Genomic DNA, 57671 nt, shown 5'->3' on the forward strand with positions numbered 1-57671 from the left:
CTCTCCTCATATTTGACATAAAAATTCACATTGATTACCCATTGCCAGCCATAGCCAGAGCCATGGGGCCTACAGCACATCAAGGCCCGCTTGCTCGTCCCATGAACCAGGCAACGACGGACGGAAGTAGAGAATCACTTGAAACGGATAACAACATGCTTCCTACTTACCCGGCCAGTGTACCGAAAAGATACCGATAGGAGAAAAGGAACAATGATGGGCGCGTGCTTAAAACCAAACGGACGGATCAGCACGCCAGCCAGCCAGAGGCCTCATCATCGCGCACGCCATGTTATGCGCCCTCGTGTCAGGTCATAGGGGGATAGCACAATCCTAACCTTATCACCTGGTACGATACGTATGAAGTTCATACGCATACGACCCGATAGGACAGCCAGAACCTGGTGGTTTTCATCAATCTCTACTTTAAACATGGCATTGGGGAGGGATTCCAACACTTTACCCTCAACCTCAATTTCATCCTTTTTTGGCATAACATCCTTTCCCTAGCGGCGGGACCACATTCTCTATTCCTGCATATATGCGTAGCAGTGATGCCTCGTACAGCAGCCATTGCACGAGCATTTGCGGATTATACTGCAGTTTTCCATGCACTTGAAAGTACAAAAGGGCAGCAGTATTTACTGCTGCAGCCAACTACGAATTATAGCATACTTTCTCTGAGGTGTCGAGTGGGAATTCCCTTTTTGGTCATTCCCGGCCCCGTCCATACCAGAAATTCTTTTTACTTATGACAGCCTTGAACGGCATCAATAAGGCTTTGTGACACCTGCTCGATGCTTTGATTACCATTCACAGTCTGCAGCTTGTGCTGCTGCTTATAATAATCTAACAATCGAATGGTTTCATTAAAGAACGTGTCTAACCGTTTTTGTATCGCCTCACCCTTATCATCGGCTCGTTGATACAGCTCACTTCCATCCAGATCACAGACACCCGGATTTTTGGGAGGATTCGTTTCAATATTATACACATGTTGATGGGCCCGGCAAATGTAGCGGCCCGAAAGGCGGTGAAGCAACTCTTCACGCGGTACTTCCAGGTAAAGGCTACAATCTATAGACCGACCAACAGGTGACAATCCTTGGTCAAGTGCTTTCGCCTGTGCAATAGTTCGAGGAAAACCATCCAGGAGGACTCCGTCGCGTGCATACTTCTCAGCTGAAATATGCTTCAACACCATAGCCACTGTTAAATCATCAGGAACTAATTCACCACGATCGAAGTAGGCCTGAGCCTGTTTACCAAACTCTGTGCCAGCTTCGGACTCTTTACGAAACAGGTCACCACTTGAAACATGGTGCATGCCCAGAGAGTGGGCCAGGCGCTCAGCCTGTGTCCCTTTTCCGGACCCTTGTGCACCGATCAGGATAATATTCACGATTTTCCTCCGCAGGAAATTCGAAGAAGTGCAGCGTTGCACTTCCCCCTAGGAGAAAATGCTTCATCGCATTTCCCCGCAAACAATAGACATGCAAGGGAAACCAGTGAAACAGCCACCTTTAAACCCCTTGTCTAGGAAAGAAAACCTGAATAGTTACGCATCACCATCTGGGATTCCAGCTGTCGGACCGTGTCGAGCACGACGCCTACAGCGATCAGAAGCGCGGCCGCGCCCAGCATCTGATTACCACCCACACGAGCGACGAACGGCAAAACCGTAATCACTCCGAGGAATAAGGCTCCCGCCAGGGTGATACGATTCAGGATATTCATAAGATAACGACTGGTCGGTTCGCCCGGACGATAGCCCGGAATAAACGCACCCTGCTTCTGCAAGTTCTCTGGAATATTCTGCTGCTGCCACATCACATACGCATAGAAGTAGGTGAAAGCCACAACCAGCAGGAAGTTAAAGAGCCAATACCACCACTCAGTGGGGTTGATCAGGTTGATCGAGACCCAGAGAGCCGCGTTCTTGATCCAGGGTGTACTACTTGTGCTCAGATAGCGAGCAATGACCGTTGGGAAAAGCAGCATCGACGACGCGAAGATGAGCGGAATCATACCCGCGCTATTGACCTGCATCGGAATATATGTGGTCTGCGCAGATCCAACCATCATGTTACGGCCAACGTTACGCTTGGTTGGATACTGAACAGGAACACGTCGCTGTCCCAGGTAAATATAGATGATACCCAGAATAGTGATGACACCGATGATCGCGAATACACCCAGGCTAACCACAGCGCCACTGCCACCGGACTGAGCAGCGGTAATACCCTGCTGCACGTACTTGGGCAGGTTACTGAGGATATTGGCCAGAATGATAATCGAGATACCATTGCCGATACCTTTTTCGGTAATCAGCTCACCCAGCCAGACCAGAATCATCGTACCGGTGATCAAAGATGCCACGATCGCGAACGACTGCAACGCATACTGAGGATCGATCAGGTTGAAGTGCTGCAACACCTGCTCTTGTTGGAAGAGAGCGCATTGGCCCAGAGCCTGCAGAAACGCCAGCGGCACCGTAATAATACGAGTGATCTGACTGAAGCGCAGACGGCCCGCCTCACCCTGAGCAGACAAATTCTGCAACGCTGGAATGATGGGCTGCAAAAGTTGCATCACAATGGTGGCAGTAATATAGGGGTAAACAGAAAAAGCAACGATAGAGAAGTTCTGCAAAGATCCGCCAGAAAATACATCGAGCAAGCCGAGCAGCTGCCCAACCGGATTATCACCTTTGTTAAAAAGACTATTCAGATTCTTCTGCTCATCAGGTGACAACGGGACGTTGATGTGGGCCAGGATGCGGAATACGAGCAGCATACCTAGCGTGAAGAGGATCTTTTTGCGCAGATCAGGGACTGTCCAGATGCTACGCAGCTTTTCCCACATGGGAGCCTCCTTTTGCGAAGAACGCAAACACAGGTCATTGCACAGCGTGTAGAAGGAGAAACAGGATGCCAGGGAGAGAGCGTAACCTTTCTCCCTGGCGCTGATTGGCTACTGTGCAGCTTCAGCTGTCTCCTTGTTTTCGTCCTTACGGCGTTTTGTCTTTTCGTAGACACGCGTTGGGATGATCTCCACGCTACCACCGGCAGCCTCGATCTTGGCCTTCGCGCTCGCAGAAAACTTATGCGCATGCACGGTCAGCGCGCGATCGATCTCGCCATCGCCAAGAACCTTGATCAGGCCCTTGCCCTGGGCGGGAGTCGCCAATCCCTGGGCGGCCAGATCCTCAGGACGAACCTGAGAGCCACCCTCAAACAACTCAAGGTCTACAATATTAATAATAGTATATTCGTCGCGGAAAGCGGAAGTACCATTGCCAAGACCGCGAACGAATGGTAAACGCTTGTTCAGGCGTGTCTGACCGCCATTGAATGAGCGGTTAACATGCCCACCAGTACGGGCCTTCTGACCCTTTGTACCACGGCCAGCGGTCTTACCACGACCGGAGCCGTGACCACGTCCGACGCGGCGCTCTGCCTTGTGAGAACCGGGAGCGGGTCGCAAATCAGAGAGTTTCACTGATAATCTCCTCTACTTGAACCAGGTGGCTCACCTTGCGGATCATACCACGCACAGCGGGCTGATCATCATGCTCAACAGTATGCTGCAGCTTGCGCAAGCCCAGAGCCTGAATCGTTGCTTTCTGATCTTTTGGGTAGCCGATAGAGCTTTTGACCCATTTTACACGCAGTTTTGCCATTTTCTCCAACTCCTATCGGCGATCACCGCCGCCACGGCGGTCACCACCACCACGGCGATCACCACCACCACGGCGGTCACCACCGCGATCGCGACGGCCGGATATCGCGCGGCTCTCACGGATCTCTTCTTCGCGGGCGGCACGGGCGGCTGCGGCTTGCTCAGCGGCTGCGGCAGTAGCTGCGGCCAGCTGCTCGGCACGTTTGCGGCCCAAAAGCTCGACAACGGTTTTACCACGACGGGCAGCCTCGGCATCGGCCGAGCGCAGTTCGCGCAGACCGACGATACAGGCCTGCACGGTGTTCGCCTTATTGGTGCTGCCCAGTGTCTTGGTCAGGATGTCACGGATACCAGCCGCCTCCATGACCGCACGCACAGCGCCACCGGCGATAACACCAGTACCAGGGGCGGCCGGCTTCAGCAGAACCTCGGATGCACCGAAGTTTGATTTGACGGCAAAGGGGATGGTCGTTCCGGTCAGAGGAACCTCGACCAGGTGTTTCTTGGCATCCTCAACACCCTTACGGATCGCCTCGGTATATTCGCCGGCCTTACCAAAGCCATAGCCTACGTGCCCACTGCGATCACCAACAACCACCAGAGCACGAATGCTAAAGCGTCGGCCGCCTTTCACAACCTTGGAGACGCGGCTCACTTCCACCACGGTCTCTTCAAGGTTCAGTTTTGAAGCATCTATTCTTGCCATATTTTCTGTCTTACTCCTCTAAATTCATGCGCGCTTTCCTACGTGTGCACGCATGAAAGGTTGCCTCGTGGGCCTAGAAATCCAGGCCACCCTCACGAGCGCCTTCAGCAAGTGCAGCGACTCGTCCATGATAGGCATAGCCACCACGGTCAAAGACAACCTGGGCAATACCCTTCTCTTTGGCACGCTGGGCGACGATCTTACCTACTTCGCGTGCCACCGCAACCTTACGGTTACCGGCAATGCCAGCGAGTTGATCAACAGGAGACTTCTTTACTTTCTTCTCCACGACCGGCGCCGCTGCGCGAGGCTGCCGCGCGCCCTTCCCTTTTTTAGCGGGCGCTTCGGCGGCTGCCTCAACGGCCTCGGGCTCAGGAGCTGGCTCGCTAACCTGGCTCGCCTGGGGAGCTGAGGAAGACGGCTCTGGCTTAAAGTTCTTCAAGCTCTCATCCATAGATGAGGCGGCAACTATGGTCAGGCCGAGGGAATCGTCTATTATTTGCGCATAGATATGATGTCCACTGCGGAACACATTCAAACGTGGACGTGACGGGGTTCCCGCGAAGTGGCGTCGTATACGCTGGTGCCGCCGCAGCCGCGCCTTATTGGCTTCAAATCTCTTAATCATAGTTTCATCACAAAAGATATAAGCTCATCTTTGCTTTTGATACAAAGAGGCAATCTCTTGCAATTCCCCTTTCTTTGGATACGCGCTGACGGAAGGAGCATGGAGCGACGTGGTCGGCACTACGTCCCTCATAGTACAATCCTTCGTTATCGCGTTTTGACACAATGCTGAATCACATGAGCTGGCAAACTGGTCCCTGGCACCCGCGATCGGCACATTGCGATATGTATCGCAGGCCGCCTGCGCAGTGCTCAGGCCAGTGCACAGTCAAAATGGGTGGGTAAAATATTGCCCACATTATAGTATCACACTCTGGCTATTGTCGCGAGTTTTCTCAGCTACTAATAGACAGAAAGTCGCATCCGCGAACAATCTAGCCAGGTTCCCCTGGATAGATTGTAACACGGATACGAAGGGGGTGCAGCCTTACTTCTTCTTACCGCCGACTTTACCAGCTTTACCAGCTTTACGCCGAATCTTCTCATTCGCGTAGCGGATACCTTTGCCTTTATAGGGCTCTGGCTTACGCAAGCGGCGGATTTCAGCGGCGACCGCGCCAACCAGTTGCTTGTCGATACCGCTGACACTGATCTTTGTGGCTTTGGTCGCTGCGTCGATACCATCTACCGAGAAGGTAACGCCTGCAGGTGGTTGCACCTCAATGGGGTGGGAGTAGCCAACGAGGATAACCAGGTTGTTGCCAATTTTGTTGGCACGGTAACCAACACCGTGGATCTCCAGTGACTTTGTATACCCTGTAGTCACACCGACGATCATATTGTTCACCAGGGTGCGGTACAGGCCATGCTTCGAGCGATGCTCGCGGGAATCCGAAGGGCGCGAAACCGTCAACTGCCCATCCTCAAGCTTTAAAGCCAGTTCAGGATCGATCTGCTGCGATAGCTCACCTTTGGGACCCTTGACCGTCACAAAGTTCTTATCTGTCCACTTCACATCTACTTTTGACGGGACAGCAATTGGAGAACGTCCAATACGAGACATTTGATACCTCCCTCTACCAGACGTAGCAGATGACTTCGCCGCCAAGACCCTGCTTGTAAGCGTTCGAACCGGTCATCAAGCCCTTTGGTGTCGAAAGAATCGCAATACCCAGTCCGCCGCGTACGCGGGGAATGTTGGCTTGCTTGGTGTATACGCGCAGACCCGGCTTGCTGACGCGCTTCAACTGCGTTACGACGGGTTTCTTTTCCACATAACGTAGTGTCAGGCGCAGGGTGCCCTGCGGATTATCTTTCAGGATCTCGATGTCCTTGACATAGCCTTCTTCTTTAAGCACACGCGCAAGACTCAGCTTCATTTTTGAGGCTGGAATTAAAACGCGAGTATGCCGTGCTGTTGCCGCATTACGAATGCGCGTAAGCATATCCGCAATGGGATCAGTCATATTCATGGATGTTCCTCCATATCACGTAGCAGTCAAAGCCCCCGGCTTTCTTGCTACATGTCCTTTCCTCTTCGCTCGCGATTCTACCAGCTCGATTTCGTCACGCCGGGCAGCTCACCGCGATGCGCACGCTCGCGGAAGCAGATACGGCAGAGACCGAATTTACGCATGTATGCACGAGGTCGGCCGCAGACCTGGCAGCGGTTATGCTGCTGTACCTTGAAACGAGGCTTACGCTGCGACTTTACAATCATTGAAGTTTTTGCCATTTCGCCCTCCAGCGTTACTTCTTAAAGGGCATGCCCATCAATGCGAGCAGCCGTCGGCCTTCCTGATCGGTCTTCGCGGTGGTCACAATAGTGATCTCCATGCCGCGTAGCTTGTCGATTTTATCGTAATCGATCTCAGGAAAGACCAGTTGTTCACGCAAGCCCAGGGTATAGTTGCCGCGTCCGTCGAATGCGTCAGGGGAGATCCCCTGGAAGTCGCGGATACGTGGCAGGGCCACGTTCAATAATTTATCCAGGAAGTATTCCATCCGGGCACCGCGCAGGGTTACCATGCAGCCGATCTGCATACCTTCACGCAATTTGAAGGCCGCGACGGATTTCTTGGCGCGTGTGATCACCGGACGCTGCCCGGTGATGGCGGCCAGGTCGGCGACGGCGGCATCCATCGCTTTCGCGTTCTGGATGACCTCGCCCATGCCGATATTCACAACCACTTTGTGAATACCCGGGACCTGCATTGGATTCTCGTAGTTGAACTCTTTCTGCAGGGCCGGCACAACTTCCTGGCGATAGCGCTCTTTAAATGCTGTTGCCATAATTCTTAACTCCTCGTGTTGTCTGCAATGGCTTTATGGCACTTCTTGCATATACGCACAGGACGTTCCTTCTGGTCGGACCCCAGGGGGCGACGCTCGATGCCGACACGGGTTGGCTCACCGCACTCGGTGCAGATCAACATGACGTTGGAGACATGCAAAGGCATGGCTTTCTCGATCACGCCACCCTGCCGTGTCTGGCCCTGTGGGCGGATGTGCTTCTTCACAACGTTGAGGCCCTCAACGATGACCTTGCTGTTCTGAGGAAGCGCCCGCGAAACGGTTCCTCGTTTAGTTCTATCCTTGCCAGCAAGAATTACGACTGTGTCGCCCTTCTTGATGTTCATCTTGGCAAGGTGGAGGGGCTTTTTATTCTTTGCTTGTGTTGCCATTTTCTTCCCCGTTAGAGCACTTCAGGTGCGAGCGAAACGAGTCGTGTGAAGTTCTTCTCACGCAATTCGCGGGCCACCGGGCCAAAGATACGCGTGCCACGTGGGTTATTACCGGCGGCAATAATCACGGCAGCGTTCTCATCAAAACGAATGTGCGAGCCATCGGGGCGTGAATACTCTTTTGAGACACGCACCACAACAGCGTTTACGACTTCGCCCTTCTTTACCTGTCCATTTGGTGTGGCCTGCTTGACTGAGGCCTTAATTACGTCACCGACAGTGGCATAGCGTTTGGAAGAACCACTCATAACGCGAATGCACATAATTTCTTTAGCGCCAGTGTTGTCGGCGACTTTCAGGCGTGTTTGTGGCTGAATCATCTGTCAAAACTCCCTATTCCGCCGACTCAGCGGACTCATCCTGCAGGTTAGGATCGACCTCAGCCACTACTTGCTCGACTGGAACAATGCCGGAACCGTATTTCACGATTTCCACCAGGCGCCAGCGCTTCAATTTACTCAGCGGGCGGCTCTCTTCGATACGTACCAGGTCGCCTACACTACAGCTGTTGTTCTCATCATGCGCATAAAAGCGAGTCGTCTGTTTGAACGTACGCTTATAAATGCGGTGCTTCTTCAAGGACTCAACGACGACAACAATCGTCTTGTCCGCTTTATTGCTGACCACGCGGCCGACCTTCTGCTGGCGGCGGCTAGTTTTCTTAGCCGCTGCCAGGGCCTGCTCTGCAGTGATCGCATTGGATTGCTGTGTCATTATTGTTCATTCTCCAATACGGTTAGGCGGTGCAAGAGGCGCGCGATATCTTTGCGCGTCTGCGCGAACACGCGGCTATTCTTGACTTCGCCACGCTGCTGTTGCAAACGGAGTTGGAACAGTTTCAGGCGCAGCTCTTTTACCTGGTTCTGCGCCTCGCCAGCCGACAATTCAGAAACTTCTTTACGGCGGTCATTAAGCTTCGACACTCTCCGCCTCCCCTCGTGTAATAAAGCGTGTCTTCACGGGCAATTTGTGACCGGCCAGGCGCACAGCTTCTTTGGCAATTTCCTGGCTAACGCCGCCAATCTCAAAAATGATGCGGCCCGGTTTGACGACCGCTACCCAGTGATCTACAGCACCTTTACCGCTACCCATACGGGTTTCAGCAGGTTTGGCGGTGATCGGCTTGTCAGGGAACACGCGGATCCACACTTTACCACCGCGCTTCATGAAGCGGGTGAGCGCGATACGCGCGGACTCAATCTGACGAGCCTCCATCCAACAGGCTTCCATAGCCTGCAGCCCATATTCGCCGAAAGAGAGTGTGTTGCCGCGCTGGGCCTCGCCTTTCATACGTCCACGGTGCTGTCGACGATATTTTGTACGTGATGGTGCCAGTAACATGGCTTAGCTCTCCTCTACTCGCTCTGAGTGGTCCCGCTATCCGGCGTCGACGGTGTGGTCTCGGCAGGGGTTACTGCTGGCGCAGTATTCTCACTGACGGGTGCCTGCTGTTCAGGTCGTGGCTGCCGGGGTGGACGCTGGGGTCGGTCCCCTTGAGGACGTGGACCGCGGTCTCCACCTTGCGGACGTGGACTGCGCTCACCTTGTGGACGGTCGCCAGCTGGTCTGGGTGGACGCTGGGGTCGGTCCCCTTGAGGACGTGGACCGCGGTCTCCACCACGCGGACGATCTCCTGGTGTACGTGGACCGCGCTCGCCGCCCTGAGGGCGCTCGCCACGACCACGACGCTCACCACCGCGACGCTCACCACGATCACGTGGGGCGTATGTCTGTTGCGCGGCGGCTTCCACTTGAGCCTGAGCTAACTCACGACGCTTGCTGGGCAGGATGTCACCTTTGTAGATCCACACTTTGATGCCGATAACACCAAAGGTTGTGTGGGCCTCTGTCTGACCATAATCGATGTCGGCACGCAGGGTCTGCAGCGGAACGCTTCCCTCGAATTCCTTCTCGGTACGCGCAATCTCCGCACCACCCAGACGACCACCACAGATTATGCGAACTCCCTTAGCATTGGCGCGCATTGTCTTCTGCACTGCCTGCTTCATCGCGCGCCGGAATGAGACGCGCTTCTCTAGCTGCTCGGCAATACTACGACCAACCAGGAGAGCATCCAGTTCCGGCTGACGGATCTCGATGATATCCATGCGCACGCGGCGCTTCTTGGTCCTGCTTTCGAGAAGGTTGCGCAATCTGTCAACTTTCTCTCCGCTCTTACCGATAACAATACCAGGTTTCGCTGTATGAACTCTGACCAGGACCTGGTCTGCAGCGGTGCGCTCGATCTCGATTTTCGAAACCGAGGCATTGGCAAGTTCTTTATTGATGATCTGACGAATCTTGAAATCTTCCGCCAGAATATCTTTATAATCACGCTCGGCATACCAGCGAGACTGCCATCCTCTGACGACGCCGAGTCTGAACCCATTGGGATGCACTTTATGTCCCAAAAGTGTCCTCCTTTTTGTAGTCTCTAACGACCAGCGTCTGCCGGATCATCCGAGACGATCACAGTTACATGACAAAAGCGACGTAAAATACGAGCCGCCCGACCATGTGACCGTGGTTTCACACGTTTAATCCGGAACGAATCATCCGCCACAATATTAAGAATATACAGGTCATCTGGATTGAGATTGTAGTTATTCTCCGCATTTGCCGCGGCTGAGGCCACAACCTTGCTTACAGGTGTCGCACCGGCGTTTGGCAAGAACTGGAGAATAGCCAGAGCCTCATTTACCCGAAGCCCTTTCACCGCGTTCGTAACCAGACGCATCTTGCGCGGCGGAATGCCGATATCTTTTGCAATAGCCCTGACTTGCATCTCTACCTCACAATATACCCCGAGGAAGGGGCACCTTTTTCTGGTCGGCCCCTGGGAGCTGGTCCCTGCAGATCCTCGGAGGGCTCACCGCTTGAGCCTCTTTTTAACTTACCACTAACGAACGTTGGTGGTTTTCTCATTCTTGCCGCCAGCATGACCACGATAGTGGCGGGTGGGGGCAAATTCACCTAGTTTATGGCCAACCATGTTTTCGCTAACGAAAACCGGTACATGAGTCTTGCCGTTGTGTACACCGATGGTCATTCCTACCATTTCAGGAAAGATCATCGAGGCACGAGACCAGGTTTTGATCACACGGCGGTCGCCAGTTTTGCGCATAACCAGGATTTTCTTCCTGAGCGACTCATGAATATATGGCCCTTTTTTTCTTGAGCGCGACATAGATTACTTCCTCCTCCTGCCTGCGTTGCGGCGTCGGACAATGAAGCGGTCCGTTCTCTTGTTTCTGCGGGTCTTGAAGCCCATCGCCGGCTTGCCCCAGGGTGTCTGTGGCTTACCGCCAATAGGTGCGCGACCCTCACCACCACCATGAGGATGGTCTCGTGGGTTCATAACAGATCCGCGAACGGTTGGACGGCGACCGAGGTGACGTGAACGTCCGGCCTTACCGATGCTCCGGTTCTCGTGGTCGACGTTGCCGACCTGGCCAATGGTGGCCATACACAGAATATGGACCTGACGCTGCTCGCCCGAGGGCAAGCGCAGAAGGGCGTAATCGCCTTCTTTAGCCATCAACTGGGCACCAACACCAGCACCGCGACAGAGCTGACCACCACGGCCGCGCTCCAACTCGATGTTGTGGATGGTGGTACCGGTTGGAATGTTCTTCAGGGGCAGCGCGTTACCGACACGAATGTCGGCTTCCGGGCCAGCCTCGATGCGATCGCCAACCTGCAGGCCAAGAGGAGCGATGATGTAGCGCTTCTCTCCATCTACATAGTGCAGCAGGGCAATGCGCGACGTGCGGTTTGGATCGTATTCGATCGCGGCCACGCGGGCGGGTACACCCAGCTTGTTGCGCTTAAAGTCAATGATACGATAGGCGCGCTTGGCACCACCGCCATGATGGCGGGTCGTGATCTTACCCTGGTTATTACGTCCGGCATGCTTTTTCAGCTTAACAGTCAGAGATTTCTCTGGTTTTGTCTTGGTGATCTCCTCAAAGGTCGATACCGACATACCGCGACGTCCAGGAGATGTTGGTCGATACTGTCTAATTGGCATCTCTCAATCCCCTATGCCTTTAATGCATCGATTGACTCACCCTCAGCAAGGGTGACAATCGCTTTCTTCCATTCGCGGGCCGCAACAGGTCGAGGAGCAGCACCACGTCGACGGATCAGCCGGGGCTTACCAGGCATGCGCAACACGTTGACCGCAACAACCTTTACGTTAAACAGCTGCTCAACCGCCCGACGGACATCAATCTTGTTGGCATTAACTGCCACCTCAAAGGTATACTGGTTACGCTCTTGCAACCGAACCGATTTCTCGGTCACGATACCCCGGCGCAGTATTTCTGTGATCTCCACAGTCTCTCCTCCTCGCCTTACGCTTTGCTCTCGGCACTTGACGCGGCTTCGCTAGCGATCCTTGCGGTCGCCTCTTCCGCGCTCAGGCCTTCGCCGAAAACCATTTCGATCCAGCGCACGGTTTTCACGGGCATCACTACATAATCATGCTTCAGCAACTCCACAACGTTAATGGAGGAGACGTGCTGCACTTTAGCGGTCGGAATGTTTCGCGTCGATAATACAACGTTTTCATCGCGCTGTGGCAACATCATGAGCACTTTTTTGCCGGCGCTGTTCGGCAATTTGCTCAGAATCGTCAACATATCTTTGGTGCGAGGAGTATCCAGGACCAGATCATTCAGGACGATCAAGCTTTCGTTGGCAACTTTGTCCGATAGGACAGAGCGGATAGCCAGGCGGCGCATCTTCTTGGGCACGTCGTGATGGTATTGATGTGGCCTGGGGCCAAAGACGGTACCACCATGACGGAACTGTGGCGCCCGGGTACTACCCTGACGTGCGCGGCCCGTTCCTTTTTGCCGATACGGCTTGTTATTTCCACCAGCTACTTCTGCGCGAGTCTTGGTTGAGGCGTTACCCTGTCGGCGATTAACCAGTTGCGCTGTCACAACCTGGTGAAGAACCGCCATATTTGGGGCGACTCCGAACACCTGCTCGCTCAGTTCGAGCTGTTCTACGGCCTCTCCGGCCAGATTATACACTGTAGTCGAGGGCATTTCGGTTACCTCATCACATGCTTTTTAATCATGAGCAAGCCGCCATTGGCACCAGGCACCGAACCTTTGACCACCAGCAGGTTGCGCTCAGGATCAGCTTGTATCACTTGCAATTTCTTCGCTGTCACGCGCACATTACCCATTTGTCCAGCCATCCGGGTGCCTTTGAGAACGCGACCTGGAGTGGTGCCTGAACCAATAGAACCTGGAGCACGGTGCCGGTCCGACTGACCATGGGTCTTGGGGCCGCCGCTAAATCCATGCCGTTTGACACCACCCTGGAAACCTTTACCTTTGGTGGTTCCTATGATGTCAACGGACTCACCGTCGTTGAACAGGCTGACGTTCACTTCCGCGCCAAGCTCCACACCTTCGTTGCTACCATCCAGTCCTACTTCACGCAGCACACGGAATGGGCCAAGGCTTGGGCCCGGACGACGCTGGCGATTCGCCTGAACCTTTAACAGCTTCTGAATCTGCTTGCTATTCTTTTTGGTGTCGGTCGCTTTCTCAGCGCCTTCACCTTCGCTGCGCTGCTCTTGCTGATGGGTCTGCAACGCTTTACGCTGTGCCTTCAATAATGGCAGGCTTTGTCCAAGATGTCCCAGTTCCGGGCGGGTTACGTTTTTGGTTGTCGTCTGCTCAAAACCGAGCTGCACCGCTTCGTAACCGTCGCGGGCTGCGGTCTTTACCTGAGTTACAACACAAGGGCCAGCCTCGATGATTGTAACCGGAATGACCGTTCCGTTGGGCCCAAATACCTGGGTCATGCCGACCTTCCTGCCCAACAATGCATTCAGCATACTTTTTACCTCTCTTCAACTATAGGGATAGCGTTTGCTTCCGTGGCAATCCTTACAGTTTGACTTCGATATCCACGCCTGCGGGCAGGTTCAAACGTGTCAGGGCTTCAACAGTTTTGTTGGTCGGATCAATGATGTCGATCAGACGCTTGTGTGTGCGAATCTCGAACTGTTCACGAGCATCTTTGTCGATAAATGGTGATCGCATTACCGTGTATTTATCGATCTCGGTTGGCAGTGGCACCGGCCCTGAGACTCGTGCCCCCGTCTGCTGCGCTGTATCCACGATCTGGATCGCCGACTGATCTAAAATGCGATGATCGAATGCCTTGAGGCGAATGCGGATGCGCTGTTTCACTCCCGTAGCCATTTTTCTCTCCTGATACGGATGGGGGTCAGAGGGCGATTTCGCTCATTGGTTTGCTCTGCTTGAGCTGTGTCCATGACCCCCGCTGTTTTCTTAGTTGATCACCTTGGTGCAGATACCAGCACCAACGGTGCGACCACCTTCACGGATGGCGAATTTCACGCCCTCTTCCATGGCGACCGGCTGGATCAGCTCAACTGTCATTTCGATGTTGTCACCAGGCATCACCATCTCGACACCCTCGGGCAGCTTGATCGCTCCGGTTACGTCCGTGGTACGAACGTAGAACTGTGGGCGATAGCCGTTGAAGAATGGGGTATGGCGGCCACCCTCTTCTTTCGAGAGGACGTATACCTGTGCCAGGAAGTTCTTGTGCGGCTTGATCGAACCGGGCTTGGCCAGAACCTGGCCGCGCTCGATGTCGGTACGCTCAACACCACGCAGCAGACATCCAACGTTGTCGCCAGCCATACCGGAGTCCAGCGTCTTCTGGAACATCTCAACACCGGTCACGACGACGGAGCGGGTGTTTTCCTGCATGCCGACGATCTCAATGCTGTCGCCGGTCTTGACGATGCCGCGCTCGATACGCCCGGTGGCCACGGTACCGCGACCTTTAATACCGAAGACGTCTTCTACAGGCATCAAGAATGGCTGATCGGTTGGACGTGGTGGGGTGGGGATGTAGGTGTCGACCTGGTCCATCAGGTCCCAGATGCACTTGGCAGCAGGATCGTTGCGGGACAGGTCGCCCTTGCTCTCGAGAGCACCCAGGGCCGAACCACGCACGACGGGAATGTCGTCGCCAGGGAACTGGTTCTTGGAGAGCAGCTCGCGCACTTCCAGCTCAACCAGCTCGAGCAACTCTTCATCATCCATCATGTCGACCTTGTTCAGGAAGACCACCATGGATGGCACTTCTACCTGACGAGCAAGCAGTACGTGCTCACGGGTCTGTGGCATCGGGCCATCAGGAGCACTTACGACGAGGATAGCACCGTCCATCTGGGCGGCACCGGTGATCATGTTTTTAATGTAGTCAGCGTGACCGGGGCAGTCGACGTGCGCATAGTGGCGCTTCTCAGTCTCGTACTCCAGGTGAGCAATCGAGATGGTGATACCACGCTCGCGCTCCTCGGGAGCTTTGTCGATCTGGTCGAATGCTGTATATTTGGCAAGCTGAGCAGCGGCTAGCACCTTGGTGATAGCTGCAGTCAGGGTCGTCTTGCCATGGTCAATGTGTCCGATGGTGCCAATGTTCACATGCGGCTTTGTCCGCTCGAACTTTTTCTTAGCCATGTCAATCCCTCTTAATTATTTCTTATCCTGCAAACACGCAGGACACATCGTTAAGATACTTTTACCCGGTCGGCCTGTTCCCTGAGTTCGGCACCGAGCATTTAAAGTACATTAATGAATGTTTGTGTTCATGTTTACATACTTCTTCACAGCCAGACGGCGCATAGCGCCGACCACAAGGTGGCGGTTTCTGAATGCATTCAGAAGTTTCTTTGATGACAGGAGGTGATGGGAGGGAAAATTATCTTCCCAGTTTTACCTATCTCAGTTCTCAGTTCGAAGGGCACTTTTGCGAGTGCCCTTCCTGGATCATAGTTATCGTTTAGCGAGAAGAACGCTTGGCGATGATCTCCTCGGCCAGATTCCTTGGAACTGGCTCGTAGTGCGAGAATTCCATCGTGTATGCCGCGCGCCCGCTGGTCATAGAACGGAGGTCGTTCACGTAGCCGAACATTTCGGAAAGAGGAACATGACCCCGCACCACACTCGTCGCCCCACGTGATTCCATGCCCTGGATAATGCCTCGGCGGCGGTTGAGGTCGCCAATTACATCACCGTAGAACTCTTCGGAAGTCGTGACTTCGACTTTCATCATCGGCTCAAGGATAATTGGATCAGCCTTGGCTACCGCGTTTTTGATACCAATCGAACCAGCGGTTTTAAAGGCCATTTCACTTGAGTCTACATCGTGGTATGAACCATCGTACAGTGTAACCTTGACGTCGATCATTGGGAAACCGGCTACGATACCGTTCTCCAATGTCTCGCGGACACCGTTTTCAACTGGTTTGATGTATTCCTTGGGAACCACACCACCGACAATGCCGTTGACGAACTCAAAGCCTTTGCCGGTTTCGTTTGGCTCAACCCGCAGCCATACATCACCATATTGACCATGACCACCAGTCTGACGAACGTGCTTACCCTGTGCCTGTGCCTGCTTCGAGATGGTCTCACGATACGCTACCTGTGGACGACCAACATTCGCCTCGACTTTGAATTCGCGGAAGAGACGATCGGTGATAACGTCCAGGTGTAACTCACCCATACCGGCGATGATGGTCTGACCGCTCTCTTCGTCCGTGTGGACGCGGAAGGTCGGATCTTCTTCAGCCAGCTTACCAAGGGCGATGCCCATCTTTTCCTGGTCCGCGCGGGTCCTTGGCTCTACAGCCAGCTCGATCACCGGCTCTGGGAACTGAATCGACTCCAGGATGATCGGCTTCTGTGGATCGCTGAGCGTGTCACCGGTAAAGGTGTTACGCAGACCAACGGCCGCACAAATGTCACCAGCGCGAATCTCATCGATATCCTCGCGGTGGTTAGCATGCATACGCAGCAAACGACCAATGCGCTCGGTTTTCCCCTTGGTGGTGTTTTCCATCGAGCCGCCCTTAGTCATTGTACCAGAATAGACACGCAGATAGGAAAGTCTACCGACAAATGGGTCAGAGACGATCTTAAAGACCAGCGCGCTAAATGGTGCCTCGTCCGAAACCTCGCGGGCAATCTCCTCTTCGGTGTTAGGATCAACACCAGTGGGAGGATCGATATCCAATGGAGAAGGCAAGAAAGCAACTACCGCGTCAAGCATAGCTTGAACGCCCTTGTTTTTCAAGGAGCTACCACACAAAACGGGCACAAGTTTGTTCGCGATGGTGGCTTTGCGCAGGGCTGCAATCAGCTCTTCTTTGGTAATCTCTTCGCCCTCAAGGTATTTCAGGGTCAACTCTTCGTCGGTCTCTGCAATCGTCTCGATCAGCTTCTCGCGATGCTGCTCAAAGTCGGCCTGCAGATTCTCGGGGATATCAACGTGCTTCGACGTTGTACCCAGGTCATCGGTGTAGACAATGGCCTGCTGCTCCAGAAGGTCGATGTACCCTTTGAAGTCGGACTCGATACCAATCGGGATCTGAATCGGAAGTGCGTGTTTCGTCAAGCGATCGCCAATCATGTCCACACAGCGCCAGAAATCGGCACCGGTGCGGTCCAGCTTGTTCACGAAGCACATCCGCGGAACATTATACTTGTCGGCCTGGCGCCATACAGTCTCGGACTGAGGCTCTACGCCCGCGACGCCGTCGAAGACTACCACGCCACCGTCGAGGACGCGCAGCGAGCGCTCAACTTCAGCGGTAAAGTCTACGTGGCCCGGGGTATCAATGATATTGATGCGGTGGTCCTGCCAGAAACAGGTGGTAGCAGCCGAGGTGATCGTGATGCCACGCTCTTGCTCCTGCGCCATCCAGTCCATCGTCGCAGCCCCTTCGTGCACCTCACCAATACGGTGGATCTTCTTGGTGTAGAACAGGATACGCTCGGTGGTGGTCGTTTTACCAGCGTCAATATGAGCGATGATACCAATATTTCGTGTTTTCGCGAGTGGATATTCTCTTGCCATGATGTGTTTTTACCAGCGATAATGAGCGAAGGCTTTATTGGACTCCGCCATCTTGTGGGTCTCCTCACGTTTTTTAATGGTTGCACCCTGACCCGCAGCTGCATCCATTAACTCGTTTGCCAGCTTCTCTGACATCGAGCGTCCATTGCGTGAACGGGAAGATTTGATCAGCCAGCGCATGGCCAGGGCGTTTCCGCGATCTTTCCGTACATCAATCGGCACCTGATATGTCGAGCCACCTACACGACGAGGTTTGACCTCGATGCTTGGTGTGGCATTTCTCAAAGCTTGCTCAAACACCTCGATTGGAGGACGTTTTTGCTTGGCTTCAATGGCGTCAAACGCATCATAAATGATGCGCTCGGCAAGGCTACGCTTGCCATCAATCATCATCTTATTTACGAAGCGGGCTACATTTCGGCTCTTGTACTTGGCATCTGGTACATCCGGTCTTCGCACCACTCTCTTACGTCTTGGCATGTTCTGCCTCCTCAGTGTGTCATTCGGATCTGCTTGCTTTTCGTCAATCTTACCCCCACCGCTGGGGACCATCCGGATCTCTGGTTTTCGCGTTTTCCCTTAGGTTCTGGCGGAAGACTGCTTCCATCAAACATACTTGACCAGCACAGCAACTATACGACTGATGTGCTTCACTCCCCATCCCTGTGTGAGGTACCTAACGGACACCAGAAAAGGCGTCGATCCGATCTCGGGCGTGCGCGCCTTGATCTTCTTCGAACGCCTACACGCGGGTGCCTTTCCACATCGTCAGATAACTACTACCCTTCGAGTCCGTCGTCGTTATTCTCGCCTTCGGATCGAAGTGACTGAACCAGGAGAACACCCGACTATCATCGCAATATGACGGGTACCATCACCTTGCTCCGGCTGCGTACCCGTCTACAATGACGTGTGATTTACCGACCTTTGCAGTATCCTCTTCCCGCTGAAAATAGGTCGCGCCTTCTTTGTACACATGGTACACGCGACTGACCTTTGCACCGGGCCTTAGCGGGCGGGCGATATGCGGTATTGCTCACCAGCCCCCGCAATTAACTACTGCGTGTCTTACCTTTTGCCCTTTGTCGGGGCGGTTGCCTGTCCGGGTTTCGGACGCTTGGCTCCATACTTGGAGCGACCACGACGGCGCTTTGAAACGCCTTCGCTGTCCAGTGTGCCGCGTACGATATGATAGCGGACACTCGGCAGGTCTTTTACACGACCGCCACGAATAAGCACTACCGAGTGCTCCTGCAAGTTATGCCCTTCACCAGGAATGTATGCAGTAACTTCCATCTGGTTTGAAAGACGAACACGAGCAATCTTACGCATTGCCGAATTCGGCTTCTTAGGGGTCATCGTACGTACCTGTGTGCAGACGCCACGCTTCTGGGGCGACCCACGCAGGCGGGAGGTCCTGTTCTTCAACGCGTTGTACGAATACAGCAACGCAGGGGCCTTCACCTTTTTCTGTTTGTTCGAACGGCCCTTTCGGACCAATTGATTAATTGTCGGCAAGGAACAATCCTCCCTGTCCTCGTTCTAAGTGTACGCGGATAGAAACTCTATCCGCGTTATCTTTATCACACATATGCGATTGCATATATTATCACTCATCGTCCTCGCTGTCAAGTGTCAGGCCAAGTGGGGCACTCGCTCCAACTGGAGCACCGGCGATGGCACCTGCAACGACGGGGGTCGCCGCCACGCGCGCTGCTGCTGCGGCTTGCTGGCGAGCAATCTGATCACGACGGCGCTGGGCAATGCCAGATCCAGCCGGGATCAATTTACCAATGATGACATTTTCTTTCAAACCAATCAGGTGGTCGGTCTGCGCTTCGATCGCGGCTTCGGTCAGCACACGAGTCGTCTCCTGGAAGGAGGCGGCCGCCAGGAAGCTGTCGGTGTTCAGCGATGCCTTGGTGACACCAAGCAGGACGGTCGAGGCTTTGGCGGGCTCGCCACCTTCGGCCAGAACACGGGCGTTGGTATCGGCATACACGAAACGGTCCACCAGATCGTTCGGAAGCATGTCTGTGTCACCGGGCTCATCGACTTTGACGCGACGCAGCATCTGTCGCACGATGACCTCGATGTGTTTGTCATGGATGTATACACCGGTGTTACGGTAGACGCGCTGCACCTCTTTGGTGAGGTACAACTGGACCGCCTCACGTCCCTGGATGCGCAGGACATCCTGTGGGTCGCGCTGGCCAGAAGTGATCGGCGTGCCCGCCTGGATCTTCTGTCCATCGGTAACGGCGATGTTGCGCGAAGCTGGCACCGGATAGCTGCGCTCCTCACGCTCTTCAAAGCGGATCGAGATGCCATCTTCGTTCAAGATGACTTCGCCATCGGTTCGGGCCATGACCGGCACTGGCTCACCGCCATGTTCATCGGCGATAAGAGCAATGATCTGGTCCTTCTGCACATGATCGTGTTCGTTAACGACGATCTTTACATCGGAGTTTTTCGGCACCAGGTATTCATCAAAGAAGATGTTGGTCGAGACAACCCGTACTGTACGCACGCCTGTAGACTCGTCTTTGACGATCTCTACCACGCCGTCGATCTCGCTGATCTCAGCCTTATCCTTCGGGACACGGGCTTCGAAGAGCTCTTCAACACGCGGCAGACCCTGGGTGATGTCACCTTGCGCGCCCGCGATACCACCAGTGTGGAAGGTACGCATGGTCAGCTGTGTTCCAGGCTCACCAATCGATTGCGCGGCGATAATACCAACCGCGGCTCCGACACGTGCCAGGGCGTTGGCGGCCAGGTCACGTCCGTAACACTTGCGGCAGATGCCACGTCGTGCCAGACAGTTCAGGGCCGAACGTACGCGTACGGCTTTGATGCCGGCGTTAACAATCTCGGTTACGTCGTCGTCAGTGAGCTCTTCTCCAGGCTCCAGATGTGGCAACTCCGGTATCTCTTCGGCCAGCACACGTCCGAGCAGACGACCACGCGAGTTCTCCAGAGCCATGTCCTTTGAATCGTACTCGGTGATCAAGATACCTTCTGTTGTTCCACAATCCTCTTCGGTGACGATGACGTCCTGAGCAACGTCGATCAGACGACGGGTCAGGTAACCAGACTCCGCCGTTCTCAAGGCGGTGTCAGCCAGACCTTTGCGGGCTCCGTGGGTACTGATAAAGTACTCCAGTACGCTCAGTCCTTCACGGAAGTTACCACGCACCGGGATGTCCATGATACGTCCTGATGGACTGGCCATCAGTCCGCGCATACCGGACAACTGACGAATCTGCTGGAACTTCGCTTTGGTCGCTCCAGATTCGGCGATGGTGTAGATGGAACCAAATGGATCGAGGACCGAACGTACCATTTTCTGGACGTTGTCGGTGGCTTCGTTCCACGTCTCGATCGTTTGCTGGTATTTTTCGTTCTCGGTGATGAGACCATCATGGAACTGCTCTTCCAGCTCGGCGATCTTGACATCGGCTTTGGCCAGCTCTTCAGCTTTACCAGTTGGTACCTGGACATCGCTGATAGCGAAGGTGGCGCCGGCTTTGGTCGCATAGTAGAAACCAAGGCGCTTGATTTCGTCCGCCAGGTCGGTGGTTTTGGAGCGACCATATTCTTTGAAGCATTCGCCGATGACCTGTTTCAAGTTCTCCTTCTTCATGACGTAGTTCTTGAAACGCAGGCGCTCGGGCAGAGCTTCGTTGAAAATGATACGTCCAACCGTGGTCGTGATCGGCTTGTTCATTGAGTGCATGGTCACCGCTGCTGGAGGTGGCTGGTCATAGACGTCGATCTCGCCCATGCGGACCTTGATCGGTGCCTGCAAGTCAACCACGCCGTGCTGGAAGGCCAGTAGTGCTTCGCCAGCATCAGTAAAGACGCGGCCCTCGCCCTTTTTGTTGGGGCGCTCCTGTGTCAGGTAGAAACAACCCAGCACCATATCCTGGCTAGCGCCGATCGATGGCTCACCGTGGGCCGGTGACAGCAGGTTGCGGGTCGACATCATAAATTGACGGGCTTCGTCCTGCGCTTTCTCAGACAAAGGCACGTGCACGGCCATCTGGTCACCGTCGAAGTCGGCGTTAAAGGCCGAACAGACGAGCGGATGCAGCTGGATCGCACTACCCTCGACGAGCACAGCTTCAAAGGCCTGAATACCAAGCCTGTGCAGCGTTGGCGCGCGGTTCAACAGTACCGGATGGTTTTTGATCACCTCTTCCAATACATCCCAGACCTCTGGTTTGACGCGCTCAACAAAGCGTTTGGCACTCTTGATGTTGTGGGCAAAGTTCTGCTCCACCAGTTTGCGCATAACAAATGGCTTGAAAAGCTCCAATGCCATACGTTTTGGCAGACCACACTGGTTCAACTTCAGGTCTGGTCCAACCACGATAACCGAACGACCGGAGTAGTCGACACGTTTACCGAGCAGGTTCTGACGGAAACGTCCCTGTTTACCTTTGAGCATGTCGGAGAGGCTCTTCAACTTGTGGTTACCAGAGCCAGCCACGGCACGACCACGGCGACCATTATCGATCAGAGCGTCGCAGGCCTCTTGCAGCATGCGTTTCTCGTTGCGAATAATGATCTCAGGCGCGCCCAGCTCAAGCAGGCGTTTGAGACGGTTGTTACGGTTGATCACACGGCGGTAGAGATCATTGAGGTCCGAGGTGGCGAAACGGCCACCATCCAACTGCACCATCGGACGCAGATCCGGTGGAAGCACAGGTAGGACGGTCATGATCATCCATTCAGGCGAGGTATTCGATTTGCGGAATGCCTCAACCACTTTCAGGCGCTTGGTGGCCTTCTTGCGGCGCTGCCCAACGGTATTACCGATCTCGTGGCGCAGGTCGTTGGCGAGTTTCTCCAGGTCGATGCCCGCGATTAACTCACGTACAGCCTCCGCACCCATACCCGCACGGAAGACATCGCTGAAGTTGTCTTTGAGCTCGCGATAGCGATTCTCCTGCAGCAGGTCCATCTTTTTCAGACCCTCGAGGTCACGACGCAGTTGTTCGATGCGCTGGCGCGTCTCATTGCGCTCACGCTCAAGCTGCGACTGCGCGGAGTCGATCTGGCCCTGGTACTCCATGGTCAGACGGTCGGCCTCGCGTTTGCCCTCGGATTGGGCGCCCTCTAGCTCGCGGCGCGCCTGCTCGGCGATGGCGTTGCGGGCGGACTCGGCTACGCGCTCCAGCACATCCAGGTGTTTGGAGGTGACGGTATCACCCTGCTTGACGATGATCTGGTCGGTCGGCTCGAAGAAAATGTCATCTTCGGCCTGCTGACCCATCGTTTCGCGCAGCAGACTCAGCGTCTCGCTTTCAGCGTGGCGAGCCTCTTCAAGATCTTGCTCACGGCGCTGCTCTACTTCCTGGCGATCGGTCTTGGAGAAACGCTGCTCGTTGTCCTCCAGGGCGCTATCGCGCTGAGTACGTAGATCATTGATGCGCTCAACAATCTTCTCATCCAGGTTCTGTTCGAGACCGGCCATCTCTTCGTCCAGACGCATCAGTTCACGCTGGCGGGCCTCTTCGTCTACGTTCGTAACCACATAAAGCGCGAAGTACAGAACACGCTCCAGGTTACGTGGCGAGAGATCCAGCAGTAGACCGATACGGCTAGGGGTACCTTTGAAGTACCAGATATGGCTCACAGGTGACGCCAGCTCAATATGGCCCATGCGCTCGCGGCGCACTTTTGAACGAGCAACTTCGACACCGCACTTATCACAGACGATGCCTTTGAAGCGTACTCTTTTATATTTACCGCAGTAACATTCCCAGTCCTTAGTGGGTCCAAAAATGCGTTCGCAGAATAACCCATCTTTTTCTGGCTTCAGTGTACGGTAGTTAATTGTCTCCGGTTTCGTGACCTCGCCATAGCTCCAGCTGCGAATCTGCTCCGGGCTGGCAAGGCTGATACGGATAGCGTTAAAATCATTTACTTCGAGCATGCTACCTCTCCTGGGATAGGGGCTAGCGACAGGCCATTTGACCTGTCGCTCCGCATTCCTTTTTACACAAAACCTTTTGCTTTCAACACAGGTGTGTTGATTGCCCCTATACTATTGGTCTCCCTCGAAACCGGATAGATTAATACCCAGTTCCGGCATTACATCGTTCGAGGTGTCTTCGACGAATTGGATCTTTTGCTCGTCTTCGTTGAGGACCTCTACGTTAATGCCCAGGCTCTGCAATTCTTTTACGAGCACTTTGAAGGATTCTGGAACGCCCGGCTCCATGATATTTTCACCCTTCACAATGGCTTCGTAGGTTTTAACACGGCCAACCACGTCGTCGGATTTGACGGTCAGGATCTCCTGAAGGATGTGCGCCGCGCCATAGGCTTCCAGCGCCCACACTTCCATTTCACCGAACCGCTGTCCACCGAACTGCGCTTTACCACCCAGCGGCTGCTGTGTGATCAAGCTGTAAGGGCCGGTTGAACGGGCGTGCACTTTATCTTCTACCAGGTGGGCCAGCTTCAACATGTAGTTGTAGCCAACCGTGATCGGATGGTCAAATGGCTCGCCGGTCCGTCCATCATAGAGCTGGACTTTGCCGGTTTCGGGCAGCCCTGCCCGACGCAAGAATTCTTCGATATCATCCTCGGTAGCACCGTCGAAGACGGGCGTGGCGATCTTAAAGCCCAGTGCTTCCGCCGCCCAGCCCAGGTGGGTCTCCATGATCTGACCGATATTCATACGGTGCGGGACACCCAGCGGGTTCAGGATGATGTCCACCGGTGTGCCGTCAGGCAGGAAAGGCATGTCCTCGATCGGCAACACGCGGGAGATCACACCCTTGTTGCCGTGGCGGCCAGCCATCTTGTCGCCCGCGCCGATCTTACGCTTCTGCGCGATACTGACGCGCACCAGCTGGTTGACGCCTGGAGGTAGTTCATCACCGGCCTCGCGTGAGAAGACCTTGACTTCGACGATCTTGCCGCGCTCACCATGGGGCACACGCAGCGAGGTGTCTTTGACTTCACGGGCCTTTTCACCGAAGATGGCGCGCAGCAGCTTCTCTTCCGCCGTCAGCTCGGTCTCGCCCTTGGGCGTAATCTTGCCGACCAGGATATCCTGTGGCCCGACTTCGGCCCCGACATAGATGATGCCGCGCTCATCCAGATTGCGCAGACCCTCTTCACCCACGTTCGGAATATCACGCGTGATCTCTTCGGGTCCCAGTTTGGTGTCGCGGGCGTCGATCTCGTACTTCTCGATATGGATCGAGGTGAAGAGATCTTCGTGCACGATGCGCTCACTGATCAGAATGGCGTCCTCGAAGTTGCCACCCTCCCAGCTCATGAAGGCCACCAGGATGTTCTGTCCTAGCGCCAGCTCACCGTCCTGGGTCGAGGTGTTATCAGCAAGCACCTGCCCCGCCATGACATAGTCACCTTTTTTGACGATCGGTCGTTGGTTAATACAGGTACCCGCATTGGAACGCACAAACTTGCGCAGACGATAGCTGGAGATCTCTCCCTGCTCGTCCATGATCTCGATGCGACGCGCGGTGGAAGAGATTACCTCACCACTTGTGCGGCTGACGATGACCTGGCCAGAGTCGATGGCGATCTGGCGCTCAATGCCGGTCCCACAGATGGGGGACTGCGGACGCAGCAACGGCACCGCCTGGCGCTGCATGTTGGCGCCCATCAAGGCGCGGTTGACGTCGTCATGCTCCAGGAAGGGGATCAGGGCAGTCGCCACTGAAACCGTCTGGCGCGGCGAAACGTCCATGTAGTCGATGTTGTCCGAGTTCTCCATGAAGAACTCACCCTGATAGCGCGCCAGGACGCGATCCTCTTCGAACTCATCGTTGTCGGAGAGTTTGGCGTTGGCCTGCGCGATCCAGAAGTTCTCTTCGTCATCGGCGGTATGGTAATCCACCACCTCGGTCACGAAGGGCTTCACTCGGACCTGCGCGTCACCCAGCAGGGACGACAGTTTCTGGAATAATGCTTCGTCGATACGCACACGCTCACGCGCCGGGATCAACACAGTGCCATCCGTGTCGGTGATGGCGTCGCGCTCACGTCCAAACACCCCGCGGAACTCGCGCCCGATCAGGTTGGGATCATTGGCCTTCAGGCGTTTGTAGACCTTGCGGTACGGTGTCTCGATGAACCCATAGGGGTTGATCTGCGCATACGTCGCCAGGTTACCGATCAGACCAATGTTGGGACCCTCAGGCGTCTCAATCGGACAGATACGACCATAGTGAGATTCGTGAACGTCACGGACATCAAATCCGGCGCGCTCACGCGAGAGACCACCAGGACCCAGCGCCGAGAGACGGCGTTTGTGTCCGATCTCCGCCAGGGCGTTGGTCTGGTCCATGAACTGCGAGAGCTGGCTACCACCAAAGAACTCCTTCATCGCCGCCACTACCGGGCGGATGTTGATGAGGGCGTTCGGCGTGGCCTGTCCCGGCTCCTGAATGCTCATGCGCTCTTTGACGACACGCTCCATGCGCAGCAGACCCACGCGGAACTGCGTCTGGATCAGCTCGCCCACGCAACGCACGCGGCGGTTGCCCAGATGGTCGATATCATCCTTACGACCACGGCCATTATTCAATGACACCAGGCGCCGAATGATGTTGACCAGGTCGTCCTGCGTCAGGATGCGCTGGCTCTGCGGAATCGCCAGGTCCAGCTTGCGATTGAGCTTGTAGCGACCAACGCTACCCAGATCGTAACGGCGCGGATTAAAGAACAGGTTCTTTACCAGCGAACGCGCATTATCTAAGGTAGCGGGATCACCGGGGCGCAGCTTCTTGTACAGTTCAAGCAGCGCCTCGTCCTCTTTCTTCACCGGATCACGGTCCAGGGTGGCCTGAATGTAGCGCACCACGGGATCGTTATCGACGCCGGCGAAGGCATCCAGGATCCCTTGATCGGTTGATAAATCTAAATCTTCGGCATGCCACTGGTCTTTGGCCAGGCTGGAAATGGCCCGCAACAGGGTGGTCACCGGAATCTTACGTTTGCGGTCAATCTTGACGGTTAAGAGATTTTTATTGCTGGTCTCGAACTCTAACCAGGCACCACGGCCAGGAATCAGCTTGGCGGCGTACAGCTTTTTGCCGGTGGTTGCATCCTCATCTACGGTAAAGTAGACGCCAGGAGAACGCACCAGCTGGCTGACCACCACACGTTCGGCACCATTAATAATGAATGTACCATCTGTGGTCATCAACGGGAAATCACCCATGAAGACATCTTTCTCGATGATTTCGCCCGTCTCTTTATTAATCAGGCGCGCCTTGACATTCAAAGGTGCGGCAAACGTGGCGTCACGATCGCGACATTCATCCTCAGAATACTTTGGCTTGCCAAATGGTTCAGGTGGTACAATAAATTCTAAGCTCAGGTTTTTGCCGGTAAAGTCTTCAATCGGAGAAATTTCTTCGAAAAGCTCGCGCAAACCCTCTTTCTTAAACCACTCAAAGGAGTCAAGTTGAATTTGAATCAGGCCAGGCATAGGCCGTATGTCTGGAATACGTGCATAGGAAACACGCTCTGGGAGCGCAACGGCCCTTGTGCTTACTGCCATACTTGGTATTCTCCTCTCACCTAATCGCCCATAGAGGAATGAGAGACACGACAATACGCACCTCTCAGTGCAACGGAAAACGGAAAAAAAAACAGATAATTGCTTTATGATAATGCCTGTGTTGTGAAACGGTCTATGACAATAAAAGTAACCGCTTGCGCACGCAATGAGCGGTTACTCCTACACATATGCTTTTAATGGTTGTTTGCCGATCGCCCACACAACTATCCCCTCCAGTGGAGATAAACAAGCTAGCTATCAAGATCACAGGCACGGGTTAAGATAAGATATCCGAAACAGCAAAAAACACCACATTGTACCCTCGACCCGAAATCCTACTACCTTTCAGAGCGAGGCTCATGAAAGTGGGCTGAAGGTTCGACTGCATGTGGTTTATGATAATATCCTCACGTTTTTGGGGAGCGATGAGTTGTTTCGTAATGTGTCTCGTCTCTCGGTTACATCGTTACCTGTGTTATGAATCAGCTATAACACTACTGTTACTAGTATACATACACTGGCAAGTGATAATTATACGTCTTCGGATAATATATGTCAATACTTTTTGGAGCTCTTCTGGAAGAGCTCTAAAAAATCTGAATTTTTCTCTCATCTCTTATAAACGCACAGATCTGGCGTTTTATTCCATCAATTTCTTTCTTCATTTAGAATGGGTCTTACTTACGTCACCGTGGGGAGATGTGAGCGCCCCCACACGCGCGTCCGCTACGCGGCAATGTGTTTTATGCGACGCCGACGAGACGTTGGGAGGCGGCGAGGGCCTGCTCGATCTCTTCGCCAAGTGTGGGATTCCAGACCTGTTTGGCGTCCACCCAGCGCGTATGGAGCAGGGATAATAACTGGCGCTGGTCTTCGGTCGATAGCAGGTTCAGGTCGACTAGCGATTCGGGATGACCCGGATAGGTGATGGTAAGCACAAAGTTGTCGATGCGAATGGTGGCCTGGCCGTTGAGCCGGTAGGTATGCGAGGAGCCCAGCTTACGGCAGAATGAGATACCTCCCAGGCAACCTACCAGGATAAACGAGACGGCGACGATGCTGACTACGATACCAGCCAGGCTCAGGATAAGCGCCAGCCCGGTGGTGATAACCATCAAGACAGGTGAGGGTATGTGCATCGTCCAGCCAACCAGAATGGCGGGGACCAGGCCGACGAGCGCGGTAACAAAGCACCAGAAGGCGCTATTCATGATCCAGAAGATACTTTTCATGTTTTCCGCGGAAAGATCACGCACGATGATGGTGTCATTACCCTCAAAGGTCACCATGCCTGCCGTACGCCCCGCGCGCAATGCGTACAGGAAACGCACGACCAGAACACTTCCTAAGATTGAGATAAAAGAGATAAACCAGGAGAGAGCTACCAGCGCGTCTTGCCATTTTAGGTAGAGCGTGAATTGGTGTACGTAAGTCGTCCATAAAGCCGCGCCACAGCAAATACCCACGATGGCCGTCACAATGAGTGCGAGGAAAAATAACCAGCCCAGCCTGCGAATGCGTAAGTATTGTCCATGCGCTAAATCAAAACGATACGTATCTTTTACTGGTTGTATCATAACTCTACCCCTGCTGTACATCGATAATGTTTTAATATGGCCTTTTTCAAATGCTCAGACCTCGTTCATCCAGTTTGTTCTCTATGCTTTAACGATTCAGACCATGTCAATAGTGACAAAAAATAACCAGATTTCACCGTTTTGAATCGTTTTTGTGCAAATGATGTCCTGCTAACGCACCATTCCCATCATATTACTACGAATGAGCAGGCCTTTAGTTTCTAAAGAGCGTGTATCACCGCGTGTCATACTATGTCCAAAAAGCTAAACAAAAACTGATTTTGATAAAATCAGCTCTTCCACCAATAATAGAGGGTGAAGTGTACGCAGGTCCACAACGCGCGGCCGCGCGTTGTGGACCTGCGTACACTTCACCCTCTATTATTATTTCTGCAGATCATCAAAGAGAATCGTCTGTAGATAGCGCTCGGCAGCACTAGGAAAAACAGTTACAATAACCTTGCCGCGATTTTCTTCTTTACGAGCTTCCTGAAGGGCGGCCCAGGCGACGGCCCCGCTGCTGATACCGATTGAGAGGCCCTCTCCTTTAATAATCTGAATGGCCGTCTCGACCGCATCATGATCGCTTACCGGGATGACTCGGTCGATGAGATCCACGCGCAGGGTATCGGGGATAAAACCCGAGCCCAGTCCTTCGATACGATGGGGACCCGGTCGTCCGCCCGAAAGAACTGCACAGGTCGCCGGTTCAACGGCCACAACCTCCAGCTCAGGCTTGCGGGCACGTAGCCCCTCCGCCACGCCGGTCAGGGTGCCACCGGTACCAACGCCGATCACCACTATATCCACGGTTCCGGCCGTCTGCTCCCAGATTTCGACCGCGGTCCCCTCGCGATGGGCACGGGGATTGGCCTGGTTATAGAATTGCTGGGGATACCATGTGTTGGGGAGTGTTGTACGCAGTTCGATGATCTTGTTGATGGCACCGCGCATACCCTGAGCGGCCGGGGTCAGAATGATCTCGGCACCAAACCGCTGCAACAGGTGACGCCGTTCCGGACTGATCGTATCCGGCATGGTAAGGATACACCGATAACCACGGGCGGCCGCGATGACCGCCAGCGAGATACCCATGTTCCCACTGGTCGGCTCGATGATCGTGCTGCCAGGACGCAACAGACCCTGTTGCTCGGCTTCGCAGATCATTTGCAGGGCGACACGATCCTTTGAACTGCCGCCGGGACTAAACATCTCCAGTTTGGCCAGAATCTTCGCCACCACGCCGGTTAGCTCACCAGAGGCCGTCTCTTCGGCGGCAAAACGTCTTAATTCTACAAGAGGAGTACGACCAACTAATTCAGTAGCATTTTTCGCCCAATGGACCATAAATATGTGTCAGCCTTCTTTCTACAGAATTACTCCTCCGGTAGTAAAGCGCGAATAATACTGACCAGTTCTTGCATGTTAAAGGGTTTACGGAGGAGAATGCCAGCCTGTAATCCCATACGATGTAGTTCCCAGTCGTGGCTTCCGGAAATAACAATGATTGGCATGTTTTTGGTGTTGCTATGACCACGCAAATATTTGTAGAGCGATCCACCATCAAGACCTGGTAAGCCTACATCTAAGAGGACCAGGTCGGCCCCCACGTAGGGCAGCTGGTCCTTCGCTGTCTGCCCATCTGAATAAATATGCACCCTCCACTGACCGAAAAGCTTTAAGGCATTGCAAAACATATCGGTCAAGTGTGGATCATCCTCAACGATAGCAATCAGTTTCTGCTCTTCCAACGCATCTGCCACGTGCTATCATCCCCCTTTGCATATTCATCACATACACCACATCTTTACACCTCGCCTCCCCCACTCTCCACCAATCTTCAGGCATACAAAGGCCACAATCGATCTTGCCTTATCGGTATCTCTCTGCACGTATACAGCCAGGGTATGCGCGCATACGCCTCCTCCTCACAGAGAAGTTCAAAGGTCGAAAATCGAATTAAATATAGTACATGGTCTCTTCAGGACTACCTGTACGGTGCTTCTGAGCCAATTCTTCAATTGTGGTCGCAGTCAAGATCTGTTGTGTCAGGGTGTCGATCTGCTGCCAGACGTCTCGCAAGGCGCAGCCGGGAGAAAGCTTACAAAAATCTGGCGTGGGCAAACATTCCATGGGCGGAACGTATCCTTCAAGGGCTTGCATCACCTGTGCCATCGTAATTTGACTCGGCGCTTTAGCGAGCATATGACCACCTTTTGGACCACGCACGCTCTTCACCAATCCTTCTTTACGTAACACCATGAGGATCTGATCGAGATATTGCTCTGGAATATGCTGCCGATTCGCAATATCTGCGCTTTCAATCGGCCCTTGCCCGTAGTATGCAGCCATGTCGAGCATCGCTCGTAGACCATAGTCTCCCTTCATCGTTAACTTCATCGTTGGGACCTTTCTTCTGGGCAAAGTGACTGAATCTGGTTATCTTTTCATCTAGTGTTTAGGATATATCAGTAGAGAATGCATGTCAATGATTTTCAGCGCTATCCAGCGCTAAACTTGACTAAATTGGTAAACTTTCTAATGTGACCTTCTTTATCATTATATTTGCCGGTTATTATATTTGCCGAGCTTCAATATCAGGCCTTGATATGTAGCTTCATATAATGTACAGCTTAATATGAGATAAGCACAGGCGGAATTGATTAAATTCTGCTGAGAATGGGGGTAAACAGAAACATCAGGCTTGCAGGTCCACACTGACATATCTATAATGAACCATAGAAACACAGGCACAATTCTTCCATTGCTGATGCCTGCCTGTGTTATTCGATGGATTACCAGGAGACAAAACTATGCAGCAAGGCAGTACCTGGCAGGCAAACCAGGAACATCAGCCACAGTTAAAAGTTCTTGTTGTTGACGATGAGGATAATATTATTGAGCTCATTCGCCTCGGACTACGCTATGAGGGCTTCCAGGTGGAGGTAGCCTCTGACGGCGAACAAGGCATCGCGCTGGCGCAACGCATCGATCCAGACCTGGTGATCCTGGACGTGATGATGCCCGGTATCGATGGACTGGAGGTTTGTCGCCGTCTCCGTGGCAATCCAACAACACGCGATGTACCTATTTTGATGCTGACAGCTAAAGATGAGGTAGGAGATCGTATCTTAGGCTTGCAGACTGGCGCCGATGATTATCTGACCAAACCCTTTGACTTTTACGAGTTGTTAGAACGTATTAAAGCTATATTGCGTCGTCAGAGCCGTGCCAAGTCCGCGCCAGGAGAGATGAAAGGCGTGGATGCCGATCAGCTTCTGCAGTGCGGCGACCTGACAATGAATACGGCGACGCGCGAGGTGACCCGCAATGGTCAGATGATCGAGTTGACGGCCACCGAGTATAACCTCCTGCAGTTATTTATGGCCCACCCGCGCCAGGTTCTGGATCGGCAAACCATCCTGAACCGGGTGTGGGGCTACGATTTCCTGGGCGAAACAAATATTATTGAGGTCTATGTACGCTACCTGCGCGAAAAAATTGAAGATACACCAAGCTCACCACGCTTGATTGTGACCGTACGCGGCGTGGGCTACGTTCTTAAGTGTTGATGCGTTTCTAGCAGCGCAGAAATACCTGTCTGTCTATTCGTCAAGCGGAGTATCACTATCATGTCAGAGCAAAAAGCCACGGGGTGGCAAGAAGGGTTGGCAAACCGATTGTATCAATTAAAGGCACGGTTTGCTTCTCCACAACCACGAGGGGATCTCTACCTGCTAGGTCCGTCAGCCAATAAAGAGGAGATCACACAACCCCTCGCGGGAGCTCCTGCGAAGCTGGGTGATGGCAATAATCGCAATAATGCCCCCTCATGGGTGCGCATGTTCTTTAGTCTGCAGGTCCAGCTGACGTTTGTATTTACTCTGCTCTTGATTCTCCTGGTGGCTTTCGCCGGTCTCCTGCTTGGCAAACAGGTTTCAACAACCTATGAGATGATCGTAATGCTGGTCCTGGTGGTAGCAGGAACCGCGATGGCGTACGCGCTCACATCCCTGTTGCTGCGCCCACTGGGCCAGGTAACCGACGCGGCTCAGGCCATTGCTATGGGCGACCTGGCCCAGAGCCAACGCCTACCTTTACGCCTCCCACCACAGGATGAGGTGGATCGCCTGGCTGGCAGCTTGAGCATTATGGTGACCCGCCTGGAGACGGCCGAAAATATGCAACGTGCCTCTCAGGAACGCTTTCGCCAGTTCTTTTCGGATGCCTCCCATCAGTTGCGCACCCCTCTAACCTCCATTCGCGGCTTTACGGAGCTCTTGATGCGCGGCGCCAAGGATGATCCCGAGACTTCACAACGTATCCTTAAACGTATGAAGAATGAATCTGAACGCATGACGTTGCTCATTAACGATCTACTGACACTGGCTCGCCTGGACGATACCCATCCGCTGAAGCTTCAATACGTCGATATGATCGATATGGCGATCCAGAGTATCGAACAAACAAAGTCTCGCGCCAGCGATGAACGTAAGATTCGCCTGCAACTGGTTTCGGATGATAAACTAGGGGTGCAGGCTGATAAGGAACGTATCAAGCAACTGCTGTTTATCCTGTTGGATAACGCATTGAAATATGGCCTCCCTGCTCCTCAGGGCGAGATTACGCTGAAGCTGGATAAGCAGCAGGGGCAGGTCATGATCAGCGTGATCGATAATGGTGATGGTATCGCCAGCGATGATCTGGAACATATCTTTGAGGAGTTCTATCGCGGCCGCCATCGTTCGTCGACCAATTCCAGTTCTACCACTCCTGTCATCGGTACTGGCCTCGGCCTGACCATCGCTTCCGCCATTGTGCGTGCGCATAACGGCGCCATTACCGCCTGTAGCGAGCCTGGCAATACTGAATTCAAAGTACTTTTACCAGGCGCAGACTAGACGAGCGCCAAATTCAATTCATAAGCTCAACTACGCATTTTTCCCATACAGATTGACCATCGCTGGTTTACCATGATACACTGCCTGAAGTAAAAAAAGGGTATTATGGTTGTAGGAATAATGACACTTATAGCCACCCAGATAAAGGTAAGATATCGCTATGTGGACCTCTACAATGGACCTCGACCAGAAAAAGGTTCTGCTAACGCAGATTCTGGGTCGTTTTTATCCTAATATTTATTTTTCGTCGTATTCGCCATTACAAGTCCAAAATTCTCCACGCCAATCTCTGCCCGAGAGTAGCTGGGTGCGAGTACGCAATCGCCTTTCCGGCATCTGTGGCAGCGATCTCCATCTGCTTTATCGAGGAGGCAGCAATCAGCGGGTTGCGGCAGCTGCCAGGCCGGCCCAGAAGCGGTTCTACCCCGGCCATGAAGTGGTTGGCGAGGTGATTGAGATCGGTAATGATGTGCAGCAGGTGAACGTGGGCGACCGCGTTGCGCTGCAGTGGCGGCCCAATTGTGTGACCGCGGGCGTTCAGCCGCTGTGCGACGCCTGCTCTGACGGCAATTATAATCTCTGCGATCATGGTTCGTTCCTGGCTCCCCAACCCCTCGGCGGCGGATGGAGCGAGGAGATGTTATTGCATGAGCAACAGTTGTTTCGCGTGCCCTCCAGCCTGACCGATGAGCAGGCCGTGATGCTGGAACCTGTAGCGGTGGCCCTGCACGCGGTCCTGCGCCACCTCCCTCGTCCCGGCGACCGTGTGTTGATTATTGGCGCGGGCACCGTCGGCCTGCTGGTGCAGCAGATCGTGCGTGCCCTGGTGCCGCAGTGCGAGATCAGCGTGCTGGCTCGCTATACGTTCCAGGTTGAGCAGGCTACACGCCTGGGCGCGGCCCATATTATCTATCCACGCGATGCCTATGAGGGCGTACAACATGCCACCAACGCAAAGCTCTATAACGGCATGTTCGGCAATAAGACGCTACAGGGCGGCTACGACGTGATCTATGATACTGTGGGCCAGAAACGCAGTCCGTTCCATCACAATACGCTACACCATGCCCTGCGCTGGACTCGTCCGCGCGGTACCATCGTCCTGGTCGGCTTGAACCTGGAGCCAATGAGTATCGATCTGACACCGCTCTGGCAGCATGAGATCTCGCTGCTGGGAAGCCTGCATCACGGCACTGAATACTGGCCTATAGGCAGCCACGACCAGACCTCGACCTTCCGCGTGGCCTGCGAATTGATGCAGCAGCGTCGCATTACTCCTGAACAACTGATCACCCATCATTTCGCCCTGGATAACTATCAAAATGCACTGTCAACCGCGTACAAGAAGGCGGATAGCCGGGCCATTAAGGTTGTGTTTGATTATTCGCTGCTGCCCGCCTCGGTGGTCCCTAACGTACGGGCTTCGGCTCCGCGCATTCGTCGTCAATCCACCATTAACTTCATGGAAGAATTTGACGATGCGGGCGAGCAGCCAGCACGCACCTCCGGTAAGCTGGGAGAACAGAAGCAAGATATCCCTTCGGCACGGCCATATACCAAAGAGCTGGCCAAATCACCCCGCCAGGATCAGGCCGATGATGAGTTCGATGATGACGATACCGCGACCGCACTCCCGGCTATCGGCAAGCATTACACGGGTCACCTGCGTCCCTATGTGCCACAGTCTCAGATGCAGGGGACACTCGATCAACCCGAACAGCAACAGTCCATCCCGATACCAGCCAATTCACAGGATTTGAGCACCCAGCAAGAGATGGAGTCGGAAACACAGCGCATCCCTCAGGTGTCGCTGGTCCCCCATACCGAGGCTAACCTTAACCTGGACTCTGACGCGACAGCGTTGATCTCCCGCGCCTCTCTCTCTTCTGAGATCGCTGACAGCACACCCGGTCATCCCGCTGAAGCCGATGCCGCTGGTGCATTCGGGCATAACGAGACAGCACCAGAAGTACTAGATACACCGGGAGAGTCTCAAGAGCTTTCAGAAGTGGGCAATGCGGATCCTGCCCATGCTGAAGGAAGCGATACAGAGCTTGCTGATACCTCGACGATCAACGAGGATGATGCTGCTCAAGACAATATAGCCAGCCCGGTAGAGACGGTCACCGATGAGGAGATACCTGCGGAAGCCGTCCAAAGTGAAGATCAGCTTGCAATTCCTGTTGAGAAACACTATTCTGATACAGATGTCGATCCAGAGCAGGCAACCCTTGAGACCGAGAAGGCCCCGACCGCTGCCACAGTAACGTCGGATGCGCAGGATACAGAAGTAGCTACAGATCCGTCGACGATCGCTGATCCTGACCACACTCGACCCACCACTGAGGAGGATGCGCAGGAACTGCCTGAAACCGAACATGTATCTACGGTGAATGGGGAAGAAGCACCAGTTGTGGCTGAAGAACCCGGCGCGATCACGCCGGATCAATCAGTCGAAATCCCCCCACCGCCTTCAGAGATCCATACCGGTGAGGCAACCTTTGAAGAACATTCCGCTGAAAGCACAGCAACTATCTCTAATGCTGATGCGTTACAACAAGTAGAAGAACCACATACAAAACGTGTGCAGCAACGGTCACGCAATCGGAAAAAGAAAGCAGGTAGTCGCTGAGGGCGATTAAAAGGATTATAAAGAATGTCTGATCATACATCGCCATTCGACTCATCGAATGGCGATACGCCACAACATAGAGGTTTCAATCCTCAACCAGGGGGCGAACGTAGCGCGCCTGCCTGGAATATACCTTCCCACGCGGGTATACCACCGACTCCACCGCGTTCTCCCATGCAACCACTGCACCTGCCGGCTCGCCCTGCGCCTTCCCCCGAAGGCTTATCGGCCGCGCGAAGGCCGCCGTTGTCCGGGACCCCGCCATCCTCTGGCCTCTTTTCGTTCCAACAGACTGCAACGCAAGCGCCTGAAAAACACGACTTGTCCGCTAATGCTGTCAACCCGTTGCCCTTACAGAGCGCGCCCACGGGTAAACGGCGCAACGGTCGTAAGCGGATCAAGCCACTGCTGGCGGTGGGGCTGGTTCTGATTGCGCTGCTGGTGATCGCCGGTGGCATCCTGGGACAGCGTTTCCTGCCAGCTCACATAGCAGGCATCGTGAATAGCAGTGCGAACAACGGGAAGGCCAATAGTGGCAGCTTTGTAACTCCCCCATTGAGTAGTCAGCAGATCGATAACCTGCGCCACCTGACCGATCATATGAAGGAACAGCAGCTGGCCTATCTCTATGTCTCACGTATGTCCCTCGATGAGGAGATCGGCCAGATCATGATGGTCGAGTATTCTGAGGATTCCTATTCACCATCATTGGATACGATGATCCATGATCTCCATGCTGGCGGCGTCATCATGTATCAACGCCAGATCAATACGCTGGAGCAAACCAAAGCAGATACCACGCATATGCAACAGCGAGCCCTGACACCACTGCTGATCTCTGCCGACGAGGAAGGCTGGAACGTCCATCGGCTGACCAATATTTATCCTCCACGCCTCTCAGCCAAGGATATTCACGATAGCAATAGCACAACGGTGGCCGCCAACGAGGGAACAAAGGTCGCCCACGATCTACTCTCGGTTGGCATCAATACCAATTTCGCGCCCGATGTGGATGTCTCGACGGATGATGGCTACATCGGTTATGATGCACGCTCCTTTGGCAGCACACCGGATGATGTGATCAAATATGTCGGCCCCTACACCAAAGCCATGCAAACAGGCGGCGTAATCGCTACCATGAAGCATTTTCCTGGCCTGGGAGGGGCCCCCAAGTCGACTGATCCGCACGCCGTCTTTGTAACCGTCAACCACACGAAGGATCAGGTCTATAAAATCGACCTGGCTCCCTTCCAGCATTTTATCCATGCCAACGACAAAATGGAACAACCTGGTATCATTATGTCTACTGATGTGCTGGTGCCCTCTATCGACCCGACATATATCTCCGAGCTCTCGCCGACGTTCATGACCCAGATCTTACGTAAGGAGATGGGCTATCAAGGGGTAGCGGTCACGGACGCGCTGACCATGCTAGGTGTGCAGGTCAATGGGCAACATCTGGATCTGGGTACGGCGGGCGTGATGGCCCTCAAAGCCGGTAACGACCTCCTGCTGGGCCCAGGCGATCCCGCCAGCATGAGAAGTATGGTCGACGCCATCAAGACCGCACTTAACAACGGCACACTCTCGAAGTCGCGCCTGGATGAAGCCGCGAGCAGGGTCATAGCCCTCAAAATGCAGCGCCACCTGCTTCCTGACACCCCACCATCCTCCAACCCCTAAATATAAAGTGATGTGCTGGGATAAGATGCATTGATGCCCTGTTCGCGCTAAGCGCGAACAGGGCATCAATGCATCTTATCCCAGCACATATAAATAACCTGCGCGCTACAAAGGGGCTCATTTACGGCAATGAGCCCCTTTGTAGCCGCTCAATAATATCTTTCAGGCGGCGCGTCTCCGAAGCGTGCTGCTCACGCATCTGGAGCATCTCTTGCGTCATCTGCTCTTGCATGCGCTCCATACGATCCTTCATGTGCAGGATCGCTTCCACGCCGGCCAGGTTAACCCCCAGGTCGCGCATCAAGCCACGGATATGAATGACGCGCTCAATATCGTGATCCGAATAGAGTCGTGGGCTATGCGGGCTATTGCCTTTACGGGCGGGTGCAATCAATCCCAGGCGCTCATAGTGACGCAAGGTTTGCTCGTGCACCTCGGCCCGTTGGGCAGCAACGCTGATAATATACCAGGCACCATTACCGTCCTCAGGCATCTCTTCTCACTCTCCTTTGTTGCTTTAGGAATGTGCTTCAACGCCTCGACTACGCGCCAGTTTTTCAAACAGCTCTCGCTCCTCCGATGAGAGGTGCATGGGCAACACAACCTTGACCTGGGCGTAGAGGTTGCCACTCCCCTCTCCACGCAAGCGTGGCATGCCTTTACCAGTCAGGCGAAACTGCCGATCATTCTGCGTTTCCGATGGGATGGTGAGTAAAAGCTTACGACCATCTGGCGTGGGGACTGCAACCTCGCCGCCGAGCATGGCCTTGACCAGGTCGACATTGACGGGCACGTACAGGTCGTCTCCCTTACGTTCAAACACGCTATCGGGCTTCACGCTGATGACCAGGAACAGGTCGCCACGCGGTCCACCACCGATGCCGGGCTGGCCCTCACCCGCCACACGAATTTTAGAACCATTGTCGACCCCGGCAGGAATCTTTACCTGGATGCGCTTGTTCCTGGGAACCTGTCCCTGCCCAGAGCAGGTTGCACAGACCCGGCTATTGACCTCGCCGGTCCCATGACAGGTGGGGCAGATCTCGGTGGACTGGATACTGAAGGTACGCGAACCACCCATGTAGGCTTCTTGCAAGGTCACTTCAACCGGCTGCTCAATGCTGTCGCCCGCGCGTCGACGCAGATCCTCGCGCATACCGTTGGCACCGGCAGTGCGCGCTCCACCCATCCCGCTACGGCCGAAAAGAGCCTCAAAGAAATCAGAGAAGCCGCTGGCACCGCCGCCATCAAAGTCGAAGGGGTTGCGCCCACCGCCGCCGCCACCATAGGTGTACGTGCGGCGCGTGCCACCAGGGAAGCCGGAACCAAACTGTTCCTGCCAGTTCGGGCCCAGCGTGTCGTAGCGCTTACGCTTATCGGCATCTGAGAGTACCTCGTAAGCCTCATTGATCTCTTTAAATCTCTCTTCAGCCTTTTTATCACCGGGGTTTACGTCAGGATGATACTTACGAGCCAGTTTACGGAAGGCTTTTTTGATGTCATCCGAGCTCGCACCTCGCGCCACACCCAATATTTTGTAATAATCTTTATAATCCATATCCCAGCCCTCTTACAGAATATTGTAAATGAGGCACGATCGTACCTCCATCAACACGACCATGGGATCTAACTTACTTGCTACTACCAACGCTTACTTTGACACGGGCGGGGCGCAGAGTTTCTTCACCGATGGTGTAACCTTTACGCAACTCTTCTATGATGGTCCCATCTGGCTTATCGCTATCCTCAACCGCTTCTACAGCCTCGTGCAGGTAAGGATTGAACGACTCACCCACGGTCGGGACGGCGTTGAGCCCTTCACCTCGTAGGACTTCATTCATCTGCCACTGAAGCATGTGGAGCGTATGTTGCAACTGCGTCTTATCCATGGTCTCTTCATATACCAGGGCTCGCTCAACATTGTCCAACACCTCTAATAGCTTATTGAAGACCGCTTTTTTCTGATAGAGAACGCGATCAGCTACCAGGCGCTCCTGGCGCTTGCGGAAGTTTTCCCAGTCGGCGCGCTCGCGCACATACTTATTCCAGTTCTCCGCCGCCTCTTTCTTCGCCTGGGCGAGCTGGGCCTCCAGTTCAGCAATGCGCTGCTCCGCATTCTGATCTCCGCCATTGTTGTTTTGTTGATCTATCTTATTCGCCTGTTCAGCGGCTCTATCCTGCTGCTCTTCCATTGCGTTTGAATCGCTCCTTACTTACTATGTTTATCTCATTTTGACATAGGGATATAACAAGCTTTACTGTCCTTACAGTATAAAACTTGAGCCACACACTGTCAAGTTTCGTCAAAATGCAAGGGATGAGGTGCAGACGCGCGTCTGGTCGACGTCTGCACCTCATCCCTTGCATTTAATCATCTATCAATTCGAGCCATTCTTCGGACCAGAGGGCGCCACGGGTGAGGAGGATGGGGCCCATCAGGGTGTCCTGCTGGATATTGATGCGCTCCCATTTCCAGAGTTCGAGGATAGCGATAAAGGTGACGATAATCACCAGGCGCGAGGTTTCGTGTGCGAGGATTTCAGAGAGTTGAATGCTCGGCCGCTCGGTAAGACGGTCGCGGATCTCATTGATGCGCTCGCTGACGCGGACACGAGCCGTCGGCAGCAGTTCTGTTCCCCCGGTGGGCTCTTTGCCTTTCATCTCCAGTAACCGTTGAAACGAGCGTGCGAGCATCTGGGTCTCCAGTCCCGTCAGGGTGGGCGGGGCCCATGCCAGTTGTGCTTCGATACCGGCCAGCAGACTTGAGCGGCTATATGTCTGCAGGCCCTGCTCTTCACGCTCCCGCAGTGTACGGGCGATATCTTTAGCCAGCTTGTATTCGGCCAGGTGCTGCTGCAGCTCATTGACCAGGGCCACACCATCGCTCTCGGCGCCTTGCTGCTCACGCGGCGCCTGGGGCAATAAACTCTGCGATTTAATGAAGAGCAACCGCGCGGCAATCGAGATGAAGGCGGCCATATTAGCCAGCGGAAGCGCGTTCTGCTCCTCCCAGGTGTGGATCTGTTCCAGATATTGATCGGTGACGGCGACCAACGAGATGGTTGTGATCTCCATCTGCCGCTTCTCAATCAGGTGCAGCAGCAGATCAAGGGGACCTTCAAACACTGGCAGGTGGACGACGTAGCGGTCCTGGCGCTCTGGCTGTTCCCCTGTCAGGACGGCTGTACCACTGGTGGCTCGCTCTGCTGACATCAGGATACCTCGTCGACCAGGTGGAGCTCCGCCGCTGGTCCATGGGGCTGATGATGAGTGCGAATATAGAGGACGGCCCGCTCTGATAGACCGGCGGCCGCGGCCAGCAGCGCGCCTACCTCGGCATGATGCCAGGCATAGCTGAGCGAGCGTCGCCAGCGCGGAACCCGATCGTGCTCGATCTGACCTGGCGGCACGACGCTACGCCGCAAGAGCTCCGGCAGCAGGCGCTTTCCCAGTACAATCGTTGGACGTGTCCAGAAAGGGACGCGCCCCTCGGCTTTGCCAACATCATGCAATAAAGCGGCCGCCAGCATATCCCGCTCCTGGCATCCCCGCTCTTGCAGACCCCGGCAGACGCGCAGGCTATGCTGCTGATCCGCCACCGTCATGCTACGAAATAGAGCATGGGCCGAAGTCGGTAGCCAGCGCTCGACCTCGATGTAGTCAGAGGTGCTCAGGGGTCGCTCAAAACCGAGCTGCTGGCGTACCTGTCGCAAACGATAGTGTATGGTTGTCATCAATGATGTGTCACGCATATCTTAATATTTACCGGTGGAGTCTCCCCTAGTGGGGATAGACGAAGTACTGAACCAGTGACGCTCCCGCCGCCTGTGAGGTCAGGAACAGGGAAATATTTCGAATATCGGTGGCCAGGTTCAAAATATCAGCCATACCCACAAACTGGCCGATAAACGGCAGGAAGAAAAACACAATTAAAAGAATAAAGGGTCCATAAGCAGCCGACCGCGAAAACTGGACCGCCTGCTTACTGGGTAACAGTGTATAAACGATCTGATATCCATCCAGTGGATAGAGAGGAATGATATTTAAGATGGCCAGGCCCACATTCACAGTAGCGAACGCCGTCAACAGCTTCATCACAAAGTTGAGCGCGATATTGCCGCCAACGACCGGGATCAGCAGGCGTGTCAGGGCGGCAACAGCCAGTCCAATAATCAGGCTAAAGATAGGACCCGCGCAGGCCACCAGCAGTACGCCTGTGTTGGCGCCAACCTTCATCTTCCATGGATCGGGCTTGACCGGGCGTCCCCAGCCCAGTCCGGCGTACGATAGAAAGGCGAGGATTATACACAGCAATGTACCAACCGGATCAATATGCGAGCCGAGTCTCCAGCTCCTGCGCTCCAGCGTGCTCGACGAATGATCCCCCAGCCAGGATGCCATCTGGGCATGAGCCCACTCATGCAGAATAATCGCTCCTAGAAAAGAGAGGATTATCATTAACGATAAAATTACGTCTATCATTCACTCACTCGTTCTTTCAAGCTAGCAGGTCGATTTCCATACCTTCGCAAGCGGAGCGCGTCCGTACAAAATGGACCCGGGCTTCCGCTTCCATCATATCCAATTGGTTATCATCGTATGTCGGTTCGTGGTGAAACAGGATCAACTCTTTGACGTGCGCCAGCCGCGCAACCTCAGTCGCCATCAGAACGGTACTATGGCCAAAGCCTTGTTTCTCTTTCTGATAATCAGTGGTTGTGTACTGCGCGTCGTGAATCAGCACATCGGCCTCTTCAATGAAATCGAGCAGCTCTTGTTCGACCCCATTGCTCCACTCAACATCGGTCGCATACACGACGGCACGCCCTTTATACTCTATACGATAAATAATAGCACCATTCAAAGGATGACTGGTAGTAAAGCGAGTCAGCACCCTGGGCTCATCGGCCGACCTTCCTGACGCGGTGCGCGCCCCAGGGGTGACCCCTGGCTCCGACTCGTCCCGCGACCAACTGATACACTGATCGTCTACAATGGTATGAAATGTACGCCTGGATGGCAACTGGCGTACATCTACCGGGAAATAAGGCGGGGACATAAGCGGCACAATCAGGTCTTCAATTTTGTGTCCGGCAAGCTGAGGGCCAAAGAGATGGAGATTGGTGCGGGCATCAAAGAGAGGCGAGAAAAAGGGGAAGCCGATCAGGTGATCACCATGCCCATGGGTAATAAATAGCGCTACGTCACAAGATGCTTGCGGCTCAGTATGCTGCAATAGAGCAGAACCCAGGCCGATAATGCCACTTCCAGCATCAAAAATAAGTGTATGCCCCCCCGCCTGAATCTCAACACAGGATGTGTTTCCCCCATGGCGCAGCGTGTGGGGACCAGGAGTTGGATAGCTTCCACGTACTCCCCAGAAGCGGATCAGAAAGTGTGATTCCTCGACATTGGCCATATCTACTGCTCCTACGCAACCTGGTGTTTGTGATCGATGGCATGCATGCTATTCAATGAAATGAGCGCAGGCGCCCGGGAGGCCAGCATGTCCCCTGAACTACCATGGTGCAACTGCTGAGTGATGTACGCCCAAGCGGCGTTTACAATTTCGCAATTCACCATATTATAACGTGTGACGAAAATATTGAAAAGGTTGCTTCTGATGAGTTTGAAACGATTGGACAAGTTCATCCGTGAAATTATTGTTAAGCCAGAGTTAAATAACGCATCGATATACATGGAATAGCTATGGTGATTCAATTCATTCGCTATGCGTGATCCATCTGCCTAAATAGACTATTACGCATAGTATACACAACGGAGGAATTATAATGGCCTCTACCCAGCCGGCATCCGGCCAATCATCTGGCCAGGATGCCAAAGCGAAGGCTCGTGAAATGGCTTCTGATGCCAATCAGACCATTCAATCGGGTACGAAAGACGGCAAAAACTTTTTCAAGAAGTTCTACCACGACTGGTCTCTCCACCTCACGCAGGCGTTGACCTTTGGTCTGGTCACATCGGTCATCCCACTGGGCATGCTGCTGGTGGCGATCGTTGGCAGCGTCATCGGTACCATGAATGGGCATGCAAGGGATCAGTTTATCAAGCATCTACAGGGTATGCTACCACCACAGGTCCTACCCTCCCAGATCACCGCGTCGGCTCTGCAAAAATTCTCGCAAAGCTCTGGTATCTGGATCTTCCTGAGCGTAGTGGCGGCGATCTTCTTTGGCTCACGTCTGTTTACACTGCTGGAGGCGTGCTTCGATATCATCTATCGCGTCCCACAACGTCCAGCCAAACAGAAAAATATCATGGCCATCATCATGGTACTGGTGTTTATGGTACTAACACCATTGCTAGTGCTGACCTCAGTGATACCAGAGCAATTGCTGGGTTTTCTGCAGGGCTCCCCGCTGAGCGCCAGTGCGAACATACTCAACAAGGTTGTCGGTATTATCAGTAGCCTGATCGTCTCATTTTTACTGTTCGAGATCATCTATACCTTTATACCTAACCGCAAAGGCACCGTTAAAAATCGTCTGCGTGCCAGCGTGGCAGGCTCAATTGCCGCCGCCATTGTGCTGCAAATCGGACTCGTTCTGTTCCCAATTTATACGCGCTCATATACCAGCGGCATTGTCAGCCAGATCGCCTTCGCGCTGATCTTCATGATCTTCTTCTATATCATCTCGCTGGTGACCTTGATCGGTGCCACCGTCAACGCCTACTTTGTAGAAAATATTCAACCAACGCCCAACGATTTCGTCACCCGCGCCAGCCGTAGCAGTTAATCCAAAATACAAAATGCAACGAAGAGGGGAAATGCGCTCCCGCGCATTCCCCCTCCCATAGGTTCGGACCTCGCGTCCGATTATTCCCCCAATCCCGCGCCCGATTTCCCCTCCACGCATGAAAACCTCTCCCTATATGGTACAATGGATATTCGGAGTGCTCTCAATAAGCAACACCCTATGCCACGAGGAGTTTTTCTATCCATGCGAAAACAGGGACGGCCATCTCTCCCATCTTGCCTGATTAGCGGAATCCTGCTTATCTTTATGCTGCTTGTTGAGACCGCCTGTGGCACCACGGGAACCACATCTCCTCCGCCAGCTACCAGTACGTTGATCAGTCGATCACAGCATGCTATCCAGCAGGTAAAGTCCTACCACTTTCAGTTGACAACTGAACATCCCGGCTCGGGTGCGGGCGACTCTATGCTGGTGACGAAGGCAGAGGGAGATATTGTGCTGCCGGATAAGCTTCAGGCCAAAGCCGATGGAACGGTGAATAATACCGCCATCCAGGTGCAGATCCTGGCTGTGAAAGATCGAGAATATTATACCGACCCCGTGACCGGCGCCTGGAAGCGCACCAACGACCTGCTGGACCCGCGCACCCTTTCTGATCCGCAAACAGGCGTTCCAGCGATGCTGGGCAACCTGCAACATCCAGGTCATGCCAGCGCCAGTAGCGTCGATGATCGCACCTGCTGGTACCTGGGCGGCAAACTATCTACCCTCTACCTGGCCGCGATCACCGGTGGAGATACGCCGCCCACAGGTGATGTCACCACCAATGTCTGCATCGGCCAGACCGATTACCTGCCATATCAGATTCAGATACAGGGGATCGTCATACAGGGCGACACGCCCCAGACGCTGCGCCTGTTTACGCTGTCGCAGTTCGATGAATCGGTCACCATCCAGGAGCCGAAATTATAACACCGCGTCATCGTAAGTAATGACAGCGGCCCGCATAGATAAGAGGAAAGAAAGCGAGGAAACGATCGTGACTAGCAGGCGGTATGTCGCGCCACTGGCCCTGTTCGCGGTCTGTAGCGCGGTCTTTCTGACAGCCCTGGACCAGACGGTTGTAGTAACAGCACTGCCACAGGTCATTACGGATCTACGCTTGCCTCCGATGCTGCTGGATCGAGCCGCCTGGGTGGTCAGTGGATATCTGCTCGGCTATGTCATTGTAATGCCATTGATGGGGCGTGTGTCGGATCTCTATGGGCGCCGCCTGATCCTCACCCTCTGCCTGGGTATCTTCGCACTGGGATCGCTGCTGTGTGGCCCGGCGCCGCAACTGGGCGAGCATGTGCCGCTGGCGTTCCTGCAGCCATTGGGGATCGATACCAGCTATCCCGGCCTCGTCTGGTTGGTGATGGCGCGCTTCCTGCAAGCCATTGGCGGCGGCGCGGTCGTCCCGGTGGCGATGGCAGTGGCGGCCGATTTCTATGGCTTCGCACGGCGTGGCATCGTCCTGGGACTGGTCGGCATGGTTACCGAGGCTGGCGGCATGCTGGGTCCGCTCTATGGCTCATTTGTGGTTCAGCGGTGGAACTGGCCCGCCATCTTTTATATCAATCTCCCGCTTGTGGCCCTGCTCCTCGCGCTGATCCTGCTATTTGTGCCGCCGTCCCAACGGCAACAAGACCTCCCCGCTGTCGGAACCAGGCGCATCGATTGGCCGGGATCCCTCGTGCTGGGCGCTTCCTTGCTCTGTCTGAGTCTGGGACTGGCACAGGAAGCGGCGCTCTTTACCGCCACGCCTGGACCGGCTGGGGCCACGGGGAATGTCCACAATAATTACGCGCTGCTGGCGGCTGCTATGGTCTTGCTGGCCGTGTTTATCGCCCTGGAACACTTCCTGGCCCGGCGCGGCCACTGGCCGGTTCTGGATCTGGCCCTCTTCCACAAAGCCACCTTTAGCGCCGCCGCGCTGACCAGCTTCTTGATCGGGTCCGCCCTGATCATCGCCATGGTTGATATCCCTATTTTCTTCCTCACCGTCTATAATCAGGATTCGATGCAGAGCGGCTGGGCCCTGCTGCATCTGACGGCGTTGATCCCCGTGGGCGCGTTGCTGGGCGGCTGGCTCTGTCAGCGCTTAACCTGCCGTTGGACGGCGATCATAGGGCTGCTCTGTGCCGCGCTGGGCTTCTGGCTGATGCATCTGTGGCCGCTGACGATCGACTGGACCCTGATTACGGCCGGCGCGCTCAGCAGCGGCTTCGGCCTGGGACTGGTGATCGCGCCACTCAGCACGACGGCGGTCAACGCGGTAGATTCGCGACAACTGGGCATGGCTTCATCCGTGGTAACGATCGCGCGCATGATCGGGATGATCCTGGGGCTGGCGGCCCTGACATCCTGGGGACTGGGCCGCTTCCGAGAACTGGTCGCTCTTTTCAAGGCCCCGGCTTCGGCGCCCCCATTGAGTCCTGCCTATAACGCTCTCTATTTTCGCTACATCACAGATGCCGCGCACACCGTCTATACCAGTATCTTTCTGGCTGCCGGCATCCTCTGTGTGCTGGCCTGCCTCCCGGCCCTCTGGCTGGAGGGAAAGCAACCGCGCACACCATTGGACCAGCAACATGCAGACGATACCGCTTCTGCAAACATCTCTATTCATCATACCGATCAGCCATATGTACAGGAAAGCGAGGCAAGCCGCAGCTATGGGCAGAGGAAAAAATAATCATTCCCACAATGGCTGGCATCCTCAAGACGAGGATAATTTTGTGGAGAATCGCTATATCTATGAAGATGATTATGAGGGCTATGAGGATTATGAAGAACCTCTGCCACGCCCACGTCGCGTTCCTGGCCGAACCCATCCAGATGTTCCTCGCCGCTCACGAGCATATCGAGATACGCCACCAGAACGTCCTCGTCGCCAGCCACCGCAGCGGATGCGCCGCGTAACCCCAGTTCGCAAGCAGCGCGTCTGGCCGGCCCTGCTGGTGGGCTGCCTCATCGGGATCTTACTGGTCGTTGGCGTTATGGCCCTGCTGGTCTTTCTCGGCATCAATTCGATTCAGAACAACGGCCATCTCAGTGGGCTGCCGGGACTCCCCACAACCAAACCGTTTAAGCAGACCATCACGCAGGATGCCGGTGCGGGACCATTCAGCAGCATCCAGGTCTGTGACAAGATCGGCAATGTCAGCCTGCAGGTTGATCCGGCGGCGACGACAACAAAAGTAACGGCCCTGAAAACGGTCCAGGCTACCGACGAGGCGGCCGCCACCGCCCTCTTCAAACAGGTAACGGTCGATATTCAACCACCGGCAACGAGCAGTAAAGCATCCAGTTGCGCCAGCACGCAGCCGACGCCAGGCGCCAGTGGTACCCCTACCGCTACGGCCAGCCCGAATAATGCGCTGCTGGTAAATGTGACCTTACCCAAACCGACGGATAACCAGGTCGACCTCACCATCACCCTGCCCGCGGCTGCCATTCAAACCACCGATCATCCTTCGCTGGCCGTCAATGTCGAGGCCACCAGAGGCGACGTCTCGGTGGCGGGGATCAGCGGCATTCTCAAGCTCCACGATGAAACCGGCAATGTCAATGTCACCCACGCCATTATAGCCGATGGCTCTCAGATCGAGACGGGTGAGGGCAATATAAGCTTCGATGGCTTCCTGTTTATGCCCACCGACGCACAAGCCAGCGCCCGCTATACGCTGCGCAACGAGACCGGCACCATTACGGCCACACTGCCCGCCAATACCAATCTCACCCTGGACGCCAACACCAACATTGGCGCGATCCACAGTGATTTTCCCATTCCCGTCACCAATAACGGAGGACCTGTCAGTTACCATGGCCCCCTTAACCCTTCCGCCGCATCTACACCGCTCGCAACTCTTGTCCTAGATGTGAGTACTGGCAGCGTTAATATTAAGAAGGCAAAACAGGTAACACCCTGAAACGCTCGCTTGTCATAACAAAGGAGCCTAAGTATAATGGCACGTGAATAGAAAACGGATGACGTTCCAGATATAAATTTCTTTTTCATCCCTATGGCCTGATTTTGTCTTCTTACTTTACGTGCTGTCAGCCCGCTTTCTATTGACATCAACCCTGCTCACCCAGAAAGGAGGGCCATGGTTTGTACGTCTCATTACGATGAGACAAACCATGGTACAGTTTCATTCATGGATGTGGTAAACAACCCTGCGGTGCTTGGTTCTCTGCAGTTCCTGACCGGTTCGCTGGCCGGCAGATCTTTTAACATTACCAAGCCCATCACGAACTTAGGGCGTGAACCTGGCAATGATATCGTTATTTCAGATCTATCTGTATCCCGTCACCACGCCCAGATCATGTGGAATGGCAGTGTCTGGTCAATCAAAAAGACCGCCGCGCAGAACTCGATCACGCTCAATCAACGCGAGGTTAATCAGTCCCCCTTAAACGATCGCGACACGATCGGATTGGGACAGGGAACAACCTTTCTGTTTCTGGTCGCCGAGGGTGCGCGCCCGACACCACCGGTGACGGAACGCGGCTCAGCGCCCAATCCGGCGCCACCAGCGGTACCGCCCGCGTATGCTAATCCGGTCAATAATCCAGCGTTCCAGGCGCCTAATCCACAGCGTCCCCCGGCGCCATCCAATCAACCACCGGAGAAGCAACCGCAGGCGAATTTCGGTCCGGCCGCTTTTAACCAGGCCAACGCCTACGCACCACCGGCATATGGGGCAGATGACCCTATTGCTACCGCGACCCAGCGTGGTTCCCTCGATGGCACCTCCATTTCGGGAGCGCCAGGCCAGGGGATTCCCACCCTTGAGGTCAGTACTAATACCGATCAGGAAAGGCATTCCTATCCCTTGACTCCGGATCGTCAGGTGTTTGATATCGGTCGAGACCCATCAAATACGATCGTCATCAATCGTCCGACGGTCTCGAGCTTCCATGCTCAAATTGTACGCGAGGGGAATCAACTGGTTCTCATCCATCCTAATCCCAAACGGGGACACACCCTGAATGGTTTAACCTTCCAGGGTCAAACCATTGGTGGACAGCAGCCATTCCGCCGCGTCCTGACACGTGGTGATGTCTTCCGTATCAGCGACGCCAACGGTACGTTCGTTTCTCTGACCTTCAATGACGGTAGTGGACAGGTACAGGACGTGGTGCCTGAGCTACAGCCCATCCAGTTGGGCGCGCCCGTTATTACCTTTGGTCGTGCGCCAGATAACATGGTGGTGTTGAAACATCCACAGGTCTCCAGCCATCACGCTCGCCTGGAACAGATGCCCGGCGGCTATCGCATTATTGACCAGGGCAGCACAAACCATGTCTACGTCAATACACAGCGCGTCAGCAACCAGGTTCTCAATCAGGGCGACATCATTCGCATCGGTCCATTCAAGCTCACCTATACGGGTACTGTCCTTACCCAGCAGGATGAAAGCTATGGCATCCGTATCGATGCGCTAAACCTGAAAAAAGAGGGCAATAAACATGTCGTTCTGCTCAACGACATCTCTTTTGCCATACCGCCGCGTAAATTTGTGGCTCTGGTCGGTGGCTCCGGCGCCGGCAAATCTACGCTGATGGATGCTTTGAATGGTCTGCGCCCGGCTCAGCAAGGCATGGTGCTCTATAATGGACAGGACTACTATCGCAATCTGGCCTCCTTTAGCACCCAGCTGGGTTATGTTCCACAGGATGATATTATCCACCGCGATCTGACCGTGGAGCGCGCCCTCTACTATGCCGCACGGCTGCGCCTGCCGCAGGACTTTACGGAGCAGCAGATCCAGGAGCGCATCAATGATGTGCTGGAAGATGTGGAGATGAAGCATCGTCGCGGTTTGCTGGTCAGCAAGCTCTCGGGTGGACAGCGCAAACGTGTCTCGATCGCGCTCGAACTGCTGGCCAATCCCAGTGTCTTCTTCCTTGATGAGCCAACTTCGGGACTTGATCCGGGCCTGGATCGTAAGATGATGCTCCTGCTGCGTAAACTGGCGGATAAAGGACATACCATTGTGCTGGTGACGCACGCGACGAATAATATCAACGCCTGCGACTATATCTGCTTCCTCTGTCAGGGTGGTAAGCTGGCGTACTTTGGGCCGCCCAATGACGCCAAAGCCTACTTCGGTAAGACCGATTTCGCTGAGATCTATAGCGCCCTTGAGCCTACAGATGAGAATCCCAATATTCCGGCGGAGGCGGAAGCCCGTTTCAAGCAGTCACCAGACTACGGACGCTACGTGTTGGGAACGATCCAGCAGGGACCCGCCGGCAACGCCCATCGCAGTGCCCCGGCGGCACCGATCAATCCACCGAAACGCGGCAATCCCTTCAAACAGTTTGTTCTGCTCTGTATGCGCTATATAGAGCTGATCATCAATGACCGCGTCAACCTGGCTATCCTGATCCTGCAGGCGCCGATTATTGGCTTGCTCTTGCTCGGCCTCACCGGGCACGGGGCATTTAACAGTAACAAGGTCGCGACCTGCGTAGCCCGCGTCAATATGCTGGACCCAACATCGCATCCGACCGATAACTGCCAGGTTGTCGTCGACTTCCTGAAAACCGATCAGGGTAAGCAGATGCTCCAGCAGAAGAACATGAGCGCGAATGACTATCTGAAGCAAGATATCCTGCCTGGCTCAGGCACGGATGCGCAGAAGGTACTCTTCATCATGTCTTTTGCCGCCATCATGTTTGGCTGTATCAATGGCTCACGCGAAATTGTGAAAGAGGCCGCCATCTACCGGCGCGAACGTTCGGTCAACCTGGGCATCGTCCCTTACCTCTTCTCCAAGATCGCGGTCCTGGGTACCTTTAGCCTGGTCCAGAGTCTGATCCTGGTCTTTATGGTCTCGATCGTCGCTCCGTACCGCAACAGCGTCTTGCTGCCGCCGTTCCTGGAGATATACGTCACAATGGCTCTGACGTCGCTGGCGGGATTGATGACCGGCCTGCTCATCTCAGCCATCGTGCCCAACAATGACCGCGCCATGAGTATCGTTCCGCTGCCACTCATCCCGCAGGTCGTCTTTGCCGGCGTCATCTTCTCGCTTGACAAGCCGCCATTTCTCCAGGTATTGGGCGCGTTCTTCAGCACGCGCTGGTCAATGGCTGCCATGGGTACCACCGTTGGTCTCCATGGGGATAAACTGAACGCCGATAGTTTCTCGTATGTCTCGAACCTGTTCACGACCATCGATGGAAGCAACCATGGCCCGGCCGTCGCCCACCTTCTCCTATGCTGGGGCGCCCTCGCAGCCATGATTCTCATCCAGGCCGCGATCATCGCCTGGTGCCTCAAACGCAAAGACGTACGAGCCTAAAGAGATTCGGAGCAAAACTTCGATCGACAAGGTTCCACCGTCCCTTTGCCGAGAAAGAGGATGGGTAGGGCTAGCCAGCCTACCCATCCTCTTTCTTTACCGACGTCACTCACCTCAAGCTTTCTTGAGCTTCCTATCTACGAAGATCAGCGCGAGGATACAGCCACATAAGAACGCCACGCCAGCCAGCAGCATAGAGACGTGCATGCCAGGAATAGAGATCATTTTCTGTCCCACCAGCGATCCCAGAATGGCGACGCCCAGCACACTCCCCATTTGCCGGCCTGAGTTAAGGACAGCGGAGGCGATACCTGACCGATCCGCGGGCGCGGATTCTATGACGGCGGTCGTCATGGCGGGCATAGTAAAAGCCATGCCAAAACCGATGGCCAGTAGCATGATACTCAAAATGAGGAAGCTCGTTGATGGCTGTACCACTACCAGCATGAGCAGGCCGACACACCCCGTTGCCTGTCCAATCACCATCGGCCAGTATGGTCCCACACGCCCGCTCACCCTGCCTGAAAGCAGCGACGCGACCAGGACAGCACCGGTCTCCGGCAGCAGCGCGAATCCGGTTAACAGAGGCGAATAACCGCGCGCCTGCTGAAAGTAGAAGCTGATCACAAACATCTGCCCATAAAAACCGAGATTGGTAAGGAATCCAACCATGTTGGCGGCGGAAAACGTTGGTACAGAGAATAGCTTAAGCGGCAGCATTGGACTTGCCGCGCGCCGTTCAATGATCAGGAAGCTGACCAGGAACAACACAAAGGCGGCGTCGGACAACAGAATAGGCCACGAGAGCCAGCCCCATGCGCTGCCTTGAATGAATACGAGCGTTAGCGCGGCCAGCGCGATTATTCCCGTGAACTGCGCCCCCAGATCAAGCTCCCGCTGCGCTAAGCGAGGCGCGGATACGACATAACGCAGGGTGAGCAGCAAGGCAACTGCTGCTACAGGCACATTGACCCAGAAGATATAGCGCCAGCTCAGGACATGGATAAGGAATCCTCCAAGAACGGGACCGCAGATGGCGCCGATACCTCCGATACTCCCCCAGAAACCAATGGCCCGGGCACGCTCTCGCTGCGTCGAAAATGTATGGTTGAGCAGGGCCAGCGAGTTAGGGACCAGCAGGGCCGCGCCAGCCCCTTGCAGCACACGCGCTCCCTGCAAAATCCACAGGTTCGGCGCCGCGCCACAGGCTGAGGACGCCAGCGCAAACAGCACCAGCCCCCACGAAAACACCTTCTTACTACCCACACGATCGCCCAGCGCTCCAGCGGTAAGCAGCAGACTGGCAAAGACAAGATTATAGCCCGCCACGGCCCATTGCAATCCTGTAACGGTAGCATTCAACTCATGCTGAATACTCGGCAAAGCGACATTCACAATGGTCGTGTCTAAGATCACCATAAAGTAGCCCAGGCAAATGGTGCTCAGCGCAATCGCACTTTTTATACCTTTCTTTTCCTCCGCATGTGATCGTACTAAAGTATTCATCAAGCTTTATCTCCATTTTCATTGCTTTATCAGTGAGGTAAAATTGGGCCTGGAATCTTTTCGATACAGATCTTCTGAGTATAAGGCGGAAATAGTTCATGTTCGGCCGAAGTATTGGCACGTATAATAAAGACAAATCGAAAAGAACTGGATCTATAGTGTCCTCGATATGGAGACTTTGCTATGACTGGTGATACCAATATCGCCTCTGTCGCGGCGTTGCTCGCGGACCCGACCCGTGTGAATATTTTGATGGCCCTTAGCGATGGCCGCGCGTTTACAGCCAATGAGCTCTCGCGCCTGGCACGCGTAGCGCCATCTACCGCCAGCGGACATCTCGCCCGCCTGGTGGATGCGGACCTCATCAACGTTGAAAAGCAGGGGCGGCATCGCTTCTTTCGCATGAAGAATCCCGCTCTGACAGAAGTGCTCGAGGAACTGGCAACCTTTGCCCCGGCCCACTCCATTCATTCACTACGCGAGGCGGAAGTTGGTGAGGCGGTACGCAGGGCACGCACATGCTATAATCATGTCGCGGGCAAGCTAGGGGTAGAGATTACCCGGGCATTAATCAGGCAATCGCTACTCATCGAACTGGAAGATGGGTATATGCTTTCCAGGGAAGGTGAACGCTGCTTCTGTGATCTCGGCATCACAGATATACGCGTCAAAAAAGGTCAACCCATTTTCGCTCCCCGCCATATCGACTGGAGCGAACGCTACTACCACTTCGCGGGAGCGCCCGGGGCTGCCTTCACCAGGCGCATGTTTGAGCTCGGCTGGATCAAGCGCATCGCGACCAGTCGCGCCCTCTGCGTCACCGAAACGGGACAGCAAGCCCTGCGACAACATTTCGAACTCCAATGGTAAATAGCATTGCTTGAAGCGTATAGTAGATAATATATAGTAGATAATATATAGTGGTACTTCTTGGCATCACCCTTGCCGCCAAACATTTCGATATGCTATTGTAGCAGTGACCCAGCATAGCTGGTGAACCAACAGAAACAAGTAGGCTAGCCATGTTACTCAATAGGCGCATTATCGTAGGAATCTGTGGGGGAATTGCATCATATAAAGCGGTCGACCTGGTCAGCAAACTGCAACAGGCCGGCGCGATTGTAGATGTAATTATGACAGAGCACGCGGAAGAATTCGTCCGTCCACTCACATTCGCAACCATGAGCCATCGGCGCGTGTATAGCGACCTCTGGGAGGCCTCGGGAGAAGCCGCCGAGACACATATAAAACTGGCTGAAGAGGCAGAGCTGCTGGTAATTGTGCCAGCAACCGCCAACACCATTGCTAAACTGGCTTACGGGCTTACAGATAGCATGCTGACAGCCGTGGCACTGGCTACCAAAGCACCACTACTCCTGGCACCAGCGATGCACACAAACATGTACACGCATCCGGCGACACAGGCAAACCTGGCTACACTACGTGAGCGAGGCGCCTTTATCGTCGAGCCAGAAGTCGGTCGACTCGCCTCCGGCGAGATCGGCATCGGTCGCTTCCCTGAAACCGCCACCCTGCTGGGTGCCATTCAACAGGCGCTGGGACAAAAGGGCGACCTCGCGGGTCGCCGTGTGATCGTCACGGCAGGTGGAACACAGGAGCCAATCGACCCGGTACGCTATATTGGGAACCGTTCATCAGGAAAAATGGGCTATAACCTGGCGATTGAAGCACGAGATCGCGGCGCACACGTTATATTAATATCGGGACCCGTTGCATTACCCGCTCCTTATGGGGTGGAATTGCACCAGGTCGAGACAGCGCTGCAAATGCGTGACATCGTGTACGCCCTTATTACTGATGCGGATGCTCTTATAATGAGTGCTGCCGTGGCGGATTTTCGCCCAGCTCAGGCTGCAACACAGAAAATTAAGAAGACTGACAATAAGGTTGCGGGGCAACACGAAAAAGGTGAGCTCTCGGTTCATCTGGTACCCAATCCAGATATTTTGGCCGAACTCGCCGGGTTACTCGCTGATGGTGGCCATGCCGGCGCCCAACACGACGGCATATCCAGCCCACAGTTAAAGCGGCGCCTGATACGCGTTGGCTTTGCAGCCGAAACAGAACACCTTATTGAACATAGCCGGGCCAAACTACAAAAAAAGCAACTGGATATGCTGGTCGCGAACGATGTTTCGCGTTCAGATAGTGGCTTTGGCACAGACACCAATAAGGTGCTCATCTTCCATGCAAATGGTGGCATGGAAGATTTGCCTGTAATGCCCAAGACCGGCGTTGCGGCGGCAATTTGGGATCGAGTTGTGCCACTGTTAGGCTAGGCCAGGCACAATAAAGTTGGGAGGACGTGGCGCTGTGATGGGAGATTTTGTTCTAGATTTAGTGGGTACGGAAAGTACGCAGGAGGAATCCATGATGGATCGTGCTGCTAGCGCTGGTTTTGAAGGCATCGCTCAGATGCTGCTTGAGCAGAAAAAGTTAATGGACGCATTAGAGGCCGAGAATCGCGAGTTGCGCAGGCAACTCGCCGATCTTCGCCGTGGTATTGGTATTGCTGTGGTAATTGAGGGTAAGACGATCCAGCTCGCAACCGAGTCTGGTTCCTCCAGCCAGTCAGGCCAGTCTCAGGCAGCCCTGCAGAGCCTGCAGGGTATGCAGAATACGCCGCCCGCACTGCCCCCCTCGGGTAGCGGCAGTGGCACCTACAATAACAATGGGCGCCAGACCAATGGTCAGCCTCAGGTAAACCTGAACGGTGACAAGCGCGACAACAATAACAATGCGCGCAGCCCGCTGGCTGACAGCTTCGTTCTCTAAGAAGACCGATACAAAAAGAAGAGCATGACAAACCCTGAGCGCTGGGCGCTCAGGGTTTGTCATGCTCTTCTTTTGTATCGTGATATGGTGTGAGGGCGCACGCGCCCTCACACCATATCACGACCCTCTTGTATCTTCATACAAACACTGCTATTATCAAAATGAGAGTATATCCAGAACACAAATAGGATATCTCCGCCCGACAATTTCTCTCCATTACCTTGAACTGGTCTATCATAAGGAGGATTTAATGATCTGTCCTCGCTGCCACAATCCGATTGCCGATGGCGTAAAATTTTGTGGATCGTGTGGTGCACCTATTAATGGAGGCCCGGGGCCTCAAGGACCCTCGCAGTCTGGCCCCTACAACAATCCACCATCCCAACCTGGCCCCTACAACGGTCCACCATCCCAGCCGGGTGGTTATGGGAACGCACCACAGGGTGCATATACACCACCCAATCAGTTTGAAGAATATACCAACAGTATGTTCGGCAACTCGGTCCCCAAGGCTGAAGTGCACAACCCGAAAGGGCCATTGCGCATCGCAGACATGACCATCAGTATCGATGGCGAGCTGGTCCCGGTTGTTGATATCATGCTTGGCAACCAGCTATCCGTCTACTTTGAGCATCATATCCTGCTCTGGAAACATCCGGGGGTTCAGATCGGCTTTAAATCGCTCAGGGGCGCGGCACGGCGTTTCTTTGCTGGCCTGCAGGTCTTTATCAGTGAAGCCCAGGGACCGGGCAATATTTCGTTCTCACGCGATTCTGTGGGGCAGGTTGTAGCGCTACGTCTCCAGCATGGGCAAACGGTCGAGGTACGCGAACATCAATTCCTGGTCGCCACTAGCAACGTCGACTACAACTTCACTTTTGTCCAGGGAGCAGCCAACATCCTCTTCAGCCGTACCGGCCTCTTTATTGATCAGTTCACGGCCGTCAACGGCGAAGGAATGGTTCTCCTCCATGGCTACGGCAATGTCTTCGAGAAGATGCTCGCCCCCGGCGAAGCGATCGACGTAGAGCCCGGCGCCTGGCTCTGGAAGGACCCATCGGTCCAGATGCAGATGACCACCGTAGCAGGCTCACAGCGAGGAGGAGGCATCCTGGGCGCCATTGGAGGACTCATGGCGGGCGCGTCATTCACCCTCAACCGCTTTATCGGACCCGGCCGCGTCGGCATCCAGTCCATGACCTACCATCCTCCCACCGCCGAAGGATCGCCCCAGGCCGGCGGCCAGAGCAACTTCATGGGCAACATCTTTGATAACTAATTATGTGCCGGTTCAGGGGGCGCGCTAAGCGCCCCCTGAACC

General features: G+C 54.4%; 53 protein-coding genes and 4 pseudogenes (1 of these 57 running past the window's edge). 13 read left to right on the forward strand and 44 right to left on the reverse strand.

All coding sequences use genetic code 11. The annotated features are described in order from the left end of the window. Positions 1 to 275: 275 nt before the first annotated feature. The 35 genes and pseudogenes from infA to AABA21_RS22835 all read right to left on the reverse strand — a co-directional run bounded on the left by infA (position 276) and on the right by AABA21_RS22835 (position 31155). Complete coding sequence (gene infA, locus AABA21_RS22665) at positions 276 to 494, reverse strand: translation initiation factor IF-1 (RefSeq protein ID WP_126595685.1); 219 nt, start codon at positions 492 to 494, stop codon at positions 276 to 278. A 251-nt stretch (positions 495 to 745) separates the two neighbouring features. After that, positions 746 to 1402 carry an adenylate kinase gene (locus AABA21_RS22670; RefSeq protein WP_338253873.1) on the reverse strand — a complete coding sequence of 219 codons (657 nt, stop codon included), beginning with the start codon at positions 1400 to 1402 and terminating at the stop codon, positions 746 to 748. Positions 1403 to 1536: 134 nt separating this feature from the next. After that, on the reverse strand, positions 1537 to 2865 hold the full coding sequence (gene secY / locus AABA21_RS22675; RefSeq protein ID WP_338253875.1) for a preprotein translocase subunit SecY: 1329 nt from the start codon (positions 2863 to 2865) through the stop codon (positions 1537 to 1539). Positions 2866 to 2973: 108 nt separating this feature from the next. After that, positions 2974 to 3501 carry a 50S ribosomal protein L15 gene (gene rplO, locus AABA21_RS22680; RefSeq protein ID WP_338253877.1) on the reverse strand — a complete coding sequence of 176 codons (528 nt, stop codon included), beginning with the start codon at positions 3499 to 3501 and terminating at the stop codon, positions 2974 to 2976. Then, positions 3488 to 3682, reverse strand: a complete 195-nt coding sequence (rpmD, locus tag AABA21_RS22685; protein WP_126595689.1) for a 50S ribosomal protein L30 — start codon at positions 3680 to 3682, stop codon at positions 3488 to 3490. Before rpmD ends, rplO begins: the two co-directional genes overlap by 14 nt. Before the next feature lie 207 nt (positions 3683 to 3889). Further along, positions 3890 to 4387: pseudogene (gene rpsE, locus AABA21_RS22690) on the reverse strand (30S ribosomal protein S5); the annotation flags it as partial. A 73-nt stretch (positions 4388 to 4460) separates the two neighbouring features. Next, a pseudogene (locus AABA21_RS22695) lies at positions 4461 to 4604 on the reverse strand (50S ribosomal protein L18); the annotation flags it as partial. Between the two features lie 192 nt (positions 4605 to 4796). After that, positions 4797 to 5015 (reverse strand): annotated as a pseudogene (locus AABA21_RS22700) (50S ribosomal protein L18); the annotation flags it as partial. A gap of 426 nt (positions 5016 to 5441) precedes the next feature. Further along, on the reverse strand, positions 5442 to 6017 hold the full coding sequence (gene rplF, locus AABA21_RS22705; RefSeq protein ID WP_338253879.1) for a 50S ribosomal protein L6: 576 nt from the start codon (positions 6015 to 6017) through the stop codon (positions 5442 to 5444). A 13-nt stretch (positions 6018 to 6030) separates the two neighbouring features. Then, the gene (gene rpsH, locus AABA21_RS22710; protein ID WP_338253880.1) at positions 6031 to 6426 is read right to left on the reverse strand and encodes a 30S ribosomal protein S8; all 396 of its coding nucleotides are present in this window, start codon (positions 6424 to 6426) and stop codon (positions 6031 to 6033) included. 77 nt (positions 6427 to 6503) lie between these two features. Continuing rightward, positions 6504 to 6689, reverse strand: a complete 186-nt coding sequence (locus AABA21_RS22715) for a type Z 30S ribosomal protein S14 (protein ID WP_338253881.1) — start codon at positions 6687 to 6689, stop codon at positions 6504 to 6506. A gap of 14 nt (positions 6690 to 6703) precedes the next feature. Beyond that, positions 6704 to 7246, reverse strand: coding sequence for a 50S ribosomal protein L5 (gene rplE, locus AABA21_RS22720; protein WP_126595694.1), 543 nt, complete (start codon positions 7244 to 7246; stop codon positions 6704 to 6706). Positions 7247 to 7251: 5 nt separating this feature from the next. Next, positions 7252 to 7593, reverse strand: a complete 342-nt coding sequence (rplX, locus tag AABA21_RS22725) for a 50S ribosomal protein L24 (protein WP_420917210.1) — start codon at positions 7591 to 7593, stop codon at positions 7252 to 7254. Positions 7594 to 7649: 56 nt separating this feature from the next. Then, positions 7650 to 8018, reverse strand: a complete 369-nt coding sequence (gene rplN / locus AABA21_RS22730; RefSeq protein WP_126595695.1) for a 50S ribosomal protein L14 — start codon at positions 8016 to 8018, stop codon at positions 7650 to 7652. Positions 8019 to 8031: 13 nt separating this feature from the next. Continuing rightward, complete coding sequence (gene rpsQ / locus AABA21_RS22735; protein ID WP_420917167.1) at positions 8032 to 8412, reverse strand: 30S ribosomal protein S17; 381 nt, start codon at positions 8410 to 8412, stop codon at positions 8032 to 8034. Further along, entirely contained in the window at positions 8412 to 8621 is a 210-nt protein-coding gene (rpmC, locus tag AABA21_RS22740) for a 50S ribosomal protein L29 (RefSeq protein ID WP_338253883.1), read from the reverse strand. Before rpmC ends, rpsQ begins: the two co-directional genes overlap by 1 nt. Further along, positions 8608 to 9039, reverse strand: coding sequence for a 50S ribosomal protein L16 (rplP, locus tag AABA21_RS22745; protein ID WP_338253885.1), 432 nt, complete (start codon positions 9037 to 9039; stop codon positions 8608 to 8610). The genes rpmC and rplP overlap by 14 nt, the downstream gene beginning before the upstream one ends. Positions 9040 to 9053: 14 nt before the next feature. Continuing rightward, on the reverse strand, positions 9054 to 10109 hold the full coding sequence (gene rpsC, locus AABA21_RS39480) for a 30S ribosomal protein S3 (protein WP_420917168.1): 1056 nt from the start codon (positions 10107 to 10109) through the stop codon (positions 9054 to 9056). A gap of 23 nt (positions 10110 to 10132) precedes the next feature. Beyond that, complete coding sequence (gene rplV / locus AABA21_RS22755; RefSeq protein WP_126549951.1) at positions 10133 to 10483, reverse strand: 50S ribosomal protein L22; 351 nt, start codon at positions 10481 to 10483, stop codon at positions 10133 to 10135. Positions 10484 to 10597: 114 nt separating this feature from the next. Next, the gene (gene rpsS / locus AABA21_RS22760) at positions 10598 to 10885 is read right to left on the reverse strand and encodes a 30S ribosomal protein S19 (protein WP_126549952.1); all 288 of its coding nucleotides are present in this window, start codon (positions 10883 to 10885) and stop codon (positions 10598 to 10600) included. Between the two features lie 3 nt (positions 10886 to 10888). Further along, positions 10889 to 11728, reverse strand: coding sequence for a 50S ribosomal protein L2 (gene rplB, locus AABA21_RS22765; RefSeq protein WP_338253886.1), 840 nt, complete (start codon positions 11726 to 11728; stop codon positions 10889 to 10891). Positions 11729 to 11739: 11 nt separating this feature from the next. Continuing rightward, entirely contained in the window at positions 11740 to 12036 is a 297-nt protein-coding gene (gene rplW / locus AABA21_RS22770) for a 50S ribosomal protein L23 (protein WP_126595701.1), read from the reverse strand. Between the two features lie 17 nt (positions 12037 to 12053). Next, a complete protein-coding gene (gene rplD, locus AABA21_RS22775; protein WP_338253887.1) occupies positions 12054 to 12755 on the reverse strand; it encodes a 50S ribosomal protein L4 in 702 nt (233 codons plus the stop codon). Positions 12756 to 12760: 5 nt separating this feature from the next. After that, a complete protein-coding gene (gene rplC / locus AABA21_RS22780; protein WP_338253888.1) occupies positions 12761 to 13558 on the reverse strand; it encodes a 50S ribosomal protein L3 in 798 nt (265 codons plus the stop codon). Positions 13559 to 13610: 52 nt separating this feature from the next. After that, the gene (gene rpsJ, locus AABA21_RS22785; protein WP_126549957.1) at positions 13611 to 13928 is read right to left on the reverse strand and encodes a 30S ribosomal protein S10; all 318 of its coding nucleotides are present in this window, start codon (positions 13926 to 13928) and stop codon (positions 13611 to 13613) included. Between the two features lie 90 nt (positions 13929 to 14018). Further along, a complete protein-coding gene (gene tuf / locus AABA21_RS22790) occupies positions 14019 to 15224 on the reverse strand; it encodes an elongation factor Tu (RefSeq protein WP_338253891.1) in 1206 nt (401 codons plus the stop codon). Positions 15225 to 15546: 322 nt separating this feature from the next. Next, positions 15547 to 17625, reverse strand: coding sequence for an elongation factor G (gene fusA / locus AABA21_RS22795; RefSeq protein ID WP_338253892.1), 2079 nt, complete (start codon positions 17623 to 17625; stop codon positions 15547 to 15549). A gap of 9 nt (positions 17626 to 17634) precedes the next feature. Continuing rightward, positions 17635 to 18105, reverse strand: a complete 471-nt coding sequence (gene rpsG / locus AABA21_RS22800) for a 30S ribosomal protein S7 (protein WP_126595706.1) — start codon at positions 18103 to 18105, stop codon at positions 17635 to 17637. A 588-nt stretch (positions 18106 to 18693) separates the two neighbouring features. After that, positions 18694 to 19143, reverse strand: coding sequence for a 30S ribosomal protein S12 (rpsL, locus tag AABA21_RS22805; RefSeq protein WP_338253894.1), 450 nt, complete (start codon positions 19141 to 19143; stop codon positions 18694 to 18696). 265 nt (positions 19144 to 19408) lie between these two features. Then, positions 19409 to 23569 (reverse strand): annotated as a pseudogene (rpoC, locus tag AABA21_RS22810) (DNA-directed RNA polymerase subunit beta'); the annotation flags it as partial. Between the two features lie 111 nt (positions 23570 to 23680). Further along, complete coding sequence (gene rpoB, locus AABA21_RS22815) at positions 23681 to 27178, reverse strand: DNA-directed RNA polymerase subunit beta (RefSeq protein ID WP_338253897.1); 3498 nt, start codon at positions 27176 to 27178, stop codon at positions 23681 to 23683. Between the two features lie 743 nt (positions 27179 to 27921). Next, positions 27922 to 28755 carry a hypothetical protein gene (locus AABA21_RS22820; RefSeq protein WP_338253899.1) on the reverse strand — a complete coding sequence of 278 codons (834 nt, stop codon included), beginning with the start codon at positions 28753 to 28755 and terminating at the stop codon, positions 27922 to 27924. Between the two features lie 384 nt (positions 28756 to 29139). After that, positions 29140 to 30102 carry a cysteine synthase A gene (cysK, locus tag AABA21_RS22825; protein ID WP_338253900.1) on the reverse strand — a complete coding sequence of 321 codons (963 nt, stop codon included), beginning with the start codon at positions 30100 to 30102 and terminating at the stop codon, positions 29140 to 29142. Between the two features lie 29 nt (positions 30103 to 30131). Continuing rightward, entirely contained in the window at positions 30132 to 30518 is a 387-nt protein-coding gene (locus AABA21_RS22830; RefSeq protein ID WP_338253901.1) for a response regulator transcription factor, read from the reverse strand. Positions 30519 to 30714: 196 nt separating this feature from the next. Next, complete coding sequence (locus AABA21_RS22835; RefSeq protein WP_126595713.1) at positions 30715 to 31155, reverse strand: RrF2 family transcriptional regulator; 441 nt, start codon at positions 31153 to 31155, stop codon at positions 30715 to 30717. A 413-nt stretch (positions 31156 to 31568) separates the two neighbouring features. Between AABA21_RS22835 and AABA21_RS22840 the strand changes: the two genes are divergently transcribed. The 4 genes from AABA21_RS22840 to AABA21_RS22855 all read left to right on the forward strand — a co-directional run bounded on the left by AABA21_RS22840 (position 31569) and on the right by AABA21_RS22855 (position 37971). Beyond that, the gene (locus tag AABA21_RS22840) at positions 31569 to 32327 is read left to right on the forward strand and encodes a response regulator transcription factor (RefSeq protein ID WP_338253902.1); all 759 of its coding nucleotides are present in this window, start codon (positions 31569 to 31571) and stop codon (positions 32325 to 32327) included. A gap of 60 nt (positions 32328 to 32387) precedes the next feature. Continuing rightward, positions 32388 to 33656 (forward strand): sensor histidine kinase, encoded by a 1269-nt coding sequence (locus AABA21_RS22845; protein ID WP_338253903.1) that lies wholly within the window; start codon positions 32388 to 32390, stop codon positions 33654 to 33656. A 160-nt stretch (positions 33657 to 33816) separates the two neighbouring features. Next, positions 33817 to 36288, forward strand: coding sequence for a zinc-dependent alcohol dehydrogenase (locus AABA21_RS22850; protein ID WP_338253904.1), 2472 nt, complete (start codon positions 33817 to 33819; stop codon positions 36286 to 36288). A 24-nt stretch (positions 36289 to 36312) separates the two neighbouring features. Beyond that, positions 36313 to 37971 carry a glycoside hydrolase family 3 protein gene (locus tag AABA21_RS22855; protein ID WP_338253905.1) on the forward strand — a complete coding sequence of 553 codons (1659 nt, stop codon included), beginning with the start codon at positions 36313 to 36315 and terminating at the stop codon, positions 37969 to 37971. A 121-nt stretch (positions 37972 to 38092) separates the two neighbouring features. Here AABA21_RS22855 and AABA21_RS22860 read toward each other — a convergent pair whose 3' ends face one another. The 7 genes from AABA21_RS22860 to AABA21_RS22890 form a co-directional block, all read right to left on the reverse strand. Further along, the gene (locus AABA21_RS22860; protein ID WP_338253906.1) at positions 38093 to 38464 is read right to left on the reverse strand and encodes a MerR family transcriptional regulator; all 372 of its coding nucleotides are present in this window, start codon (positions 38462 to 38464) and stop codon (positions 38093 to 38095) included. Positions 38465 to 38488: 24 nt separating this feature from the next. Next, a complete protein-coding gene (locus tag AABA21_RS22865) occupies positions 38489 to 39529 on the reverse strand; it encodes a DnaJ C-terminal domain-containing protein (protein ID WP_338253908.1) in 1041 nt (346 codons plus the stop codon). 73 nt (positions 39530 to 39602) lie between these two features. Then, complete coding sequence (locus tag AABA21_RS22870) at positions 39603 to 40163, reverse strand: nucleotide exchange factor GrpE (RefSeq protein WP_338253909.1); 561 nt, start codon at positions 40161 to 40163, stop codon at positions 39603 to 39605. Positions 40164 to 40338: 175 nt separating this feature from the next. Further along, positions 40339 to 41184, reverse strand: a complete 846-nt coding sequence (locus AABA21_RS22875; protein ID WP_338253910.1) for a segregation and condensation protein A — start codon at positions 41182 to 41184, stop codon at positions 40339 to 40341. Then, positions 41184 to 41723 (reverse strand): HD domain-containing protein, encoded by a 540-nt coding sequence (locus AABA21_RS22880; RefSeq protein WP_338253911.1) that lies wholly within the window; start codon positions 41721 to 41723, stop codon positions 41184 to 41186. The genes AABA21_RS22875 and AABA21_RS22880 overlap by 1 nt, the downstream gene beginning before the upstream one ends. A gap of 28 nt (positions 41724 to 41751) precedes the next feature. Next, on the reverse strand, positions 41752 to 42453 hold the full coding sequence (locus AABA21_RS22885) for a site-2 protease family protein (RefSeq protein WP_338253913.1): 702 nt from the start codon (positions 42451 to 42453) through the stop codon (positions 41752 to 41754). A 16-nt stretch (positions 42454 to 42469) separates the two neighbouring features. Beyond that, the gene (locus AABA21_RS22890; RefSeq protein WP_338253914.1) at positions 42470 to 43390 is read right to left on the reverse strand and encodes an MBL fold metallo-hydrolase; all 921 of its coding nucleotides are present in this window, start codon (positions 43388 to 43390) and stop codon (positions 42470 to 42472) included. Positions 43391 to 43763: 373 nt separating this feature from the next. Here AABA21_RS22890 and AABA21_RS22895 point away from each other — a divergent pair, with 373 nt between their 5' ends. The 5 genes from AABA21_RS22895 to AABA21_RS22915 all read left to right on the forward strand — a co-directional run bounded on the left by AABA21_RS22895 (position 43764) and on the right by AABA21_RS22915 (position 52048). Next, positions 43764 to 44729 (forward strand): YihY/virulence factor BrkB family protein, encoded by a 966-nt coding sequence (locus AABA21_RS22895; protein ID WP_338253915.1) that lies wholly within the window; start codon positions 43764 to 43766, stop codon positions 44727 to 44729. Positions 44730 to 44933: 204 nt separating this feature from the next. Continuing rightward, a complete protein-coding gene (locus AABA21_RS22900; protein ID WP_338253916.1) occupies positions 44934 to 45662 on the forward strand; it encodes an LppX_LprAFG lipoprotein in 729 nt (242 codons plus the stop codon). A gap of 67 nt (positions 45663 to 45729) precedes the next feature. Next, positions 45730 to 47427 (forward strand): MFS transporter, encoded by a 1698-nt coding sequence (locus tag AABA21_RS22905; protein WP_338253917.1) that lies wholly within the window; start codon positions 45730 to 45732, stop codon positions 47425 to 47427. 43 nt (positions 47428 to 47470) lie between these two features. After that, positions 47471 to 48664, forward strand: coding sequence for a DUF4097 family beta strand repeat-containing protein (locus tag AABA21_RS22910; RefSeq protein ID WP_338253919.1), 1194 nt, complete (start codon positions 47471 to 47473; stop codon positions 48662 to 48664). 177 nt (positions 48665 to 48841) lie between these two features. After that, entirely contained in the window at positions 48842 to 52048 is a 3207-nt protein-coding gene (locus AABA21_RS22915; protein ID WP_338253921.1) for an FHA domain-containing protein, read from the forward strand. Positions 52049 to 52162: 114 nt separating this feature from the next. On the opposite strand, the gene AABA21_RS22920 is transcribed toward AABA21_RS22915, so the two are convergent. Then, complete coding sequence (locus tag AABA21_RS22920; protein WP_338253922.1) at positions 52163 to 53554, reverse strand: MFS transporter; 1392 nt, start codon at positions 53552 to 53554, stop codon at positions 52163 to 52165. A gap of 183 nt (positions 53555 to 53737) precedes the next feature. Between AABA21_RS22920 and AABA21_RS22925 the strand changes: the two genes are divergently transcribed. The 4 genes from AABA21_RS22925 to AABA21_RS22940 all read left to right on the forward strand — a co-directional run bounded on the left by AABA21_RS22925 (position 53738) and on the right by AABA21_RS22940 (position 57629). After that, on the forward strand, positions 53738 to 54424 hold the full coding sequence (locus AABA21_RS22925) for an ArsR/SmtB family transcription factor (RefSeq protein ID WP_338253923.1): 687 nt from the start codon (positions 53738 to 53740) through the stop codon (positions 54422 to 54424). 152 nt (positions 54425 to 54576) lie between these two features. Beyond that, on the forward strand, positions 54577 to 55854 hold the full coding sequence (gene coaBC, locus AABA21_RS22930) for a bifunctional phosphopantothenoylcysteine decarboxylase/phosphopantothenate--cysteine ligase CoaBC (protein WP_338253925.1): 1278 nt from the start codon (positions 54577 to 54579) through the stop codon (positions 55852 to 55854). 91 nt (positions 55855 to 55945) lie between these two features. Then, positions 55946 to 56350, forward strand: a complete 405-nt coding sequence (locus tag AABA21_RS22935) for a hypothetical protein (protein WP_338253926.1) — start codon at positions 55946 to 55948, stop codon at positions 56348 to 56350. Positions 56351 to 56600: 250 nt separating this feature from the next. Then, entirely contained in the window at positions 56601 to 57629 is a 1029-nt protein-coding gene (locus tag AABA21_RS22940; protein WP_338253927.1) for an AIM24 family protein, read from the forward strand. A 24-nt stretch (positions 57630 to 57653) separates the two neighbouring features. Here the strand turns inward: AABA21_RS22940 and AABA21_RS22945 are convergent, their stop codons facing one another. After that, positions 57654 to 57671, reverse strand: the 3' end of a protein-coding gene (locus AABA21_RS22945) for an MEDS domain-containing protein (protein ID WP_338253929.1). The gene runs 723 nt beyond the window's last position; 18 of the gene's 741 nt are visible here — the last part of the coding sequence; the start codon falls outside the window, past its right edge — the gene reads right to left on this strand; it ends in the stop codon at positions 57654 to 57656.

Source organism: Dictyobacter halimunensis (assembly GCF_036245075.1).

What these genes read in the sequence shown, in the direction of transcription:
- infA (WP_126595685.1), bottom strand. Translation starts at nt 494, where the DNA reads ATGCCAAAAAAGGATGAAATTGAGGTTGAGGGTAAAGTGTTGGAATCC.
- secY (WP_338253875.1), bottom strand. Translation starts at nt 2,865, where the DNA reads ATGTGGGAAAAGCTGCGTAGCATCTGGACAGTCCCTGATCTGCGCAAA.
- rpmD (WP_126595689.1), bottom strand. Translation starts at nt 3,682, where the DNA reads ATGGCAAAACTGCGTGTAAAATGGGTCAAAAGCTCTATCGGCTACCCA.
- rplF (WP_338253879.1), bottom strand. Translation starts at nt 6,017, where the DNA reads ATGTCTCGTATTGGACGTTCTCCAATTGCTGTCCCGTCAAAAGTAGAT.
- rpsH (WP_338253880.1), bottom strand. Translation starts at nt 6,426, where the DNA reads ATGAATATGACTGATCCCATTGCGGATATGCTTACGCGCATTCGTAAT.
- AABA21_RS22715 (WP_338253881.1), bottom strand. Translation starts at nt 6,689, where the DNA reads ATGGCAAAAACTTCAATGATTGTAAAGTCGCAGCGTAAGCCTCGTTTC.
- rplE (WP_126595694.1), bottom strand. Translation starts at nt 7,246, where the DNA reads ATGGCAACAGCATTTAAAGAGCGCTATCGCCAGGAAGTTGTGCCGGCC.
- rplX (WP_420917210.1), bottom strand. Translation starts at nt 7,593, where the DNA reads ATGAACATCAAGAAGGGCGACACAGTCGTAATTCTTGCTGGCAAGGAT.
- rplN (WP_126595695.1), bottom strand. Translation starts at nt 8,018, where the DNA reads ATGATTCAGCCACAAACACGCCTGAAAGTCGCCGACAACACTGGCGCT.
- rpsQ (WP_420917167.1), bottom strand. Translation starts at nt 8,412, where the DNA reads ATGACACAGCAATCCAATGCGATCACTGCAGAGCAGGCCCTGGCAGCG.
- rplP (WP_338253885.1), bottom strand. Translation starts at nt 9,039, where the DNA reads ATGTTACTGGCACCATCACGTACAAAATATCGTCGACAGCACCGTGGA.
- rplV (WP_126549951.1), bottom strand. Translation starts at nt 10,483, where the DNA reads ATGCAAGTCAGGGCTATTGCAAAAGATATCGGCATTCCGCCGCGCAAG.
- rpsS (WP_126549952.1), bottom strand. Translation starts at nt 10,885, where the DNA reads ATGTCGCGCTCAAGAAAAAAAGGGCCATATATTCATGAGTCGCTCAGG.
- rplB (WP_338253886.1), bottom strand. Translation starts at nt 11,728, where the DNA reads ATGCCAATTAGACAGTATCGACCAACATCTCCTGGACGTCGCGGTATG.
- rplD (WP_338253887.1), bottom strand. Translation starts at nt 12,755, where the DNA reads ATGCCCTCGACTACAGTGTATAATCTGGCCGGAGAGGCCGTAGAACAG.
- rplC (WP_338253888.1), bottom strand. Translation starts at nt 13,558, where the DNA reads ATGCTGAATGCATTGTTGGGCAGGAAGGTCGGCATGACCCAGGTATTT.
- rpsJ (WP_126549957.1), bottom strand. Translation starts at nt 13,928, where the DNA reads ATGGCTACGGGAGTGAAACAGCGCATCCGCATTCGCCTCAAGGCATTC.
- tuf (WP_338253891.1), bottom strand. Translation starts at nt 15,224, where the DNA reads ATGGCTAAGAAAAAGTTCGAGCGGACAAAGCCGCATGTGAACATTGGC.
- fusA (WP_338253892.1), bottom strand. Translation starts at nt 17,625, where the DNA reads ATGGCAAGAGAATATCCACTCGCGAAAACACGAAATATTGGTATCATC.
- rpsG (WP_126595706.1), bottom strand. Translation starts at nt 18,105, where the DNA reads ATGCCAAGACGTAAGAGAGTGGTGCGAAGACCGGATGTACCAGATGCC.
- rpoB (WP_338253897.1), bottom strand. Translation starts at nt 27,178, where the DNA reads ATGGCAGTAAGCACAAGGGCCGTTGCGCTCCCAGAGCGTGTTTCCTAT.
- AABA21_RS22820 (WP_338253899.1), bottom strand. Translation starts at nt 28,755, where the DNA reads ATGATACAACCAGTAAAAGATACGTATCGTTTTGATTTAGCGCATGGA.
- cysK (WP_338253900.1), bottom strand. Translation starts at nt 30,102, where the DNA reads ATGGTCCATTGGGCGAAAAATGCTACTGAATTAGTTGGTCGTACTCCT.
- AABA21_RS22835 (WP_126595713.1), bottom strand. Translation starts at nt 31,155, where the DNA reads ATGAAGTTAACGATGAAGGGAGACTATGGTCTACGAGCGATGCTCGAC.
- AABA21_RS22840 (WP_338253902.1), top strand. Translation starts at nt 31,569, where the DNA reads ATGCAGCAAGGCAGTACCTGGCAGGCAAACCAGGAACATCAGCCACAG.
- AABA21_RS22845 (WP_338253903.1), top strand. Translation starts at nt 32,388, where the DNA reads ATGTCAGAGCAAAAAGCCACGGGGTGGCAAGAAGGGTTGGCAAACCGA.
- AABA21_RS22850 (WP_338253904.1), top strand. Translation starts at nt 33,817, where the DNA reads ATGTGGACCTCTACAATGGACCTCGACCAGAAAAAGGTTCTGCTAACG.
- AABA21_RS22855 (WP_338253905.1), top strand. Translation starts at nt 36,313, where the DNA reads ATGTCTGATCATACATCGCCATTCGACTCATCGAATGGCGATACGCCA.
- AABA21_RS22860 (WP_338253906.1), bottom strand. Translation starts at nt 38,464, where the DNA reads ATGCCTGAGGACGGTAATGGTGCCTGGTATATTATCAGCGTTGCTGCC.
- AABA21_RS22865 (WP_338253908.1), bottom strand. Translation starts at nt 39,529, where the DNA reads ATGGATTATAAAGATTATTACAAAATATTGGGTGTGGCGCGAGGTGCG.
- AABA21_RS22870 (WP_338253909.1), bottom strand. Translation starts at nt 40,163, where the DNA reads ATGGAAGAGCAGCAGGATAGAGCCGCTGAACAGGCGAATAAGATAGAT.
- AABA21_RS22875 (WP_338253910.1), bottom strand. Translation starts at nt 41,184, where the DNA reads ATGTCAGCAGAGCGAGCCACCAGTGGTACAGCCGTCCTGACAGGGGAA.
- AABA21_RS22880 (WP_338253911.1), bottom strand. Translation starts at nt 41,723, where the DNA reads ATGCGTGACACATCATTGATGACAACCATACACTATCGTTTGCGACAG.
- AABA21_RS22885 (WP_338253913.1), bottom strand. Translation starts at nt 42,453, where the DNA reads ATGATAGACGTAATTTTATCGTTAATGATAATCCTCTCTTTTCTAGGA.
- AABA21_RS22890 (WP_338253914.1), bottom strand. Translation starts at nt 43,390, where the DNA reads ATGGCCAATGTCGAGGAATCACACTTTCTGATCCGCTTCTGGGGAGTA.
- AABA21_RS22895 (WP_338253915.1), top strand. Translation starts at nt 43,764, where the DNA reads ATGGCCTCTACCCAGCCGGCATCCGGCCAATCATCTGGCCAGGATGCC.
- AABA21_RS22900 (WP_338253916.1), top strand. Translation starts at nt 44,934, where the DNA reads ATGCGAAAACAGGGACGGCCATCTCTCCCATCTTGCCTGATTAGCGGA.
- AABA21_RS22915 (WP_338253921.1), top strand. Translation starts at nt 48,842, where the DNA reads ATGGTTTGTACGTCTCATTACGATGAGACAAACCATGGTACAGTTTCA.
- AABA21_RS22920 (WP_338253922.1), bottom strand. Translation starts at nt 53,554, where the DNA reads ATGAATACTTTAGTACGATCACATGCGGAGGAAAAGAAAGGTATAAAA.
- AABA21_RS22925 (WP_338253923.1), top strand. Translation starts at nt 53,738, where the DNA reads ATGACTGGTGATACCAATATCGCCTCTGTCGCGGCGTTGCTCGCGGAC.
- coaBC (WP_338253925.1), top strand. Translation starts at nt 54,577, where the DNA reads ATGTTACTCAATAGGCGCATTATCGTAGGAATCTGTGGGGGAATTGCA.
- AABA21_RS22935 (WP_338253926.1), top strand. Translation starts at nt 55,946, where the DNA reads ATGATGGATCGTGCTGCTAGCGCTGGTTTTGAAGGCATCGCTCAGATG.
- AABA21_RS22940 (WP_338253927.1), top strand. Translation starts at nt 56,601, where the DNA reads ATGATCTGTCCTCGCTGCCACAATCCGATTGCCGATGGCGTAAAATTT.